The organism is Peribacillus sp. NPDC097264 (genome assembly GCF_050277925.1).
In the GTDB taxonomy this organism is placed as follows: Bacteria; Bacillota; Bacilli; order Bacillales; family DSM-1321; genus Peribacillus.
In genome coordinates this window covers 57,672-115,342 of sequence record NZ_JBNNSR010000009.1, presented here as the reverse complement: position 1 = coordinate 115,342, position 57,671 = coordinate 57,672, and the positions used below count along the sequence as shown (strand labels likewise).

57 protein-coding genes, 3 riboswitches and 1 other annotated feature are annotated in these 57,671 nt (G+C 40.8%); of the genes, 41 read left to right on the top strand and 16 right to left on the bottom strand.

What is annotated here, in order from left to right; translation table 11 throughout:
* The first annotated feature begins 258 nt into the window (after positions 1-258).
* The 7 genes from ACQKL0_RS15570 to ACQKL0_RS15540 all read left to right on the top strand — a co-directional run bounded on the left by ACQKL0_RS15570 (position 259) and on the right by ACQKL0_RS15540 (position 8,079).
* Entirely contained in the window at positions 259-1,197 is a 939-nt protein-coding gene (locus tag ACQKL0_RS15570; RefSeq protein WP_427688475.1) for a sugar-binding transcriptional regulator, read from the top strand.
* Positions 1,198-1,423: 226 nt separating this feature from the next.
* Positions 1,424-2,089, top strand: coding sequence for a deoxyribose-phosphate aldolase (gene deoC, locus ACQKL0_RS15565; protein WP_427688473.1), 666 nt, complete (start codon positions 1,424-1,426; stop codon positions 2,087-2,089).
* A 99-nt stretch (positions 2,090-2,188) separates the two neighbouring features.
* Positions 2,189-3,535, top strand: coding sequence for an L-fucose:H+ symporter permease (fucP, locus tag ACQKL0_RS15560; protein WP_403123655.1), 1,347 nt, complete (start codon positions 2,189-2,191; stop codon positions 3,533-3,535).
* 170 nt (positions 3,536-3,705) lie between these two features.
* The gene (locus ACQKL0_RS15555) at positions 3,706-4,719 is read left to right on the top strand and encodes an aldose 1-epimerase family protein (protein ID WP_427688471.1); all 1,014 of its coding nucleotides are present in this window, start codon (positions 3,706-3,708) and stop codon (positions 4,717-4,719) included.
* Between the two features lie 14 nt (positions 4,720-4,733).
* The gene (rbsK, locus tag ACQKL0_RS15550; RefSeq protein ID WP_427688469.1) at positions 4,734-5,654 is read left to right on the top strand and encodes a ribokinase; all 921 of its coding nucleotides are present in this window, start codon (positions 4,734-4,736) and stop codon (positions 5,652-5,654) included.
* Between the two features lie 191 nt (positions 5,655-5,845).
* Complete coding sequence (locus tag ACQKL0_RS15545; RefSeq protein ID WP_402987524.1) at positions 5,846-6,847, top strand: 2-hydroxyacid dehydrogenase; 1,002 nt, start codon at positions 5,846-5,848, stop codon at positions 6,845-6,847.
* Complete coding sequence (locus ACQKL0_RS15540; protein ID WP_427688573.1) at positions 6,844-8,079, top strand: multidrug effflux MFS transporter; 1,236 nt, start codon at positions 6,844-6,846, stop codon at positions 8,077-8,079. Before ACQKL0_RS15545 ends, ACQKL0_RS15540 begins: the two co-directional genes overlap by 4 nt.
* 217 nt (positions 8,080-8,296) lie before the next feature.
* On the opposite strand, the gene ACQKL0_RS15535 is transcribed toward ACQKL0_RS15540, so the two are convergent.
* Positions 8,297-9,082 carry an SDR family oxidoreductase gene (locus tag ACQKL0_RS15535; RefSeq protein WP_402867862.1) on the bottom strand — a complete coding sequence of 262 codons (786 nt, stop codon included), beginning with the start codon at positions 9,080-9,082 and terminating at the stop codon, positions 8,297-8,299.
* A gap of 204 nt (positions 9,083-9,286) precedes the next feature.
* Here ACQKL0_RS15535 and ACQKL0_RS15530 point away from each other — a divergent pair, with 204 nt between their 5' ends.
* The 3 genes from ACQKL0_RS15530 to ACQKL0_RS15520 all read left to right on the top strand — a co-directional run bounded on the left by ACQKL0_RS15530 (position 9,287) and on the right by ACQKL0_RS15520 (position 11,833).
* Positions 9,287-10,273, top strand: a complete 987-nt coding sequence (locus tag ACQKL0_RS15530; protein WP_427688467.1) for a Gfo/Idh/MocA family protein — start codon at positions 9,287-9,289, stop codon at positions 10,271-10,273.
* A 110-nt stretch (positions 10,274-10,383) separates the two neighbouring features.
* Entirely contained in the window at positions 10,384-10,692 is a 309-nt protein-coding gene (locus ACQKL0_RS15525) for an iron-sulfur cluster assembly accessory protein (RefSeq protein ID WP_427688465.1), read from the top strand.
* Between the two features lie 19 nt (positions 10,693-10,711).
* The gene (locus ACQKL0_RS15520; protein ID WP_403123671.1) at positions 10,712-11,833 is read left to right on the top strand and encodes an NADH-dependent flavin oxidoreductase; all 1,122 of its coding nucleotides are present in this window, start codon (positions 10,712-10,714) and stop codon (positions 11,831-11,833) included.
* A 58-nt stretch (positions 11,834-11,891) separates the two neighbouring features.
* Here ACQKL0_RS15520 and ACQKL0_RS15515 read toward each other — a convergent pair whose 3' ends face one another.
* Positions 11,892-12,671, bottom strand: coding sequence for a CPBP family intramembrane glutamic endopeptidase (locus tag ACQKL0_RS15515; protein ID WP_427688463.1), 780 nt, complete (start codon positions 12,669-12,671; stop codon positions 11,892-11,894).
* 592 nt (positions 12,672-13,263) lie between these two features.
* On the opposite strand from ACQKL0_RS15515, the gene ACQKL0_RS15510 reads away from it, so the two are divergent.
* The 16 genes from ACQKL0_RS15510 to ACQKL0_RS15435 all read left to right on the top strand — a co-directional run bounded on the left by ACQKL0_RS15510 (position 13,264) and on the right by ACQKL0_RS15435 (position 30,227).
* A complete protein-coding gene (locus tag ACQKL0_RS15510; protein WP_402955938.1) occupies positions 13,264-14,913 on the top strand; it encodes a SulP family inorganic anion transporter in 1,650 nt (549 codons plus the stop codon).
* A gap of 81 nt (positions 14,914-14,994) precedes the next feature.
* A complete protein-coding gene (locus ACQKL0_RS15505) occupies positions 14,995-15,408 on the top strand; it encodes a MerR family transcriptional regulator (RefSeq protein ID WP_402987537.1) in 414 nt (137 codons plus the stop codon).
* A 158-nt stretch (positions 15,409-15,566) separates the two neighbouring features.
* Positions 15,567-17,081 carry a carboxylesterase/lipase family protein gene (locus ACQKL0_RS15500; RefSeq protein WP_402987540.1) on the top strand — a complete coding sequence of 505 codons (1,515 nt, stop codon included), beginning with the start codon at positions 15,567-15,569 and terminating at the stop codon, positions 17,079-17,081.
* A gap of 37 nt (positions 17,082-17,118) precedes the next feature.
* Positions 17,119-18,405 carry a kynureninase gene (gene kynU, locus ACQKL0_RS15495; protein ID WP_427688461.1) on the top strand — a complete coding sequence of 429 codons (1,287 nt, stop codon included), beginning with the start codon at positions 17,119-17,121 and terminating at the stop codon, positions 18,403-18,405.
* Positions 18,406-18,419: 14 nt separating this feature from the next.
* Positions 18,420-19,769 carry an amino acid permease gene (locus ACQKL0_RS15490; protein WP_402867871.1) on the top strand — a complete coding sequence of 450 codons (1,350 nt, stop codon included), beginning with the start codon at positions 18,420-18,422 and terminating at the stop codon, positions 19,767-19,769.
* 16 nt (positions 19,770-19,785) lie between these two features.
* Positions 19,786-20,631, top strand: a complete 846-nt coding sequence (gene kynA / locus ACQKL0_RS15485) for a tryptophan 2,3-dioxygenase (RefSeq protein WP_402867872.1) — start codon at positions 19,786-19,788, stop codon at positions 20,629-20,631.
* Positions 20,632-20,654: 23 nt separating this feature from the next.
* Complete coding sequence (kynB, locus tag ACQKL0_RS15480) at positions 20,655-21,281, top strand: arylformamidase (RefSeq protein ID WP_427688459.1); 627 nt, start codon at positions 20,655-20,657, stop codon at positions 21,279-21,281.
* 16 nt (positions 21,282-21,297) lie between these two features.
* Positions 21,298-21,951 carry a nicotinate (nicotinamide) nucleotide adenylyltransferase gene (nadD, locus tag ACQKL0_RS15475; protein ID WP_407407143.1) on the top strand — a complete coding sequence of 218 codons (654 nt, stop codon included), beginning with the start codon at positions 21,298-21,300 and terminating at the stop codon, positions 21,949-21,951.
* 353 nt (positions 21,952-22,304) lie between these two features.
* A complete protein-coding gene (locus ACQKL0_RS15470; protein ID WP_427688456.1) occupies positions 22,305-23,339 on the top strand; it encodes a sulfate ABC transporter substrate-binding protein in 1,035 nt (344 codons plus the stop codon).
* Positions 23,340-23,412: 73 nt separating this feature from the next.
* A complete protein-coding gene (gene cysT / locus ACQKL0_RS15465; RefSeq protein ID WP_402867876.1) occupies positions 23,413-24,252 on the top strand; it encodes a sulfate ABC transporter permease subunit CysT in 840 nt (279 codons plus the stop codon).
* A gap of 57 nt (positions 24,253-24,309) precedes the next feature.
* On the top strand, positions 24,310-25,149 hold the full coding sequence (gene cysW / locus ACQKL0_RS15460) for a sulfate ABC transporter permease subunit CysW (protein WP_402868547.1): 840 nt from the start codon (positions 24,310-24,312) through the stop codon (positions 25,147-25,149).
* A gap of 11 nt (positions 25,150-25,160) precedes the next feature.
* Positions 25,161-26,225, top strand: a complete 1,065-nt coding sequence (locus ACQKL0_RS15455; RefSeq protein WP_402867877.1) for a sulfate/molybdate ABC transporter ATP-binding protein — start codon at positions 25,161-25,163, stop codon at positions 26,223-26,225.
* Between the two features lie 522 nt (positions 26,226-26,747).
* The gene (locus tag ACQKL0_RS15450; protein ID WP_427688454.1) at positions 26,748-28,118 is read left to right on the top strand and encodes a PcsB-like coiled-coil domain-containing protein; all 1,371 of its coding nucleotides are present in this window, start codon (positions 26,748-26,750) and stop codon (positions 28,116-28,118) included.
* Between the two features lie 210 nt (positions 28,119-28,328).
* Complete coding sequence (locus ACQKL0_RS15445) at positions 28,329-28,787, top strand: hypothetical protein (protein ID WP_427688571.1); 459 nt, start codon at positions 28,329-28,331, stop codon at positions 28,785-28,787.
* A complete protein-coding gene (locus ACQKL0_RS15440) occupies positions 28,775-29,074 on the top strand; it encodes a YxcD family protein (protein ID WP_402867878.1) in 300 nt (99 codons plus the stop codon). Before ACQKL0_RS15445 ends, ACQKL0_RS15440 begins: the two co-directional genes overlap by 13 nt.
* 175 nt (positions 29,075-29,249) lie before the next feature.
* The gene (locus ACQKL0_RS15435) at positions 29,250-30,227 is read left to right on the top strand and encodes an aldose 1-epimerase (protein WP_427688452.1); all 978 of its coding nucleotides are present in this window, start codon (positions 29,250-29,252) and stop codon (positions 30,225-30,227) included.
* 42 nt (positions 30,228-30,269) lie between these two features.
* Here the strand turns inward: ACQKL0_RS15435 and ACQKL0_RS15430 are convergent, their stop codons facing one another.
* On the bottom strand, positions 30,270-31,658 hold the full coding sequence (locus tag ACQKL0_RS15430; RefSeq protein WP_407407150.1) for an amino acid permease: 1,389 nt from the start codon (positions 31,656-31,658) through the stop codon (positions 30,270-30,272).
* 471 nt (positions 31,659-32,129) lie between these two features.
* Here ACQKL0_RS15430 and ACQKL0_RS15425 point away from each other — a divergent pair, with 471 nt between their 5' ends.
* From ACQKL0_RS15425 to ACQKL0_RS15415, 3 genes are all read left to right on the top strand, one after another.
* Positions 32,130-32,297 carry a DUF2292 domain-containing protein gene (locus ACQKL0_RS15425; RefSeq protein ID WP_402867881.1) on the top strand — a complete coding sequence of 56 codons (168 nt, stop codon included), beginning with the start codon at positions 32,130-32,132 and terminating at the stop codon, positions 32,295-32,297.
* Between the two features lie 189 nt (positions 32,298-32,486).
* Entirely contained in the window at positions 32,487-33,275 is a 789-nt protein-coding gene (locus tag ACQKL0_RS15420; RefSeq protein WP_427688450.1) for a serine hydrolase, read from the top strand.
* A 125-nt stretch (positions 33,276-33,400) separates the two neighbouring features.
* A complete protein-coding gene (locus ACQKL0_RS15415) occupies positions 33,401-33,973 on the top strand; it encodes a YdcF family protein (RefSeq protein ID WP_427688448.1) in 573 nt (190 codons plus the stop codon).
* Between the two features lie 56 nt (positions 33,974-34,029).
* On the opposite strand, the gene ACQKL0_RS15410 is transcribed toward ACQKL0_RS15415, so the two are convergent.
* Complete coding sequence (locus ACQKL0_RS15410) at positions 34,030-34,290, bottom strand: hypothetical protein (protein WP_402867884.1); 261 nt, start codon at positions 34,288-34,290, stop codon at positions 34,030-34,032.
* A 321-nt stretch (positions 34,291-34,611) separates the two neighbouring features.
* Between ACQKL0_RS15410 and cspC the strand changes: the two genes are divergently transcribed.
* Complete coding sequence (gene cspC, locus ACQKL0_RS15405; protein ID WP_010331195.1) at positions 34,612-34,812, top strand: cold shock protein CspC; 201 nt, start codon at positions 34,612-34,614, stop codon at positions 34,810-34,812.
* A 136-nt stretch (positions 34,813-34,948) separates the two neighbouring features.
* Here cspC and ACQKL0_RS15400 read toward each other — a convergent pair whose 3' ends face one another.
* Positions 34,949-35,116 carry a hypothetical protein gene (locus tag ACQKL0_RS15400; protein ID WP_402955962.1) on the bottom strand — a complete coding sequence of 56 codons (168 nt, stop codon included), beginning with the start codon at positions 35,114-35,116 and terminating at the stop codon, positions 34,949-34,951.
* Between the two features lie 302 nt (positions 35,117-35,418).
* Positions 35,419-35,639 (top strand) — a binding site (T-box leader).
* A gap of 80 nt (positions 35,640-35,719) precedes the next feature.
* Between ACQKL0_RS15400 and ACQKL0_RS15395 the strand changes: the two genes are divergently transcribed.
* Both ACQKL0_RS15395 and ACQKL0_RS15390 read left to right on the top strand, forming a co-directional pair.
* Positions 35,720-37,081 carry a sodium-dependent transporter gene (locus tag ACQKL0_RS15395; RefSeq protein ID WP_427688446.1) on the top strand — a complete coding sequence of 454 codons (1,362 nt, stop codon included), beginning with the start codon at positions 35,720-35,722 and terminating at the stop codon, positions 37,079-37,081.
* 462 nt (positions 37,082-37,543) lie between these two features.
* Positions 37,544-38,644, top strand: a complete 1,101-nt coding sequence (locus ACQKL0_RS15390) for a type I restriction endonuclease (RefSeq protein ID WP_427688444.1) — start codon at positions 37,544-37,546, stop codon at positions 38,642-38,644.
* A gap of 145 nt (positions 38,645-38,789) precedes the next feature.
* Here the strand turns inward: ACQKL0_RS15390 and ACQKL0_RS15385 are convergent, their stop codons facing one another.
* The 3 genes from ACQKL0_RS15385 to ACQKL0_RS15375 form a co-directional block, all read right to left on the bottom strand.
* Positions 38,790-40,022 (bottom strand): aminopeptidase, encoded by a 1,233-nt coding sequence (locus ACQKL0_RS15385; RefSeq protein WP_427688443.1) that lies wholly within the window; start codon positions 40,020-40,022, stop codon positions 38,790-38,792.
* Between the two features lie 173 nt (positions 40,023-40,195).
* On the bottom strand, positions 40,196-40,759 hold the full coding sequence (locus ACQKL0_RS15380; RefSeq protein ID WP_402867888.1) for an FAD-dependent oxidoreductase: 564 nt from the start codon (positions 40,757-40,759) through the stop codon (positions 40,196-40,198).
* A 155-nt stretch (positions 40,760-40,914) separates the two neighbouring features.
* Positions 40,915-42,402 (bottom strand): aldehyde dehydrogenase family protein, encoded by a 1,488-nt coding sequence (locus ACQKL0_RS15375; protein WP_407406317.1) that lies wholly within the window; start codon positions 42,400-42,402, stop codon positions 40,915-40,917.
* Between the two features lie 284 nt (positions 42,403-42,686).
* Between ACQKL0_RS15375 and ACQKL0_RS15370 the strand changes: the two genes are divergently transcribed.
* Positions 42,687-43,892: an MFS transporter gene (locus tag ACQKL0_RS15370; RefSeq protein WP_402867890.1), complete on the top strand. Its 1,206-nt coding sequence runs from the start codon at positions 42,687-42,689 to the stop codon at positions 43,890-43,892.
* Positions 43,893-43,930: 38 nt separating this feature from the next.
* Here the strand turns inward: ACQKL0_RS15370 and thiE are convergent, their stop codons facing one another.
* Genes thiE through tenA form a run of 5 tightly spaced genes read right to left on the bottom strand, consistent with a single transcriptional unit; the run spans position 43,931 to position 47,357 of the window.
* Complete coding sequence (gene thiE / locus ACQKL0_RS15365; protein WP_427688440.1) at positions 43,931-44,566, bottom strand: thiamine phosphate synthase; 636 nt, start codon at positions 44,564-44,566, stop codon at positions 43,931-43,933.
* Positions 44,547-45,362, bottom strand: coding sequence for a hydroxyethylthiazole kinase (gene thiM, locus ACQKL0_RS15360; RefSeq protein ID WP_402955992.1), 816 nt, complete (start codon positions 45,360-45,362; stop codon positions 44,547-44,549). Before thiM ends, thiE begins: the two co-directional genes overlap by 20 nt.
* Complete coding sequence (gene thiD, locus ACQKL0_RS15355) at positions 45,359-46,165, bottom strand: bifunctional hydroxymethylpyrimidine kinase/phosphomethylpyrimidine kinase (protein WP_427688438.1); 807 nt, start codon at positions 46,163-46,165, stop codon at positions 45,359-45,361. Before thiD ends, thiM begins: the two co-directional genes overlap by 4 nt.
* Complete coding sequence (thiW, locus tag ACQKL0_RS15350; protein WP_427688436.1) at positions 46,134-46,667, bottom strand: energy coupling factor transporter S component ThiW; 534 nt, start codon at positions 46,665-46,667, stop codon at positions 46,134-46,136. Before thiW ends, thiD begins: the two co-directional genes overlap by 32 nt.
* Positions 46,668-47,357, bottom strand: a complete 690-nt coding sequence (tenA, locus tag ACQKL0_RS15345) for a thiaminase II (RefSeq protein WP_427688434.1) — start codon at positions 47,355-47,357, stop codon at positions 46,668-46,670. It lies immediately after the preceding gene.
* 105 nt (positions 47,358-47,462) lie between these two features.
* Positions 47,463-47,555, bottom strand: a riboswitch (TPP riboswitch).
* Positions 47,556-47,623: 68 nt separating this feature from the next.
* Positions 47,624-47,729, bottom strand: a riboswitch (TPP riboswitch).
* A gap of 304 nt (positions 47,730-48,033) precedes the next feature.
* Positions 48,034-48,137: riboswitch (SAM riboswitch) on the top strand.
* 98 nt (positions 48,138-48,235) lie between these two features.
* On the opposite strand from tenA, the gene ACQKL0_RS15340 reads away from it, so the two are divergent.
* Both ACQKL0_RS15340 and ACQKL0_RS15335 read left to right on the top strand, forming a co-directional pair.
* Complete coding sequence (locus tag ACQKL0_RS15340) at positions 48,236-48,499, top strand: Fur-regulated basic protein FbpA (RefSeq protein ID WP_402987593.1); 264 nt, start codon at positions 48,236-48,238, stop codon at positions 48,497-48,499.
* 227 nt (positions 48,500-48,726) lie between these two features.
* A complete protein-coding gene (locus ACQKL0_RS15335; protein WP_427688432.1) occupies positions 48,727-48,903 on the top strand; it encodes an aspartyl-phosphate phosphatase Spo0E family protein in 177 nt (58 codons plus the stop codon).
* A gap of 52 nt (positions 48,904-48,955) precedes the next feature.
* Here the strand turns inward: ACQKL0_RS15335 and ACQKL0_RS15330 are convergent, their stop codons facing one another.
* On the bottom strand, positions 48,956-49,462 hold the full coding sequence (locus ACQKL0_RS15330; protein WP_407406559.1) for a GNAT family N-acetyltransferase: 507 nt from the start codon (positions 49,460-49,462) through the stop codon (positions 48,956-48,958).
* Between the two features lie 160 nt (positions 49,463-49,622).
* On the opposite strand from ACQKL0_RS15330, the gene ACQKL0_RS15325 reads away from it, so the two are divergent.
* On the top strand, positions 49,623-50,321 hold the full coding sequence (locus tag ACQKL0_RS15325; protein WP_402867898.1) for a GDSL-type esterase/lipase family protein: 699 nt from the start codon (positions 49,623-49,625) through the stop codon (positions 50,319-50,321).
* Positions 50,322-50,396: 75 nt separating this feature from the next.
* Here the strand turns inward: ACQKL0_RS15325 and ACQKL0_RS15320 are convergent, their stop codons facing one another.
* Entirely contained in the window at positions 50,397-52,214 is a 1,818-nt protein-coding gene (locus ACQKL0_RS15320) for an ABC transporter ATP-binding protein (RefSeq protein WP_402956005.1), read from the bottom strand.
* Positions 52,215-52,398: 184 nt separating this feature from the next.
* Between ACQKL0_RS15320 and ACQKL0_RS15315 the strand changes: the two genes are divergently transcribed.
* Positions 52,399-52,896: a DinB family protein gene (locus tag ACQKL0_RS15315; RefSeq protein WP_427688429.1), complete on the top strand. Its 498-nt coding sequence runs from the start codon at positions 52,399-52,401 to the stop codon at positions 52,894-52,896.
* 166 nt (positions 52,897-53,062) lie between these two features.
* A complete protein-coding gene (locus tag ACQKL0_RS15310; RefSeq protein ID WP_402987606.1) occupies positions 53,063-53,605 on the top strand; it encodes an acyl-CoA thioesterase in 543 nt (180 codons plus the stop codon).
* Between the two features lie 30 nt (positions 53,606-53,635).
* On the opposite strand, the gene ACQKL0_RS15305 is transcribed toward ACQKL0_RS15310, so the two are convergent.
* Positions 53,636-54,271, bottom strand: coding sequence for a Bax inhibitor-1/YccA family protein (locus ACQKL0_RS15305; RefSeq protein ID WP_402987609.1), 636 nt, complete (start codon positions 54,269-54,271; stop codon positions 53,636-53,638).
* Positions 54,272-54,755: 484 nt separating this feature from the next.
* Here ACQKL0_RS15305 and ACQKL0_RS15300 point away from each other — a divergent pair, with 484 nt between their 5' ends.
* From ACQKL0_RS15300 to opp4B, 3 genes are read left to right on the top strand one after another with little or no spacing between them, the layout of a single operon-like run.
* Positions 54,756-55,781 (top strand): ABC transporter ATP-binding protein, encoded by a 1,026-nt coding sequence (locus tag ACQKL0_RS15300; RefSeq protein WP_402956012.1) that lies wholly within the window; start codon positions 54,756-54,758, stop codon positions 55,779-55,781.
* Positions 55,759-56,685: an ABC transporter ATP-binding protein gene (locus ACQKL0_RS15295; protein ID WP_407406566.1), complete on the top strand. Its 927-nt coding sequence runs from the start codon at positions 55,759-55,761 to the stop codon at positions 56,683-56,685. Before ACQKL0_RS15300 ends, ACQKL0_RS15295 begins: the two co-directional genes overlap by 23 nt.
* 14 nt (positions 56,686-56,699) lie before the next feature.
* Positions 56,700-57,668, top strand: a complete 969-nt coding sequence (gene opp4B, locus ACQKL0_RS15290; RefSeq protein ID WP_402867905.1) for an oligopeptide ABC transporter permease — start codon at positions 56,700-56,702, stop codon at positions 57,666-57,668.
* Positions 57,669-57,671: the final 3 nt, after the last annotated feature.

Here is a 57,671-nt window from a genome sequence, read left to right as displayed (position 1 = left end):
CTTACTATTTGTTTTATTTAAAGTAAATTCTGAAAAATGAAACATTTATATTATAATAGCAAGATAATTTTCCTGAATCGTTTCTCATACTGGTGGATTTTTCTACTATAACTAAATTTACCTTTTTTATATTTTTATGTAAAATAATCTTCTCGCCATGCAAGTTTTAGTATATGGTTAATTTAACAGATTGGATGGCCATTATTCCATGTAAACTAAAAGGTGATAATCGGAATGACAGAAGAAATGAGGGCATGTATGGATCAAGATAAACAAAGGCTCAGTATTGCGGCTGCAAGACTATACTATGAATCGGATTATAGTCAACAAGAGATTTGTGCACGCCTTGGCGTGTCGCGACCAACGGTTTCTAGGTTGTTGCAATATGCGAAGGAGCAGGGCTACGTAAGTATACACATTAAAGACCCGTTAGAAGATGTGGACGAACTCTCAAAACAGTTAAAGGAACGGTATGGATTGGATCATGTAAGCGTTTCATATTCCCCACTTAATGAGTATGAGGAGATAACTAAGCATATCGGGCGGACTGCCGCCGAATTTTTACACAAAATCGTAAAAGACGGAGATATCATCGGCATTACCTGGGGTACCACATTGTTTTCAGTGGCCTCACAACTTAAAAGCAAGCGAGTGAAAGGTGTAGAAGTAGTTCAGCTAAAAGGCGGTGTAAGCCATTCGTATAGCCTTACTTACGCCGTTGAAGTTGCCAATCTATTTGCCGAAGCTTATTATACGGTCACCCGCTATTTACCTTTACCTGTTATTTTTGATAAGCCAGAACTTAAGCAGATGGTTGAGGAAGATCGGCATATAGAACGGATCATCGAAATGGGTAGACAAGCGAATATTGCATTATTTACGGTCGGTACGGTCAGAGATGATGCTTTACTTTTTAAACTGGGTTATTTAAGTGAAGGGGAGAAAGCTGATCTCCAACGCACGGCCGTAGGTGATATTTGTTCTCGTTTTTTTGATGAAGAGGGGAACATCTGTAATGAAGTTATTAATAGCCGCACGGTGGGCATTGATTTAGAAGAATTGCAAAAGAAAGAAAGAAGCATTTTAGTTGCTGGAGGCGAAGATAAGATCAAAGCCATCCAGGCAGCATTAGTGGGAAAATATGCCAATACACTCATTACAGATCAATTCACGGCTAAAGCTCTATTAGAGTGTTAAAAGAAAGAATATATGGTTGGCGCCTAAAAAGCGCTGGCCTTATTTTTTTATGTCTATAAACATTTAGTTGAATAGGTTGTAAAAATATTTGAACAAAATTTCAAAATAAAATTTACATATGTTCCACACCGTGGTATTATTTGGTTGTGAAAGCGCTTTTCTTATTGAAAAATCAAAAAATATAAAAAATTAGAGTGAAAAATAATAGGATAAGGGGCCGTTAAAAATGAATAAGGCTAAATTAATTGACCATACACTACTGAAAGCTGATGCAACTGAAAAGGAGATTGTTAGATTAGCAGAAGAAGCCAAGGAATACGGTTTTGCTTCCGTTTGCGTGAATCCGCAATGGGTGTCACTTGCAGCGAAAGAATTAGAGGGAAGTGACGTAAAAGTTTGTACAGTCATTGGATTTCCTTTAGGCGCGTCTACTACAGCAGTAAAAGTATTCGAAACGCAAGACGCTATTTCAAACGGCGCAGAAGAAGTAGATATGGTAATCAACATTGGCCTCTTGAAAGCTGGCAATGATGATGCAGTTGAAGCTGATATGAAAGCGGTTGCTAATGCTGCACATGGAAAAGCTCTTCTGAAAGTGATTATTGAAACATGCTTATTGACAGAAGAGGAAAAGGTCCGTGCATGTCAACTGGTCGTTAATGCTGGAGCTGATTATGTTAAAACATCCACCGGATTTTCTACGGGAGGTGCCACTGTCGAAGATGTAATGTTAATGAGAAAGGTCGTTGGACCGAATTTAGGTGTAAAGGCATCTGGAGGAATTCGGGATAAAAACGATTTAGAAAAGATGGCTAAGGCGGGAGCTACTCGTATTGGCGCGAGCTCAGGTGTCAAAATCATGCAGGGGGAAGCCGTTAATGGAGGCTATTAATTTAGATAGCTAGTCCCTCGTTTGAAAACCGAATGCAATTGGACTCATTAGTGGGTAAATATCAGTAGGGGTTCTTACTTGAATAAGGAGATTACAAAAATGGCAAAGACAAAAATAATTCAACTGTCGGATGGATACCTTAATCGGACTCCTATTCTACAATTCATTCTCTTATCCACATTATTTTCCATGTGGGCAGTGGCAGCTAGTTTGAATGATATATTAATTACTCAGTTCAAAAGTGTGTTCGAATTAAGTGATTTCGCTAGTGCTTTAGTACAGAGTGCTTTTTATGGAGGCTATTTCTTGGTAGCCATTCCAGCTTCGATGGTTATTAAGAAGACGAACTATAAGTTTGCCATCATAACAGGATTATGCTTCTATATCATTGGATGTTCTTTATTCTTCCCAGCGTCACACTTGGCGACATATACTATGTTCTTGTTTGCACTTTTTGCTATTGCAATCGGTTTAGGTTTCCTCGAAACGGCAGCCAATACCTATAGTTCCATGATAGGTCCCAAGCAATATGCGACGCTCCGCCTGAATATTAGCCAAACGTTTTATCCCGTTGGATCTATTTTAGGGATTTTGCTAGGAAAATATCTAGTTTTCCAGGAAGGCGAAAGTCTTCATGTTCAAATGTCCAAAATGTCTCCTGCAGAAGCACAAGCTTTTGGAATCGAGATGTTACAGCATACACTAGAACCATATAAATATATGATTTTCATACTAATCGGAGTGCTGGTGATATTCCTCTTCACTAAATTTCCAACATGCAAACCGGAAAAAGTCGAACAAAATGGCACTAAACCGGCTCCAAATATCCTAAAAGCGTTGAAACACCTGGCTGGAAATAAACGATTCCGAAATGGAATCATCGCAGAATTTTTATATGTGGGAATGCAAACCACGGTTTGGGCTTTCACGATCAGGTTAGCCTTACATCTAAATCCACATATCAATGAAAGAACCGCTTCAAACTTTATGATTTATAGTTTTATAGGATTTTTCATTGGGAAATTCATTGCAAACTTTTTGATCGCTAGATTTTCGTCTTCTAAAATCTTGGTCATTTATGCAGTTTTCGGATCAGCTTTATTGGCTTACGTGGCAGTCGTGCCGAATATGACTGCTGTATATGCGGCAATCGTTGTTAGTATGCTTTTTGGACCATGTTGGGCCACGATTTATGCAGAAACTCTAGCTGTAGTTGATAAGCAATATACTGAAGTGGCGGGTGCCATCTTAGTAATGTCCATTGTGGGGGGAGCCGTTATACCGGCTGTTCAAGGGTTAGTGTCAGACACTTTGGGATCAATGCAATATGCGTTTGTCGTATCCATGCTATGTTTTGTATATATAGGCATTTACTTTTATCGAGAAATGAAAAGGTCTGCAAACATGAAAAAGGATGCAGAACAAACAAGCGAATTAATTTCTTAAATTTTGGGTTCGAGCTTTGCTTATGTCCTCAATTATATCGGCAATCATTTTTGACAAAACCAGTAAGCATAATAAGAAAAAAGGCAGGGGGCCCTGAAATGAACTCTGGATGTAACAGGGTTTCCTAAGGGGACCCTGTTAGCTGTTATTCGAAGGAAGGAAGGATAAGTATGGTAGGAACGATTGAACTACAAAGAGGATTCTTCAAAGAAAACCCTACAGTATTTTTTAAAAGTACCGAGTTTACTGTTACTTTATTTCGTTATCCATCTGGAGTTGAAGCGATAGAAGTGACAAATTCCCGTGGGAAAATGGTGGTTCTTCCTTATTTAGGTCAAATTGTTTGGGACTTAGTTTTTGATGGAATTGAACTGAAGATGAAAAATATGTTCACTCAACCGAAACAAGTAGATGAAATTGTCGATACATATGGATGTTTTGCTTTTCATTCCGGTTTGATTAGCAATGGCTGTCCAGGACCTGAGGATGATCATGTCTTACATGGTGAGATGGCCTGCGCGAATATGGACCATGCCTGGCTGGAGGTTACGGAAAATAGTGTGAAAATTGGTGGATTGACAGAATACATAAAAGGGTTTGGCCATCATTATATCGCTAAGCCAAGCGTCAAGATGATTGCTGGGGAAGCCAACATCGAAATGGGCATGTACGTGAAAAACTTATCTGGCATAGACATGCCTCTACAATACATGTGCCATACCAACTACGCCTACCTGGATCATGCAGTAATGAAGCAAAACATTCCTAATAGTGCGTTTGAGTTACGTGCCTCCATCCCTGACCATGTGAAACCTACTGAAAAGTGGTTGGACTTTAATAAAGAAATCCGTGAAGGCAAGGAACCTATATCGATTTTGGACCGTCCAGATATGTATGACCCGGAAATTGTTTTCTTTATGGATGGATTGAGTAAGCATCAGAAAGAAGCAAGTTTTGAAATGACTTCGCCGGAAGGAACTACTTTTTTCACCACGTTCTCTACGGATGAATTTAATTATGCGACAAGATGGTTACTGTTTAATGAGGACCAGCAGGTTGGAGCATTTGTATTGCCCGCTACATGCCGGCCTGAAGGGTTTTTGGCAGCCCAAGATTCAGGAAGCTTAATTAAGTTGGCCTCAGGTGAGGAAAGATCATTTACAATTGTAACTGGAAAGAAATAAGGAGGAAATAGAATATGGATATAGCAGTTATCGGATCCAATATGGTGGATTTAATTTCATACATTGACCAAATGCCAAAAGAAGGGGAAACCCTCGAGGCACCAAGTTTCGAAATTGGGTGTGGTGGAAAAGGAGCCAACCAGGCAGTGGCCGCAGCCAAAATGGGCTCTAAGGTCATGATGCTTACTAAAGTCGGAGATGATCTATTTGCAGATAATACGATTAGCAATCTAGAACGTTATGGAATAGATACTGAATTTACAAGTAAGATCCCGGGAACATCAAGTGGTGTGGCACCGATATTTGTGGACCCACAATCGAGGAACCGGATATTAATCATCAAAGGAGCAAATGAATATCTTGTACCCGAGGATATCGACAACGCGGGGGAAAAGCTGAAAAAGTGTTCCTTAATCATTCTTCAATTGGAGATCCCCTTACCAGCTGTTTATCGTGCCATTGACTTCGGTAAGGAGAATAATATACCGGTTATATTAAATCCTGCTCCTGCCTCAAAAGAGTTGAATTTTGATTACGTTTGCAAGTGCGATTTCTTCATTCCTAATGAAACGGAACTGGAAATTTTAACCCAGATGCCAGTAGAAACGGATCAACAAGTGCAGGAGGCAGCTTTAACCCTTATCGAGCAAGGGGTGAAAAATGTTATAGTGACACTTGGAAGCCGTGGGGTGATGTGGGTTACAAAAGAAAAAGTGGAACGGATCGATGCATATGAAGTCGCCGCCATTGACACTACTGGAGCCGGAGATTCATTCATTGGATGCTTCGCCCACTATTTTGTCAAAAATGGAGATATCCTTCACGCCATCAAGATGGCCACTGGATTTTCTGCCTTGAGCGTAACAAAACGCGGAACGCAATCCTCTTATCCAGATCAAGACCAGTTAAAGGGATTTTTTGAGAAACAGGTTTGAATATCATAGTATTAGGGGTGCTTCCACAATTGTTGGAACATCCCTTTTTACGTTCGTGTGGAACGAGATGGGTAGAGATAAGATAAGTATAAATGAATAGGTAGAGAAGGAGATTAATGTTCAATTATCGAAATTGTAGATATGTAAGTAAAAAGTACATAACTATCAATCTGTAAGTAGGAGGGCTATTTGTGAAACCTAAAGTGTATATAACGAGAAAAATGCCAGACCAAATCGTGAATGGCCTAAGTGAAAAGTTTGAGGTAACGATGTGGCAAGATGAAACGACTCCGGTTCCTAGGGAGGTCCTGGAAAAAGAGATAGTGGAGGTTGACGGTCTATTTTGCTTGTTGACGGAACAAATCGATGAATCCTTGATGGAGAAGGCGACCAACCTAAAAATCATTGCGAACATGGCTGTGGGGTATAACAATATTGATTTACAAAGCGCGACAGATAAAGGAATCATGGTGACGAATACACCGGGGGTTCTGACGGAAACGACAGCGGACTTAACTTTTGCCTTGCTGCTTGCAACGGCCAGAAGATTGGTAGAGGCGACAGGTTATCTCAAAAGTGGTCAATGGAAAACATGGTCCCCGATGCAGTTGACTGGACAGGATGTACATGGCGCAACGATAGGAATCATCGGATTGGGAAGGATCGGTAAAGCCCTGGCGAAAAGGGCAAAAGGATTTGATATGAATCTTGTATACTATAATCGTAGCCGTAAACTTGAAGAAGAAAAAGAGTTGGGAATCGAGTTTGTATCACTTGAAGAGCTCCTTAAGATTTCGGATTTTGTCTGTGTCTTGGTGCCACTCACTTCCCAAACTAGCTATATGATCGGTGCTGAACAATTAGCCTTAATGAAAAAGACGGCCGTACTCATCAACACGGCAAGGGGCGATATCGTCGATGAAAGGGCATTGTACCAGGCTTTGGTAAACCAAGAAATTTGGGCTGCTGGATTGGATGTATTTGAAGAAGAACCGGTTCCTTTAGATCACCCTCTCTTGACCCTACCTAATGTGGTGACACTCCCACATATCGGCAGCGCCAGCATCGCCACGAGAATGAAAATGGCAAGCCTGGCTGCAGAAAACTTGATGGCAGGCCTGACGGGCGCCCTTCCTGGCAATCTAGTGAATCCAGAACTAACAAGTGTGCAAAAAGGGAGAGGACATTCATAATGGAATTGAAAGAAACCATATATACTAGCAATAAAATGCCGACAACAAAAAAACTATGGATGGCACTTATGCTCGGTTCTTTTGCGGCAATTGGGCCTCTGTCACTTGATATGTATTTGCCTGGTCTACCAACACTTGCAGATGATCTGCAAAGCAGTACGTCTTTGGCTCAGCTCAGTTTGACCGCTTGTTTACTAGGATTGGCATTAGGACAAATATATTTAGGCCCCCTGAGTGATGCGAAGGGGAGACGGACCCCGTTAATCATCTCTTTGTCGATTTATAGTGTGTCTTCTCTGCTATGTGCCTTTGCTCCCTCCATTGAAATGCTTTTATTATTACGGTTCATCCAGGGAGCTGCAGGTGCTGGGGGAATTGTCATTTCCCGGGCCATTGTCCGCGATCTTTTTTCTGGTACGGATTTGACCAAATTCTTTTCCATGTTAATGCTTGTGAATGGGGCGGCACCGATTTTGGCACCGGTTTTAGGAGGGCAACTGCTACAATTTACATCTTGGCGGGGAGTTTTCATCGTCATTTTTGCTCTAAGTGTTATTATGGTTGCCGCTGCTTTTTGGGGGATAGAGGAAACGCTCTCATCAGACCTACGAAGTACAGGGGGCATAACCAATACAATACGTACATTCGGTGATTTACTGAAAAACCGTGTGTTTATGGGATATGCACTTTCTCAAGGGTTTGTAACGGCGGCTATGTTTGCTTATATCTCAGGTTCACCTTTTGTAATTCAAAATATCTATGGTATTTCTCCGCAAACATTCAGCCTGATCTTTGCGATGAATGGGATAGGGATCATTGTTGCATCCCAAACAACTGGCAGACTGGCTGGGAAGATAAAAGAAGAAAAACTCCTACAAATAGGGTTGGGTCTTGCGTTATTTGGCGGGATCATTCTGCTCATGTCCATCATTCTGGGAGTTGGAGTTGCGGGGATTTTAATTGCTTTATTTCTATCTGTCTCGAGTGTCGGGATCGTGGGAACGACAAGTTTCGCATTAGCTATGCAGGACCAGGGGAAAACGGCAGGGAGTGCCTCGGCTTTAATCGGTCTTCTGCCTTTCGTACTAGGTTCGCTCATGGCCCCTTTAGTAGGGATTGGTGGAGGTGATTCACCTCTGCCGATGGGAATCGTGATGGTAAGTTGTCATGTTATTGCCCTGTCCTCTTATCTATTTATCGCCCGAGGCGGTTTGAGAAAAGCTGTTGCATAAGGAAAGTGGCCAACCCATTATAGGAAAAGTTCAAAGTAAGAGGGGTGGCTCTTTAAGAAAACATGAAAAGCAATCCCACTCTCTTATGTATAATTTCTATTGGTAGGGAACAAAAAAGTTCAACTAAAAACTTTGCCCAATCTTTTTTAATTTAGTAAGAAGAGGCAGAAGTGTGGTCACATCATACACTTCTGCCTCTTCTCAAGTCTTTCGATTCTTATAAGAGCGATTCAGCTCCGTCAATATACACTTCAGTCCCGGTAACGTGGGAGGACATGTCCGATGCAAGGAACAAAACAAGGTCTCCTGCTTGTTCAATCGTTCCGGCTTTCTTTGCAAGTGGTTGAGAACCTTCGGGATACTCAATCGGTATTTTGATTTTTTCCAAGTTTTCATCTTCAGGATAGGTATTGTCGTCGATGTTGGTGTCGATGGAGCCTGGGCAGATGATATTCACGCGTATTTTGTACTTGGCCAATTCAAGTGCAGCCATCTTGCCGAAAGCGACCTGACCGGCTTTTGATGAGCTGTATGCGGAAAAACCAAAGTTCTTGAAAAAACGGTTTCCGTTAATGGAACTGTTAATGGTGATGCTGCCGCCTGTTTCCTTCATATAGGGAATGGCGTATTTTATGGTTAGGAAGGTTCCTTTCAAGTTGATGTTGAGTGTTTGGTCCCAATCTTCCGGCTTAATATCTTCAATGGGGGCAATTACCCCGTTAATACCAGCATTGGCAAACACAAAATCAATTTTTCCAAAATGCTCGAAGGCGGCCTGGAAAGCCTTCTCAACCTGTTCGGGTTGGGAAACATCCGTTTTGATGATTAAAGCTTCTCGTCCGAGGTTTTCGACTTCTTCCTTGACCTTTTCGGCATTTTCAACTGTGCGGTCAAAAAAAACGATGTTTGCACCGTTTTCCGCAAGTTTAATGGCGGCACCCCGGCCAATTCCGGATCCTCCGCCGGTAATGATGGCGACTTTATTCTTCATCAATTCTGTCATTGATTTCACACGCTCCTTTTTAATGTACTTCCCATGAGGGAGTATGTAGAAACATCAAGTCAGTAGTAATAGGAAAAGTATAAAGGAAAATAGATTGAAAAATCCAATATAAACCAAAATTTTTTTTGGCATTTTTCTTTATTTTTTTGCAAAGTCTGGTTATATTGAGGACAAAGTCTGTTTATTAAAAGGAGAATCTAGCGAATGATACGTTATGGGATTATCGGTACAAATTGGATTACAGAGCGTTTTTTGAATGCGGCAAAACACGTGGAAGGCTTTTCATTAAATGCGGTCTATTCGCGCACAGAAGAAAAGGCCAGGGATTTTGCAGATAAGTATGGAGTTAAACATACATTTACGGACTTGGAGGAGATGGCGAGCAGTTCCGAGATTGATGCGGTCTATATAGCCAGTCCCAATTCTCACCATAGTCGCCAGGCAGTCATGTTTTTACAGCAAAAGAAACATGTCTTATGTGAAAAACCATTGGCTTCGAACGCCGATGAAGTGAGGGAAGTGATACAGGCCGCACAGCAAAACGAAGTGCTGCTCATGGAAGCGATGAAATCAACGGTCATGCCAAGTTTTGAAAGCCTAAAGGAAAACATCCATAAAATTGGTGAGGTTCGCCGTTATCAAGGAAGCTACTGTCAATATTCTTCCCGGTATGATTCGTATAAATCAGGTACCATACTGAATGCATTCAACCCTGAGTTTTCAAGCGGCTCTTTAATGGATTTGGGTATCTATGCCGTTTATCCGCTTGTCGTTTTATTCGGTAAACCGAATAGGATCCAGGCATCTGGAACATTACTAGAGTCAGGAGTTGACGGTCAGGGTACCATCCTCCTTTCATACAACGACATGGAAGCCATCGTGATGTTTTCCAAGATCACTGAATCTACTCAACCTTCAGAAATACAGGGAGAAGCAGGTACCATCCTCATCGACAAAATTTCCAGTCCGAACGAAGTGGATATTTGCTACCGTGATGGAACAAGGGAGAGTCTCTCGGTTAAACAGGAGTTCCCTCCGATGTATTATGAAGCGAAGGAGTTTGTAGAATTGATCCAGCAGGGGAAAACGGAATCGGATAAGAATACATTTGCCCATTCGTTATGGTCGATGGAAATCATGGATGAAGCTAGAAAACAGATAGGTGTCATTTTTCCCTCAGACCGAAGATAAGCATTTTATTAGACATGATTCGGCAAAAAGCGTATAAATGGATGTTACAGAATGCCTATTTTTGGGTAGATTTTTAGTACATAGAAATTTCAGATGTTGGAGGAATTAATATGAAATGCAAGATTAATCGAAATGCAGCAAAGGTCTTACAAAAGATGTTGAGTAGCGAAGAAGCGGAAGGGAAAATGATTCGGGTGTATATCACGCATATGCACGGCGATCATGCCCACTATGAGATGAAGCTTGATGTTCCGACGGAGCATGATGAAATTGTCAAGACGGATAAGGATATCGATATACTGCTGGATTCACGTGAAAAATTCTTGGACGGAGTATGGATTAAATATTTTTATGTGCCAGAAGAAGGTTTCGAAATAACCAATCCTTCGAAAGAACCTCATGGCCATCACCATCATTAAAAATTAGGGGGAATTAGGCATGACAGAATTATACGAAAAGCTTTTTCAACCATATAAATTCTCTTCTGGGGTCGAAGTGAAAAACCGTATCATGCTGGCACCGATGACGCATTATTCTTCAGATGACCAAGGATACGTGACGGAAGAGGAATTAGCTTATTATGCAGAGCGTTCGGCAGGAGTGGGTACGGTAATCACAGCGTGTGCCTATGTAATTGCAGGTGGAAAAGGATTCCCTGGCCAATTCAGTGCTGATGATGATGCATTCATTCCATCACTCCGAAAAGTGGCAGAAACCATTCAAGGCAAAGGGGCCAAAGCCATTTTGCAAATTTATCATGGAGGTCGCCAAAGTCCGCCGGATTTATTACCAGATAATCAACCTGTTTCTGCAAGCAGCGTTGCTTCAAGCGAGGGTGCACCTGTTCCTCGTGAAATGACGGAAGATGAAATTCAAGAAGTGATTAAAGCGTTTGGAGAGGCAACGAGAAGAGCCATCGAAGCAGGATTTGATGGTGTCGAGATTCATGGGGCGAATACATATTTACTTCAGCAGTTCTTCTCTCCTCATTCCAACCGTCGCACAGATAAATGGGGGGGAACGCTTGGAAAACGTATGATTTTCCCACTTTCCATTGTTAATGAAGTAGAAAAGACTGTGGAAGAGCATGCGAAAAATCCGTTTGTCATCGGCTACCGCATTTCTCCGGAAGAGGGTAGCGAGCCTGGCATCACTTTGGATGATACGCTTCAATTCGTAGACCGGCTTGCGAATCAAAACCTGGACTACATCCATGTATCGGTAGGCCATTTCTGGAATGGCTCATTCCGTGAGAGTGATAGAACGGAATCGAGAATCGTTAAAATATATGAAAAAGTGGGCAATCGGATTCCAGTAATCGGAGTAGGGGCCCTTCATACACCTGAAGAAGTGGCAGAGGCCATGGAAACGGGCGTTCCTTTTATTGCACTTGGCAGGGAGCTGCTTATGGAACCGTACTGGATTGAAAAAATCAAGGCCGGTAAAGAAAAGGAAATACGCACGACACTTTCGAAGAAGGATCAAGATGAATTGGTCATTCCAGATCCCCTTTGGGAAAAATTAATCAATGTAAAAGGCTGGCTTCCAGTCGTGGATTGAGTATGAATAATAAATGAGCCCGTCCTTTGTTAAGGACGGGTATTTTTTTGGATGAAATTTATCTATCGATTGTAACCGATGAATGAGAATGAGAGCTTATCTTCTTTTTTCTAAACATAAGCAAACCAATGATATAAATGATGAGAAAAGCTATTAAAATAATATCCGTCATTCGTATCGTGGCAACATCTGATACAATTCGACCGGTATATTGCAAAAGGTTATGGAGGAAGTGAAAGATGATCGGAATGATGATCGATTGAGTTTGAATAACGAGTAAAGCTAAGACGAGACCTATTAGTAATGCATAGAACACTTGTATGAAAATAGAAAAGGATGGATTTTGAAATGCCTGGGCAAAGTGCCCAATCCCGAAGAATAAACTTGAAATGATGATGGCCTTGATCTCTCCCTTTGGTAGGAGGATCTTCAGCATCAAGCCACGAAATACGGATTCCTCGACAAAGGCATTTGTCATAATCCCCAAACTTAATAAGACTAGATAAGAAAAGGATTGAATGGACACTCCTTCGTTGAAGATGACAAGAAGGATTAAAAAGAAGAGCAAGGGCGTATATAAAACCCATTCCCGGACGGATAGCTTCCGGAGTGAATGAAAATAAAAGGTGCCCCATCGATTCTTTATAGTAAAATAAAAAATCAAGAGGAGTGCTAGCGGAATGAAGCCCATAAAAGGCGCAATGGGGTTACTCATCTTTGTTATTTCAGTGATGGCAGCCCCTGTTGAAACGAAAAGCAAAGTGATGATTTCAAGTCCGATAAGAGTTAAATAAGGTCGTTTGAACGTCATTTCATTTTTCATTATATAAGTCATCATCTCCCCTGGTTTGTGTTAAATATTCGTTGCTCGATTGGATTAATCCTGCTACCTTTCAGGCTGAAGATTAACATACAAGGCGCCGAAAGAAATCAGCTTATTTCTTTTGCGCCTCTTTTATTCGCATCTCTACCATCGTTACTCAATACGAAGACGACAAGCCCTTTCATTTGTCCAGTTTTTGTTTCAGGTATATGGACTCGCATTCTATCTTCCTAAAACTCATTAATAGGTCGGGCACCTAATTTACTAGTGTAGAGGGATGGTCCTATTTTGTAATCAAAACGTAATGAATTGTAAAGAATTGTTTACAATGTAAGTAATGTACAGTTTTACGTTTTACTATATAATATGGGAACATGGTTCGAAACCATGAATAAACCCGACAAAGGAGATTACATATGAGAGTTACTTCTTACAATCTATCAAATCCTCAAAGGGTTACCGTGAAAAGAAAACTCCCCTTACACTTTTTCTTTTTCTAAGATGTAAGGCGACTACGTCGCTACCCCAAAATATGTACACCTACTTTTTTTCAATAACCGTTTTCAATAGAGTGGACTAAAAAAATGAAGGATGTGAGGGTGAATTTATGATGAAGGATAGTAGATTCCAAGGATACAACATGAAAGGATTTCAAAAAGACCTGACGGCAGGCCTGGTAGTGGGAGTGGTAGCCATTCCCCTTGGACTAGCTTTTTCCATTGCATCCGGAGTGGAACCCATATATGGCTTGTATACGACGATCATTGCAGGAATTCTCATTTCGCTTTTGGGTGGGTCTAAGTACCAAATTGGTGGGCCGACTGGAGCCTTTGTTCCATTACTATTTGGAATCGTCATGCAATACGGTTACGAAAGTCTTCTCATTGCCGGGTTTTTAGCCGGGATTATGTTGGTGGTGATGGGACTGCTTAAATTAGGGAATATGATGAAATTCATTCCCCGCCCCGTTATCATTGGTTTTACGACAGGCATTGCGATCATCATCTTTTCCGGCCAAATTGCTAACTTCTTAGGCATGAAGGTGGAAAAGCATGAAACGTTTTTAGCTAATATGAAAGAATTGGTGGTTAAAGCAGATACGATAAATGTCTATAGCATAGGTGTGGCACTAATATGCTTTATTGTGATCCTGTTAGCACCGAAAGTACTTCCACGAGTACCAGGACCTCTTCTTGGATTACTTGTTTCCACAGTGGTAGCCTTCTATTTCTTCCCTAGTAAGGTGGCTACGATTGGATCTACATATGGAGCGATTCCAAGAGGTTTCCCTGAATTTAAAGTGCCAGAGCTTTCGGTGGAAATCATTATCAACCTTCTCCCAGTGGCGATTACAATCGCATTATTAGGTGGAATTGAATCATTGTTATCGGCAACCGTGGCAGATAACATGGGTGGATCAAAACACGATAGCAATAAGGAATTAGTCGGTCAAGGCATAGCCAACATCGCTACACCATTCTTTGGCGGAATCCCGGCTACAGGTGCTATTGCCAGAACGGCCACGAATATTAAGACTGGGGCCGTTTCACCAATGTCAGGGATTATCCATGGAATCGTGGTCTTGATGGTCCTGCTCGTCTTATCTCCTTATGCCACACATATTCCTTTAGCCAGCATGGCGCCAATCCTCATGTTTGTCGCTTGGAACATGAGTGAACGGAAGGAATTTGCCCATGTCTTAAAAACAAGGTCGGCTGATTCTGTTGTACTGTTTGTGACATTTCTTGTCACTGTTTTAACGGATTTAATCATGGGTGTCGGTATCGGTTTATTGATTGCCTTCATCACCTTTATCATTAAGATGAGCCACTCATTAAAGATCAGGGAAAGAAGTCACGAAGTTTATCCGGAAATTATTCCAACGACTGCAAGCTCGGATTCAAGAATCGATGTTTACAATTTGGAAGGTCCCTTATTCTTTGGATCCATTGATGTACTGGAATCTAATATTTTGGAAAATTTGGATAATAAGACGGGCGTTTTAGTATTGAGCATGCGAAGGGTATCCTATATGGATACGTCAGCCGAGGCCGCTCTGCTGGCCATTGTCAATCGAATAAGGAAATATAAAGGGAAATTAGTCATCTCCGGAATTCAGCAACAACCTAAGGAGTTGCTAATAAGTACCGGGTTATATCATAAAATAGAAAAACAGCATTTCTTTAAATCCAAGGAAGAAGCTTTATATTTTGCCAAGCAATATGTAAATGTCAAATCAGATCAAGTAGTCTTATAGATGTAACCCTAAAGTCATCCTTTCGGCTTTTTATGGTATAGTTACCGTAATGAGAGATTATAAAAGAAGGTGACTGTCTGGATGGATTTATATCGGATTGGCCAGCTTGCTGAACTAGCTAATGTATCAAGGAGAACCATAGACTATTATACACAATTGGGATTGCTCACCTATGAGAAGACTGGATCGAGGTATCGATATTATACGAAGGATGCGCTCAATCGACTTAGTATGATCGATCGATATAAAGAGCAAAACATGCCGTTGACCGAAATCAAGGAGCGGCTGCAGATCTGGTCTGACAAACCTGTGGATTCGGGAGAGGTACTAGCAAAAGTCGATAAGATTTCTTTAAACCTGAAAGAACTGGAGCGGGAAGTTCTTGAATTAAAGCCACTCTTGGAACAGCTGGATGAACAGCAACTGAAGTTTGCTGTTCATCAGCTCTCCCTAAGAGGCGGATCTTTGATTAGTATCATGAACGCGCTTACATGAACAAGAGTTTTTCCTCATTCAAAAAAGACCACTTTGGTCTTTTTTTATTTTTTCCGTAGCTTGTAAGAGTAATAAAAACTTTTTTTCGGCAAAGGGGAAGGAGATAGGGGAATGGGAAAAGAAGAACTATAATATATAGATTCAGAAAGGGTGAGTGGATGATTGGTTCAATTGTAACGACGGCAAAAGGGCATCTTCAAGGAACCGTAGAAAATGGTGTAGGCGTTTGGAAAGGCGTCAGGTATGCGAGAGCTCCAATCGACGAATTGCGTTTTCGCTCCCCGGAGCCTGTTGAAAGATGGAACGGTGTCCTGGATGCAGTCAATTTCGGCGCTGTGCCACCACAACCTTTGGAAAGGGCAGCCAGGATGGGGATGACAGGCAGTGAAGAAATGGATGAGGATTGTTTATTCCTGAATATCTGGTCTCCTAATGCTGATGATCGGAAGCGCCCGGTCATGGTTTGGATTCCAGGTGGAGCATATATTACGGGATCGGGTTCGATTGATATGTACAACGGTCATGTGTTAGCCAAAACAGGAGATGTAGTGGTTGTAAGCATCAATTATCGGTTAGGTGCTTTAGGATATTTGGATTTTACGGAGTGGAATCATGAGGAGGAACTCTTTGATTCCAACCTAGGTTTACGTGACCAAGTCGCTGCGTTGAAATGGATAAAAGAGAATATTGTAGCATTTGGAGGAGACCCGGAGAATGTTACGGTATTTGGTGAATCAGCTGGTGGAAATGCCGTTACGACTTTACTCACAGTACCTTCTGCAAGAGGGCTTTTTAAACAGGCCATTGCCCAAAGTCCTGCTCCTACTTCAGTTTACGGAAAAGGTTTTGCACGACAGTTCAGTAAGAAATTTCTCGATATTCTCGGGATTGAAGAGAATGAAGTCGATGTGTTAAAAACACTTCCCGTCCAGAAAATCGTTACAGCTTCATATGAATTATTACAGCAAAACTCTCAAGATCTCCCTGGTTCGCTTTCTTTTGGTCCAGTCGTTGATGGTGACTTTTTACCTGACTATCCATTGGAAGCCATTCGTTCAGGAGCCACTGCTGGAATTCCCCTTCTTATTGGTACAAATAAAGATGAAGCGACTTTATTTGACCAAATGGATCCCCCGTTAATTCCGACAACCGAAGAAATGATTCATAAGATGTTCGAAAATACAGATCCTGAAGCGGAGGAGCGAATCACCAACGCTTACCTAACCTTCCCTAATAAAGAGGCTACCCTAGGCTTGGGGCGTGATGCGACTTTTCATATGCCTTCGGTTTGGTATGCAGAGGCATACAGCCGTCAGGAGAAAACATGGATGTACCGCTTCGATTACCAAACCCCCTCTTTAAAGTTTAGCAAACTAGGGGCGACGCATGGGATGGAGATTTTATATGTTTTCCAGACTTTCGATTCTATAGTTGGAAAACGGATTACTGCCTTTGGCGCTAAGCGTGCTGCCTTGAAATTATCTCGACGGATGCAAGGTCACTGGATTAACTTTGCGAAATATGGGAATCCCAATCCGCCGGAAGGAGAAGTCTGGCCGAAGTATGACGAAACGAATCACTATACGATGATTTTTGATAAAAGGGATTATATAGAAAAGGATCCCAATAGGGTTCACCGGTTGGTTTGGGAGGGTGTAAGAATATATAAATGAAAGAAAAACAGCATGGAAGAAACGGAGGAAAATAAACATGGATACATATCATTTTCAGCCAACGAAAGAGTTTGCAGGAAAATTGGACCAATGTGATGCCTTAGCCATTTATCGGAAGGAATTTTACTTGACTCCCGGGACCATCTATATGGACGGAAATTCATTGGGACTATTATCGAAGCGGGCGGAAAAAAGTCTTTTGAATTCATTGGAAGACTGGAAGAGATATGGAATCGAGGGATGGACGGAAGGTGATAACCCTTGGTTTTATTTCTCTGAGAGATTGGGAGAGTTGAGTGCCCCTTTGGTGGGGGCGTCAGGTGATGAAGTAATTATGAGTGGCTCGACGACAGGGAACCTTCATCAGCTGGTGGCAACTTTCTTTGAACCGAAGGAAGGACGGAACAAGATATTGGCCGATGAGCTGACGTTTCCGAGTGATATTTATGCGCTTCAAAGCCAGCTTTTGCTACACGGGCTTGATCCGGAAACACATTTAGTGCAGGTGAAAAGCCGTGATGGTAAACTTCTTATGGAAGACGATATCATTGCCGCGATGTCAGAGGAAGTAGCCTTGGTCGTGTTGCCAACGGTTTTGTACCGCAGCGGACAGATTCTGGATATGAAACGATTAACAAAGGAAGCGCACACTAGAGGAATCATCATTGGGTTTGATGGGTGTCATTCAGTGGGTGCTGTTCCACACCAATTTGACGAGTGGGAGGTCGACTTTGCATTTTGGTGTAATTATAAACATTTGAATGGAGGACCGGGAAGTGTTGCAGGCTTATATGTCAATCGAAAACATTTCGATAAAAGGCCAGGGTTGACTGGATGGTTCGGGTCAAAAAAGGATGAACAGTTCGACATGAAACACTCATTCTCCAAGGCTGATTCAGCAGGGGCCTTTCAGATCGGAACGCCACATATATTAAGTATGGCTCCACTAGTCGGTTCGCTTGAAATGTTTGCCGAAGTGGGTATCGAACAGATTCGTACAAAATCTTTGCTTTTGACACAATATTTTATGGACTTGATTGACTCTGAACTTATGGAGTATGGGTTTTCATTCGGGAACCCTCGAGATGATTTTCGAAGGGGGGCTCATATTATCCTTGAGCACCCAGAAGCAGCACGGATATGTAAAGCGTTGAAGAATGAGGGCGTCATTCCGGATTACCGCGAACCGGATATGATCCGGCTTGCACCTGTCTCCCTCTATACCTCCTATCAGGAAGTATGGGAAACGGTCCAGGCACTAAAAAAAATCATGCAAGGGAAGTTATATGAGAGTTATGAAAATATACGGGGAATCATTGCCTAGTTTGGAAAATAAACATGGAAAATAATAAATTGAAAAGAGAGTTATCAACCAATCAAATCACGATGATCGCAATGGGATGTGCGATTGGGACCGGCTTGTTTTTAGGGAGCGGTCTAGCGATATCGATAGCCGGTCCAAGCGTATTGATTAGCTATGCTGTCGGTGCGTTCGTTGTTTTGTTATTAATGGGATGCTTGGCGGAAATAACGGTCGCTTATCCAACTTCCGGATCCTTTGGGACGATTGCCGAGAAGTACATCAGTCCACTTGCAGGCTTTCTTGTCCGATATTCCTACTGGATAGCCAATGTCCTTGCCATTGGGGTCGAAGTCAGTGCAATCGCTGTTTATATGAAATACTGGTTTCCTGATGTACCAGGGAGTGTGTGGATTTTTCTTTTTGCCGCCTTACTCATCTATGTAAATGCAACCAGTGTCAATACTTTCGGGAATTTTGAATATGTATTTTCCTTGATTAAAGTCAGCGCCATCGTCATTTTCATCTTACTGGGAGCTTATGTTTTGATTGGTGCCGAACCAGCCTCGGGAATGGGGATGGAGAACTATGTGAATGCAGGGGGGTTCATGCCTTTTGGTTTTTGGGGATTATGGGTGGCTGTTTTCATTTCTCTCTTCAGCTTTTTAGGGACAGAAATGATTGCAGTGACTGCAGGAGAAGCCAAAGATCCTGATATCGCTGTACCACGAGCCTTGAAGGCAACCGTTTTCAGGCTGTCGACTTTTTACGTACTGACAATCGGCATCATGTTGATGATCGTTCCATGGCAGGAAGCGGGCGTTGAAGTGAGCCCATTCGTGAAGGTCATGGAAATATTAAATATCCCGGGAGCCTCCGGAATCATGAATTTTATCATTTTGACGGCAGCTTTATCAGCAATGAATAGTCAGCTGTATGCTTCCACAAGAATGATCTTTTCACTATCCGAACAAAGGCAGGCACCGCCTTTCTTTAAGAAAGTGAGTCGAAAAGGAGTACCGGTCCGCGCCTTGCTCATCTCCACATTGGGTATTTTTCTGGCTGCGGGGATAAAGGTCATTCTTCCCGATACATCTTATGCATTCATGATGGGGATATCGATGTTCGGGGCCATTTTCACTTGGTTCATGGTGTTCATCTCCCATCTGTTTTTCAGGCGAAACTGGGAAAGAACAGGGGGGCGGAAATTACCTGTCAAAATGTACGGTTATCCTTATTTAACGATACTTGGAGCGGTTTTTCTATTGGCCTTAACGGTAACAACCTGGTTTACCGAACCCTTTAAAATCGTTTTGCAGTTCGGTATTCCTTGGTTGATCTTTCTATGGCTCACATACATGTTGATGATGAGAGTAAAAAGAAGATAAAGGGAGTGACGCATGCATGGATAAGGAATCAATCGAAGAAAGTCGCTTGGAAGAAGGAATGGTAACGAATTTTGAAAAAGAGATGTCCTACGGTGACTATCTGAATTTGGACCAAGTATTATCGAGTCAGAGGTTGCTTTCCGGTCATCATGACGAAATGCTATTTATCGTTATCCATCAAACCAGCGAGTTATGGATGAAATTGATTCTTCATGAATTGACTGCGGCTACGGAGCATATCACGGAAGGAAGATTGGAACCTTCCTTCAAGATGCTATCACGGATTTCGAGAATTCAACAGCAGCTCGTTCAGTCATGGAATGTGCTCTCGACCTTGACCCCATCCGACTATATGGAGTTCCGGGATAAACTCGGAAACTCATCGGGCTTCCAATCCTTTCAAAACCGAATGATTGAAAGTGCAATGGGACAAAAAAACAAGCCAATCTTGGCCGTGTTTCGTCATCAGCCTGACCTTTATGAATCCCTGGTGTCCGAGTTGAATAAGCCCAGTATTTACGATGCGGCAATTGGAGCCTTGGCCGCGAGGGGGTTTTCTATTGAAGAATCGATGTTGAACAGAGATTGGTCAGAACCTTATGTGGAAAACGAGAGTGTCGAGAAAGCCTGGCTCGCGGTGTACAGGGATGTACATCAATATTGGGATCTATATGAATTGGCTGAAAAACTGGTGGATATCGGCAGTCAACAGCAGTTCTGGAGATTCAATCATATGAGCACGGTGGAGCGGATTATAGGACAGAGAATGGGAACTGGAGGTTCTACTGGCGTGAACTATTTAAAGAAGGTAGTGAATCAGCCATTTTTCCCCGAACTCTGGACACTTCGGACAAAATTGTGAACGGAATGATTGGAGAGGTAACGATGCATAAATGGAAAGATATTTCTCAGCCGCTTAATGAAAATACGCCATATTGGCCAGGAGATACACCATATTCCTATCGCTTGAATGCTGAGATAGCCAAGGGATCTTCCGTAAATGTTGGCGAAATTCGCATGAGCACACATTTAGGTACACATATTGACGCACCTTTTCATTTTGATGAAGAAGGAAAGAAAATCCTGGAGCTGGACTTGGATTTATATATCGGGGAAGCACTTGTCGTCCAGGTCGATGTCGATAGAAGTATTGGGATAGAAGCTTTAGTTGACATCGAATTGAATGGGATCGAGAGATTATTGCTGGCAACGGGGAAGTGGAAGGACCTCAGCCAATTCCCTGATGCAATTCCGGCAATCGAACCGGGCTTAGCCTCCTTCTTAGCTGAAAAAGGGGTGAAATTGCTCGGATTGGATTTGCCTTCCGTCGATTATCTCGACAGTAAAGAATTACCTGCTCACCATGCCCTGGCAAGTTGCGGGATTCACATTCTTGAAGGCCTTGTTCTTCAAGGCGTAGAACCGGGTCTGTATGATTTGGCCGCACTGCCACTCGCTTTGGAGAAGGGGGATGGCAGTCCGGTCAGAGCGGTGTTGAAACGAAAGGATTAGGTGAGGAGAGATAAGGATGAGCAAAATCGGTATTTATGGATCTTCCTTCGATCCTATTACGAATGTACACTTATGGACGGCATCGACCATTGCGCATCGAGCCAAGCTTGATAAAGTCATTTTTTTACCATGTGCCAATAATCGGATTGATAAACAGATGAAAACAAGCAATGAGCACCGCTGTAATATGCTAAGTCTTGCCATCAAGGATAATCCGTTGTTTGAAGTGAGTGATTATGAGATATATGAACGAGCAGGAATCAGCAAACAGTATACATGGTATACGATGGAGTACTTTAAAGCGCAGTATCCGAAGGATGAGGTATATTTCATCATGGGGGCCGATTTGCTTCAAGATATGGATAATCAGGAATTACCGGTGCATCTTCGCTGGAAATTCAGAGAAAAATTGATTGCGAATCATAAATTCATTATCATGGCCCGAGAAGGAATAGATATGCTCAAGGTCATCTCCAAAAGCCCTTTACTGAGAAATTATGATAATGGCAATACATTTCACCTAATTGATAAAGGTCTTTCCATGGAGATCAGTTCAACATATATAAGAGACGAGTTCAGCATGGGCGGAGAGCCAAGATATTTACTGCCAGATGTTTGTTATCAGTATATTGTAGATCATGGACTCTATAAAACAACTCAAAATGTTTAAGGAAGGGGCCCAATCACTTAGGTGATGTGGGCTCTTTCCTTTTTTATTTAACTCGTGTGATTTAGATTGAAAATGAAATTTAATCACAATATTATAAAAAGTTGAAGCGGTGCTAAACGTAATAGTATAGGGCTTTTGGAAGGGAGCATTCTTAACGGGAATGCTTAAAACGGTCTGGAAGACAAATAACACAGTTGACAACTTGGGATACTTTGCTTTAAGGTAGGGATACGTAAAAAAGAAAACAGAATATTTGCTGATCAGAAAACTGAAGGCATACTATTTCCTAACTTTAAATGAGGAAGTAGTATGCCTATTTTGTTTAAAGAAAGTTAAAAACAGGGGGAAAGATTATGAAAAGGTTATTGGCGTTTTCAAGTTTGGTTTTAGCATTTGGGGTGCTAGCCGGTTGTAGTTCCGAAAAGACTGAAGGAAAAGAAGGAAAGCCTAAATCCGTAGAATTACTGAACGTGTCCTATGACCCGACCCGTGAGTTGTACCAAGAATATAATAAAGCATTCGCGAAACATTGGAAGGAAGAATCAGGTCAAGATGTTACGATTCAGCAATCGCACGGAGGCTCTGGTAAGCAAGGAAGAGCGGTCATTGACGGATTGGAAGCGGATGTCGTGACGCTTGCATTGGCTTATGACATCGATGCCATCAATGAAGCCAGTAAACTTTTGGAAAAAGATTGGCAAAAGCGCCTGCCGGAAAATTCAACACCTTACACGTCAACCATTGTATTTCTAGTAAAAAAGGATAATCCGAAAGGCATCAAAGATTGGGATGACTTAATCAAAAAGGATGTTTCCGTCATTACTCCAAACCCAAAAACAAGCGGGGGGGCAAGGTGGAATTATTTGGCTGCATGGGCATTTGCCGAGAAGAAGTTCAATGATGATGAAGCGAAAGTAAAAGAGTTCATGAAAAAACTTTATCAAAATGTGGAAGTGTTGGACTCCGGTGCTAGGGGTGCCACGACTACATTTGTGGAAAGAGAAATCGGTGACGTACTAATTGCTTGGGAAAACGAAGCGTATTTAACGCTTGAGGAATTCGGCGATGATAAATATGAAATCGTCAATCCTTCCATAAGTATTTTAGCCGAACCTCCAGTGGCGGTAGTCGACAAAGTGGTTGAGAAAAAGGGAACGAAGGAAGTGGCGGAAGCATATCTAGAGTATTTGTATACGGATGAGGGGCAAGAAATTGCGGCTAAGAACTTCTATCGACCAAGGGATGAAAAGGTTCTGGCAGACCATAAAGAACAGTTTGCCGACATTGACATGGTAACGGTTGATGAGAAGTTCGGCGGCTGGAATGAAGCCCAGAAGACCCATTTCAATGATGGTGGTACATTCGACGAAATATATCAACCAAAATAAGTGTAGAGGGGAAGAGGGATGTTTGATTCTTCTTCTCCTTCACTAATTAAGTAGAAAGAGCTGGGGAGATACCATGAATATTGTGACTGAAGTCAAGCGGAAGAGAAAAAGGACGATACCTGGTTTTGGGTTGGCGATGGGATTGACATTACTGTATTTATCCATCATCGTCTTGATTCCCCTATCCATGGTTTTTTTAAATACATTTTCAATGGGAATGAAGGATTTTTGGGAGACCATCACTGAACCAAGAGTTGTTGCCTCCTATAGATTAAGTTTTCTGACGGCTTTAACTGCGGCATTTGTGAACGCAGTTTTTGGCGTTTTAATTGCCTGGGTTCTGACACGTTATGAGTTTCCAGGGAAACGGATCATCGATGGCCTGGTCGACTTGCCTTTTGCCCTTCCAACGGCAGTTGCCGGCATTACGTTAACCACTTTATACTCACCGAACGGGTGGATTGGACAGTTTTTTGGATTCAAGATTGCCTTTACCCCTATCGGGATTATCATTGCCCTCATTTTTATTGGTCTTCCCTTCGTTGTACGAATGGTTCAACCCGTGCTTGAAAATATAGAAAAGGGGATGGAAGAAGCATCTGCTTCACTAGGGGCAAACCGAATGCAGACATTTATTAAAATTATTTTTCCTGAATTGATTCCCGCAATCTTGACGGGGTTTGCCCTATCATTTGCGAGGGCACTTGGCGAATACGGATCTGTCGTGTTCATTGCCGGCAATATGCCTTTTAAGACAGAAATTTCCCCTCTTATCATCATGACGAAGCTTGAACAGTATGATTACCAAGGGGCAACCGCCGTGGCGACGGTTATGCTTGTCATTACATTTCTGATTTTGCTCACCATTAATATCTTGCAATGGTGGACTAGTAGAAGATATTCCGCAAAATAGGAGGGGACCGTGTTGGCCAATCATCATCCTGTGGCTACAGAGCCAAATAAACCAGTCATCTTAACAAGAAACGCTACGAAGGAGCCAAAACTTATCCAATGGACCCTTATTTCCATTGTATTGCTATTCTTGACGCTTTTTTTGGTCGTTCCGTTGATTGCTATCTTTGTAAAAGCCTTTGAAAAGGGAGCGGAAGCGTATGTTGCGGCGATTGCTCACCCAGATTCTTTGGCTGCCATTAAATTAACGTTGATCGTTGTCCTGATCACTTTACCTTTGAATGCCATATTCGGGGTAGTGGCGGCATGGACGATTACAAAATATGAATTTAAAGGGAAGAACTTTTTAGTTACGTTGATCGATCTTCCATTTTCCGTGTCACCGGTCATTGCCGGTTTGATATTCGTCCTATTATTTGGTCTGAATGGAGCGCTTGGTCCATTTTTGCAGGCGTACGATATAAAAGTGATATTTTCCATACCGGGCATTGTCATTGCTTCCCTATTCATTACCTTCCCTTTTATAGCACGGGAATTGATTCCACTTATGCAAAGCCAGGGAACCTCTGAAGAAGAAGCCTCCCTTACCCTTGGTGCTGGCGGGTTCAAGACTTTTTGGTATGTAACGTTGCCCAATATTAAATGGGGCTTATTATACGGAATCATTTTGTGCAATGCGAGGACGATCGGGGAATTTGGAGCCGTATCGGTTGTATCAGGCCATATACGCGGCATGACGAACACGATGCCACTTCATATTGAAATCCTATACAATGAATATCAATTTTCAGCGGCATTCGCCGTGGCATCGTTAATGTCCATTTTTGCAATTATAACGTTGGTTTTAAAGAGTCTAATAGAATGGAAAACGGACCTGAAATCTACAAAAGCTAGGTAGGGGGATGTACAATGAGCATCATCATTGAAAACGTTACAAAATATTATGGGTCGTTTCAGGCCCTACAAGATATCAATCTAGAAATAAAAAGTGGGGAGCTTGTTGCGTTACTGGGTCCCTCGGGTTCGGGGAAAACTTCGTTGCTCCGCATCATAGCTGGTCTTGAACAGTCAGAAAACGGACATATATTATTTAATGAAGAGGATTACACAAACAAGCACGTGAAGGATAGGAACGTCGGTTTTGTCTTCCAGCATTATGCCCTTTTCCGAAACATGACCATTTTTGATAATGTTGCATATGGTTTAAAGGTACGGCCCAGAAAAACAAGACCTAGCAAAAAAGCAATTGAAGAAAAAGTTACGGAACTGCTCCAACTGGTTAAACTGGAAGGATATAAAGATCGCTATCCCTCTCAATTATCCGGGGGCCAGCGTCAGCGCGTGGCTTTAGCCAGGGCACTGGCCGTAGAGCCAAATATTTTGTTGCTCGATGAACCATTTGGGGCACTGGACGCCAAAGTCCGTAAAGAACTTAGGCGTTGGTTAAGAAAGCTGCATGACGAGTTCAATGTCACGAGTGTCTTTGTAACACATGATCAGGAAGAAGCGATGGATGTTGCCGATCGGGTCGTCATCATGAATGAGGGGAAAATCGAACAGATTGGAACACCAGATGAAGTATACGAACATCCAAAGAATCCATTTGTTTATGACTTTCTCGGCAGTGTTAACCTATTCAAGGGAAAGGTCCATCAAGGAAAGCTTGCAACGGGGAATGTGGAAATTCACGTACCGGATAGTGAGGACGGAGATAGCACAGGATATGTAAGATCTCATAACTTCATTATCGAAAAAGGTCCATCCAATGTCGATTCGATTGAATCCGTCATCGATCATATTCATGCAATCGGACCGATTGTCCGTATTGAAGTGATTCGTCAGGACATTCAGGAACCGCTCGAAATCGAACTTACAAAAGACCAATTTAATCAGCTTTCTTTAAAAAAGGGAGATATTGTGTTTGTTCGTCCAAAAGAGTTGAAAGTTTTTGTTGACTATATGGCCGGAATCTGAAAATGTAAATGAATCATGCCGATAAGAACTCCCTTTGTGAAACAGAAAAAATGTAAAAAAAATATGGTCCGGAACCTAATCAAGGTTTCGGGCCATATTTTTTTAAAAGTGATAAGTTCCTTTTTTTGACAATGTCGAATCTATTGACTATCATAAGTTGTGGTTCTTCTATACTAATAATTGGATAGATTATCATGTGGGAGTTTGTCGTTTTACTAGAAGGGATTTGTCAAAAATTGGTCTATATATCTCGTATAAATGTCGAAAAAATATGTTTACTGTTAAAAATGAAATATAAATGTAATATTGCTATTACGTATTTGACAAAAAGCGGTGATATACTACGTATTAGGTAATGAGCTCAAAGAAATTCTGTATTTTATGTAATATGAAATCAATCCTAGAAAAGTACATAATGCTTTTAAAAAATAGAGAAGAGATTCCTGTGGTTCAATTTGATTGCTATTTTCTTAGATAGAAAGAAGTGGGTCAATTGAATTGCTAGGGAAGAAAGTAGGGGAAATGAGTTTGAAGAAAAAGTTAATCGTATTAAATACCACTATTATGCTCGGTTTAGGAAGCATTTTTGCCGCACCGATGGTCAATGCGGAATCTGTTTCAGATATTCAATCAGAACGTGCCGGAATTCAATCCGATATTTCAGATGCTGAAAAAGTCATTCAGGACTTACAGAAAGAGCAAGCGAAAATGGATTCCCGGATTAAAGAAATCGTTAATGCAATGGAAGAAAACGATAAAAAAATCAAGAAAACCAATATAGAAGTAACTGAAACGGAAAAAGATATTGATTCATTGAAAAAAGAAATTACTGCTTTAGAGGAAAGAATTGCAAAACGCGAAGAAATCCTAAAGGAGCGTGCCCTTTCTTTCCAAGAGAGCGGCGGTGACGTTAATTACCTTGAAGTAGTTTTAGGATCTACTAGTTTCCGTGATCTTGTTGACCGTGTAGGAGCAGTTGCGGCTATCGTTGAAGCAGATCAGGAGATTCTTACTCAGCAAGAAGCGGATAAAGCTGAGCTAGAAGCAAAACATGAAGAAGTAGAGAAGAAATTACAAAGCCTTAAAGAGATGCAAGTTGACCTAAAAGGTATGAAATCTCAAATTAAGGAACAAAAAGCAGCTAGTGTAAAAATGAAATCTAAACTTGAAAAGAAACAGTCTGAAACAGAAGCTCTTAAAAAGGCCCTACAAAATGAAGATGCAGATTTAGCGGGCAAATTAGCAACGATTCGTGAAAACATTAAAAAAGAAGAAGAACGTAAAGCGGCTGAAAAGGCCGAACTAAACCGTGTGGCGGAAGAAGTTCAGAAATCTTCTACTAACCATGTAGATGATCATGTAGATAGCAATGTAGCGCCTTCTACTAGTTCTTCTAAAAATGAATCATCATCAAGTGCACCAAAAAGTGCACCAAAAAGTGCACCGAAAAATAATGTTTCAACAACTCCAAAGAGTGAAAGCAAGGCTACAGCAGCGCCAAGCACAGCTAACGTAGGTTCTGCAATCACAGCAGGTTATAAATACATCGGTAATTCAACATATGTTTTCGGTGGCGGAAGAACGGCATCCGACATTGCTAACGGCCGATTCGATTGTTCAGCATTTGTTGCATGGGCTTACAAACAAGCAGGTGTTAGCCTACCAGCAAGCACAGGTGCCTTGACAAGTGCAGGAAAGCAAGTTTCAAAAAGCCAGATGCAACCGGGAGATTTAGTATTCTTCAACACGTATAAAACTGATGGACACGTTGGTATTTACGTTGGAGGAGGCAAGTTCATTGGCTCTCAAAGTTCAACAGGAGTGGCTGTTGCTAACATGAGTAGCGGATATTGGGCAAGTAAATTCAATGGCCGTGTAGTTCGGGTGAAATAATAGTGTCTTAATGGGCAGGGTGATCATCACCCTGCCCATTTTTTATAAAAAATACGGATAAAAACAAAAAAAGTGAAACTTATTTTGATTAATATCGTAAATACTATTAAGATGAAATAAGGATAGGTGATGTGGATTTAACTTGTAAACTTACTGACATTTAATGAAACAACATTCCTACTACTAAAAAATGGAGGCAAAAAACACATGATGAAAAAAATTATGGCTGCTTTACTAACTATCACATTAGCTTTCTCGCCAGTTGGTGCGTATGTATTCCAGGACCATACACAATCCGCCGATGCAAGGGGTTATAAATCCGGGAAAAGAAGCTTCAACAATAATAACTCGAATAACAATACGAATAACAACTCGAATTTCCAAAATAAACAAACGAATAAATCCGATGCAAATACAAACAAAGCGAAAACCGATACAAAAAGCGGCAACTCATTTACTAAGGGCGGCTTAATGAAAGGAATCATGCTTGGAGGGCTTGCAGGTTTACTTTTTGGTAGCCTATTTGCCAATATGGGAGCTCTTGGTTCCATTCTTGGACTATTAGTCAACGTTATTGCGATCGTTGCCATCGTGGTCATTATCCGCAAGATTTTCGTTTACTTCCAAGATAAGAAGAAAAAAGAGGATCCAAACCCATGGAGAGGCTAAGAATTTCCGAACAAGATATCATTAATGCAGTATGTGTATACATTGCTCGTAAAAAGCAGGTCGAGCCCAATGAAGTGGAAGTTGAATTGATGTATGATGATGATTATGGCTTCTCAGCTGAAACGTTCGTTGATGGCAGGAAGCAAGTATTGATCACGATCAACTTGATCGAAGCGCTTCGATTATGGCTGGATGAATACTTAAATATCGACCCATATTCAGGCATTGAGCTTGTCTTGGATGACGAAGAAGGCATAGTCGCCTTAATAAGCGAAAGCAATAACTAAGCAAAAAAAGGATGTTCCTAGGGGAGCATCCTTTTTTTATCTATTTTAGAGGCCAAGTGGCCAAGTTATATTGGAAAGAATCAGATTATGGAAAAGTGGTGAGCGCCAGTTGTCAAAAGGGTACTAGACTAGTAGGATGAGTGTAAGTATATGGAATCTAAGGGGAGGAAAGAAGATGGAATCCTATATAAAAGACCAGATGTTTTTAAATGAAGAGGCTATAATCTTTGGCAATGAAATCATTGAAGCAATGATCGTTCTAGCTTTGGGAAGTAATCTACTATCGCTAAAATCCAAGAAAAAAGATGTAGATATATTGAGGACTCCAAAGTCGTTGGATGACTACAAAAAAGTGCCGATCCTATACGGCATGCCAATCCTGTTCCCGCCTAACCGCATAGAAGATGGGACCTTTACATATAAGGAAACAACCTATACATTTCCGGTAAATGAATGGGAGAAGCACAATCACATTCATGGTTTTTTGCATGATAAGCCTTGGAAGGTCCTAAAAAGAGAGGCAGGCAAGGAGGGAGTCGTAATCGTTACGGAATTTTTGAGCAGTGATTTTCCTTCCATGTATCCGCATTTTCCTCACGAGTTCAAAGTGAACATGACGTATATAGTAAAGGAAGAGAGACTGGATATCCAAATGAACATTCACAATATCGGTCGCGAGTCATTTCCGTGGGGTGCAGGGTATCATACGATCTTCAATTTTCCGTTTATATCAAGAAATGACTATTCGGATTGCGAGATTTCCTTGCCCGTAAATAAACAGTGGGAGCTGAATGGAAGGTCATTGCCGACTGGAAAATACATCACGTTGCCAAATAAGGATGAAATTCAAAGGAGGATAATAGGAGAGGGACGGGAATATGATGACATTTTTAGCTATGATGAGGAAAAAAACCGAACAAATGAAGCTGTCTTAACCGATCCGAAAGCTGGTATACAAGTGCGTTATCAAGCGGATCGCCGTTTTAAATATTGGGTAGTGTTCAATGAGGACGGGTTCTTGTGTCCCGAGCCTTACACATGGATCACGAATGCCCCCAATCTGAAATTACCAGTGGAAGTAACGGGTTTGCAGGAGTTGCAACCAGGAGAATCCATACATCTGGATACAAAAATAATTCTGGATGAAATATAGAAAACGCCCTGGCATATTAATTAATGCCAGGGCGTTTTCCTGTTAAGCTCTCTTCCGCATCCAAAGCGGGTATAGAACAAAGCCTAGAACATATAAATAGATACCTAACATGAACGTTTCCATGTCGGCTGTGCCTGTCTTGATGACCCATATGGAGTATATCAATGCCAGGAAGGTGATGATGCCGTCGCGAGTCCTGGATCCCTTCATGATATCGTACGTTTCTCCAGTCAAAACTAACTTTAATTGATACAAAGTTGATACGAGATAAGGGACCAAATAAGCAAGAGTTGCAACGATCATGGAAAATTTGTATGCGACTAAGATGGTTCCTGAAATAGTGGAAAACAAGAACAGCTGCGTCATTAAATTCGTTATCGTCATGGAGCGTACCGGCGTTCCATTTTTATTTGCCTTTGCAAAGTAAGCTGGGAATATATCCGATTTCGCTGCTTGATAAGGAACTTCCGATGCAACGACGACCCACCCTATCGTTGAACCTAATAAGCAAATGACAGCTAGTGCTCCCATAAGATATGTGCCGCTGGAACCGGCCACAGTCTGTAAAGCATCGACTAGTGGTTTCTGAGATGCCCTCAATTCCTCTTGCGATAAAGCACCCATCGTCAAGATGGTAATCCCTATATAAATGGCAACAGCGATAAGCAAGCCAATGATCGTCGCCTTTTTGACATCATTCTGTGATTTCGCACGGTTTGAAAGCATAACGGCTGCCTCGATGCCGATGAATGCCCATAAGGTAGAAATCGCTGCATTGTTAATTTGGGAACCTAAGGAAAATGATGTACCCGCTTCGTTATAAAATTTAGCGCCGTCTCCCAGGTTAGAAGAATCAAAGATGAAAATAGTAACGATGATGAAAAATAAGAAGCCAATCACTTTTGTGACTGTTGCGACAAGGTTAAGTTTACCAGCACCATTAAAACTTCTGACTAAAATGAAGTGTATGCCCCAAAGTGCCAAGCTACAAACACCAAATGTTAGTGCCTTACCAAGTTCAAGGTCAAATGATCCTGCTGTATAGAGCACTTTCGTACTGTGCATGACTGGGAAAAACGTCGATAAATAACCTGCGAATGATATGATGACGGAGGCCGTAGCCGCCCAGTTAGCCGCCCAATAACCCCAGGCCATGCTATATCCAGCAAATCTGCCTTTTACAGGTGATTTAAATAATGATTGTGCATAACTTTGTGGTCCGGCTTTCAAATCTGGTTTTCTCACAGCCAAGTTACCGAAAACGAGTGCTATTAAAAATACTCCCAAGCCCGTGACAACCCACGCCATCGTGGCTCCCAACGGACTTGATACTTGCGCCAATTGGGCAGGAAGCATGAAGATACCGCCGCCCACCATATTGCCAACTACAAATGTGGTTAGGATCAACAATCCCCATTTATTATTTTTCATATTTATAATCGAACCTTTCTATAGGACAATGATTGTAATGTTCAATGAAAAACTTATTTTAAAATAGTATATCGTAAATAGTTTAGTTTGGTAAAGTGCTAAATAGGCAGAATAAAATATACGAATTAGTCGGAATATTATAAAACGTCATTGACAAATAATGAAAGACGGATTATAGTAATAATACCAAGTTTATAGGTAAGGATAATAAAGTATAGTTTAGTGTGTATTAAGCCATCGTCTTTTCCTTAGTATGTTCGATTACCAGCCATAATGACAAGCAACTCTCATAATGCCGATTAGTCAACTAAAGGCACCTTTCCATCTAATAATAGATAAAAGGTGCCTTTATCTTTTGGAAAAGAAGAGAAGGATGGAATGATTTGACCGCTAGTATAGAAAGCGTTAGAGGTAGATCGATCGTTCCTTTATCATGGGTTTTCTTCATAAACATTATTCAAGGGGGCCACTATGGAAAAAAAAGAGGAGTTAAAAATCAAACATATCATTTCCAGTTTGGAAGAACTGCAATATGGGTCAGTTATCATAACCGTGCATGATGGGGAAATCACCCAGGTAGATACCACCGAAAAGAAGCGGTTTCCAATAGTGAAAGGAAGACCGATGAAAGCAAGATAAGATTATAATGTACCTGAAAAGGAGCTTTCTCATCGAATGCTCTTTTTTGTTTGGGAATTTTAATGCCTTTTTACGTTCTATCTTGAAAATAAATCAATAAAGCATATATAGAAGATAGTGATGCTTTTACATGGTAGAATTAGTAAGGTGTTACATAATTAATGAATCGTTAGAAGGGAAGGGTTAACCATGTCTTTACAAACCATTGAACACAAGATTTTGGATGCAGTGGGATCATTTAATGGACGCATTGCTTATAAAATTGAAAATAGTGATGGGGAATCCATCGCATATCATGAGGATGAATCTTTCCAATCAGCCAGTTTGATTAAAATTCCGATGATTATTGAAGGATATCGTCAGAGCGAAGAAAAGAAGATTTATTTGAATCAGCCGGTGACGATCCCGCCTGAAGAAGTGACGGGTGGATCAGGGGTTCTGCATGTTCTATCGAATAAAGTCTTTTTAACGGTTGAAGATCTTTTGTCATTGATGATTACAGTGTCCGATAACACGTCCACCAATATGATGATGACCTTGCTTGGCCAAGATGAAATTAATCAGTGTATAAAGGATCTTGGACTTAAACAGACTATTCTTCAACGGAAAATGCAGGATTTTAAAGCGTTGAAAGAAGGCCGGGATAATACCATCTCCGCAGCGGATACCATTACCTGTCTAAAGGCGATACATACTGGAGACTTTTTAAAGAAAGAGAACCAGGAAAAAATATTGCGTATAATGGATAATCAACAGTTAAGGGATAAGCTTCCGTCACAAATGGGTAAGGGTGTGAAAGTGGCAAGTAAAACGGGGGGGATTCGTGGTGTCGCCCATGATTGTGCGATCATCCGTTCAGACAAACAAACCGTCTACGCCGCAGTCCTGACTGAGGACATGAAAACCGAGGAAGAAAGCCGTCAAGTCATTAGTCTAATAGGAAAGTGGATTTACGAAGACATGATGGGGGAAGCTTAAAACTTCTAGTACACTTTTAATTTCACCTTTTTGTCAGATTAATAATTTATTGATTGCTCCACTTTTGTAATGTAGTTTGGAATAAAAAGGGAAAATGGTAAGCGAAAAAGAAACGGAGCGGTACTATGAAAAAGGGGATAAAGCTTGGCGGTATGGGTATGGTCGTGCTGCTCGTATACTTTGGAATCTTACATATGAAGATCATGGAAAGCAGCCATCAGCCAATCCCTGAAGATGCGGGATACCTTATCGTTTTAGGAGCAAGAGTAAAAGGGAATGTTCCATCTTTATCATTACAATACCGGATTGATAAGGCAGCAGACTATTTAAAATCGAATGGAAGTACGGTGGCCATCGTCTCTGGTGGCAGAGGTCCTGGAGAAGACATTTCAGAAGCCGAGGCAATGAAACAAGGGCTTATCAACCAGGGAATTGAAGAAGGAAGAATCATCATGGAGGACGAATCAACATCAACCAGTGAAAATATTGCTTTCTCGAAAGAGTTCATTCCGGATCCTTCATCGATTGGATTGATTGTGTCGAATGATTTTCATCTTTATCGAGCCGTGAAAATGGCTGAAAGAGAAGGATTGAAAGTGACAGGGGTTCCTGCAAAGACGCCGCGAATCGTTTTAGTGAAATCATATATCCGTGAATACTTGGCCATAACAAAGTACTATTTGACCCAACTGTTTTGAGACGTTCATTCAATATTTATGAAATGCCCCCTCGTGAAAAGGTGGGCATTTCAAATTCACTCGACTTCCACTACTATATTAGGCACCTCCCAGAACTCATTCTCTTGATAGATTTGCTCAATCGTCTTATAAACAGGGTATCCAATATAGGAAACCTCAACTTTTTCTTCAGCATCGACTTCTTCTATATCTATATCATCAACAAAACCAAGTTGATCATCGATCTCCATTAAATAAAAGCCAAGCGCTTCATAATCGCTACTGGCGGCAATGACCTTACTATCGAATCCTCTATTCGAGACCTTATAATATTTCATTAATAAACCTCCTATGTTGTTTAATCTGTACGAAAGTAAAAGAACGGTTTCTTATACTCTGATATACCCCTAATTAAAAATCTAAATCATATAATTGGAAAAATTATGAAAAGCAAAAGAGCGGGCAATCTCTTCATAATTATTTGCTAGTGGCCTTTTATGAAATAACAAATTTAATTCTCTGCAGCGTAGTTGCTATTTTTATCGTTTCGTGTTATTCTAATAAAGAATTGTTTTTGGTAATGAAAAAAGGTATTAGTATCTTCTTGAAAAATCAAAAATAGTAATACAATGTGTGTTATGCACTAGGAGGCAACAAAAATGGAACAAGGTACAGTTAAATGGTTTAATGCAGAAAAAGGTTTTGGATTTATCGAACGTGAAAACGGAGACGACGTATTCGTACATTTCTCAGCTATCCAAAGCGAAGGTTTCAAATCTTTAGACGAAGGTCAAAAAGTAACTTTTGACGTTGAGCAAGGTGCTCGTGGAGCTCAAGCAGCTAACGTTCAAAAAGCTTAATTTTAAAACTAAATCGTAACCTATATGAACAGACTCCCCTAGGGGAGTCTGTTCTTTGTCGTCGTCGTTTATACATAAAAAAAACCTTACTCCGTTGAAGAGTAAGGAAATCATTGCATACAAAAAAAGTGAAAGCTTATGCTTTCTCCAGTTCTTCTTCAAAGAAGAATGTTGTTGGATGTTCTTTGACTGTATAAGAATATCTTTTCATGTTTTTTACATATGCCCATTTACTAATTGTAACTAATTCATCAGTTTCAAGGATCGTTACGGTTTCGCCACTATTGTATTTATTACTTTTCAATTTATGCACCCTCTTTACTAATAGTATAACATATTTCACGATAAAAAATGTGTCCAAGATATTCCAAAGGGGCCATTAATGGAAAGAATCCTTATATTCATGTAGATTATGAAGAACTTTATTATTTTATTCGAAGTAATTCATTCTTCCAAAAGTCATATAATTATGCTGTAATAATAGATCTTCGCCGCGATGATGAAGGGAATGAGATGTGAGAAGAATCCCTCTTGTATAGTCTAAATATTTAAATAATGATTGACCTATAAGAATTATCGTACTATAATCTTGTTAATTAACATATCGAGCGAGCGACGAAAAGAAACCCATTAAGCCGGTCTCCCTGTTATATAGAGAATCAGTGGTTGGTGAAAACTGATACAAAGACTAGGTGAATTTCATTCTTGGAGCTTTTTTATACTGCAAAAGAGAAAGTGGTATAAGACGGGTTAAACCGTTATTTTAACAAGTGGGAAACAGTATTGTTTCCAATTAGGGTGGTACCGCGTGAAGCCACGTCCCTATCGTTACAGATAGAGACGTGGCTTTTTTGTCTTTGATTTGTTTTTAGGGAACCATAATAAAAAGGGATAAGGAAGGGTTAGCATGCAAACAACAGAGCAATGGTCATCGAAGATTGGTTTTATTTTATCCGCAGCTGGATCAGCGATAGGGGTAGGTGCCATATGGAAGCTCCCATATGTTACTGGGATGAGTGGGGGAGGGGCATTCTTTCTTCTTTTTATTTTATTTTCTTTGTTTATGGGTTTTCCCTTATTATTGGCGGAATTTATCATAGGCAGGAGCACACAAAAGGAAGCCATCAGTGCATATCGTAGTTTAGCTCCCAACAGCAACTGGCATTGGATTGGAAGATTAGGGGTATTCACCTGTTTTCTTCTACTATCTTTCTATAGCGTAATTGGTGGATGGATTGTCATCTATTTCGCCAAAGGTCTGTTTGGTGGAATAATTAGTGAGGGTGCAGATTATGGCTCTGTCTTTAACGGGACAATCGGCAATCCGTTGTTGGTCCTTGCAGCTCAATTTATCTTCCTAGCCTTTACCGTTTTGGTTGTAGCGAAAGGAATTCAAAATGGGATCGAAAAAGTGAGTAAAATATTGATGCCTGCTTTATTTCTGCTTTTTATTGTTTTGATCATTCGCTCACTTACATTAGATAACGCTCTGGAAGGTGTCAAATTCTTTCTAGCACCTGATTTTTCTAGCATGACTTCTCAAAGTGTCCTGTTTGCGATGGGCCAGGCTTTCTTCTCCTTAAGTGTTGGAGTGTCGGTCATGGTGACTTATAGTTCATACCTTTCAAAAAAGGAAAGCTTAATCCAACCAGCCATATCCATCGTCGCGATGAATTTATTGATTGCCTTATTAGCAGGATTGGCCATTTTCCCAGCTGTATTTTCACTAGGATTAGAGCCAGCTGAAGGGCCGGGTTTACTGTTCGTTGTATTGCCTGCGGTGTTTGACCAAATCGTGTTTGGAGAAGTTTTCTTATTAGGGTTTTTAGCATTATTCCTATTCGCCACTTTAACGTCGGCCTTCTCCATGTTGGAAATTATCGTGGCAGCCATCGTTAAAGGAAAAGAGGAGATGAGAACCAAATATGCCTATATCATTGGCATCTTAATCTTTGCAGTAGGCATTCCCTCTGCATTATCCTATAGTACTTTTTCTGATATCTTAATCTTCTCGAAGAACTTGTTTGATTCAGCCGATTATTTAGTCAGCAACATATTAATGCCACTAGGCGTGCTATTAATCTCGATCTTCGTTTCATATAAGATTAAGAAAAGCACGTTGAGAGAGGAACTATTACAGCATTCACGCCTAGGCGCCCAAGCATTTAATATATGGTTCTTTATCATGAGGTTCATCATTCCTCTGGTTATTATCATCGTGTTTCTTGATGTTACTGGGATACTTGATAGGGTAGTGGGGCTCTTCTAATGGGATTGAGGTTATAGAAAGCCACCTATTGGACAGTAAATGGATTTGCGTAAATGATTAAGGTAGTAATTTTACGTATAAAATAATAGCCACGTGCATCTTAGCACGTGGCTATTAAGCTTGATGTTTAAAATTTATTTATAGGCAATAAATTTTTGTTATCATAGCTAAACGCAAAATAAAAGTACTATTAAGCCGATTAGATCAGCCGATTAGACTTTTAAAACTCTAAAAATTATCCTTGCCTTTCTAGCGATTAAATTACATGCTCTAGGTACTTATGTTGTATATCCAAAATTCTTAATACAAGATTCTATTCAAATTTAACATATAGTCACTTTTTCTAAGATGAGAGATACATATATTTTTTTACAGATTAGTATAATATGGTTTTATATAAGCATATTATATTAAAAATGCGGGTACGAATATAGAAACCTTTTATAAATGGGGGGTAGGAATATGGAAACCTTTATACAACAAATTAAAGCGCTATCAACTAGGATAGAACGAATAAAGGATAACATTCAAACTGAGGAAGCAACTAAAACCTCGTTAATTATGCCGTTAATACAAGCATTAGGATATGATATTTTTAACCCCGAGGAATTAGTACCAGAATTCATAGCTGATGTTGGAATAAAAAAAGGTGAAAAAATTGATTATGCCATAATGGAAAACGGACACCCTGTTATTTTAATTGAAGCAAAATGTGTGCATGAAAAACTACATAAACATGATTCGCAATTATTTAGGTATTTTGGAACTACCAAAGCTAAGTTTGCAATCTTGACCAATGGTATTGAATATAAGTTCTTCACCGATTTAGAAGAACCTAATAAAATGGATGATAAACCATTCTTTATATTTAATTTACATGAAATAAGAGAAAATCACCTTCTGGAGTTAGCCAAATTTAGAAAAAACTTTTTCAATGTAGAAAATGTATTAACTACTGCCTCCGAATTAAAATATACAAATGAAATTAAGAATTTTTTAACTCAACAATGGGAGGAACCAAATGAAGAGTTTATCAAATTCGTATTAAATGATGTTTATCAAGGTGTAAAGACAAAAAAAGTAATCGATAATTTTCGGGAAATAGTAAAAAAATCCCTTAATCAATTCGTCAATGATAAAGTAAATGATAAGCTTCAAAAAGCTTTAAGTTCAACTGATGGAAATGAGTTGAATACGACGGAAAAAATAAATGACGATATAGCACCAACAAACGAAGAAGAGCTAATTGATGAACTGGAAAAAGTAGTAGATGGACCTGTGATTGTGACAACCGAAGAAGAAATAGAGGGATATGTTTTAATAAAACTTATGCTTAAGGAAAACCTAGATGCAAATAGAGTTTACTATAGAGATAATAAAAGTTATTTTAATGTTTTACTGGATGATAATATCCGTAAATGGATTTGTAGATTAGGTTTTAATACTAGTAATAAGTATATCCAATTAAATGATGAATTAAAAACTACCCATAAATTAGATAGTGTAAACGATATTTTATTATATAAAAATGAAATATTAAGGGTTACCGAACAATTTAACTAATAGGTAAAAATAGTTAGTCATTGGATAAATTTATAATATAACAAATATAGCCACGTGACTATAAACACGTGGCTAATGTATTTTTCTAAAAAATGTGAAATCCAAAGTTTTGAAACCTTTAAAATCCTCTATATCAACACTATTATTAAAACGCCCAATCCCCATTACGGAAGACAGCTTCTGAAGTGCCGTCAGGAAGGATGCCGTCGATGTTCATTTTATCCGAACCAATCATGAAATCAACATGGGTTAGACTTTCGTTCAGACCATGTTCCGCCAGTTCCTCGGGGCTCATGTTTTTTCCACCTTCAAGACAGAATGCATAAGAGCTTCCGATTGCTAAGTGGTTGGATGCATTTTCATCGAATAATGTATTGAAAAATAATACGTTTGATTGGGAAATGGGCGAATTGAATGGGACTAGTGCCACTTCTCCTAGATAGTGTGATCCTTCATCTGTATCGACCAATTGTTTCAAGATTTCTTCGCCTTTTTCAGCCTTCACTTCTGTGATCCGGCCTTCCTTGAATGTCACGGAGAAATTATCGATAATATTGCCGCCGTAACTAAGTGGCTTTGTGCTTGAAACCGTTCCATTGACACCATTTTTCAGTGGAACCGTGAACACTTCTTCCGTTGGCATGTTAGCCATGAATTCATGTCCTTGCTCATTGATGCTGCCAGCTCCGCACCAAAGGTGTTTTTCAGGCAATTCGATGGTTAAATCCGTACCTGGTGCCGTGTAGTGCAATTTCTGGTAATGTTTTTCATTTAAATAATCCACTTTTTCATGAAGCGTGTCGTCGTGTTTCTTCCAAGCCTCGACAGGTTCTTTTACATCAACCCGGACTGCTTTAAAGATCGCTTCCCAGAGTGCATCGATGCGTTTCTCTTCAGCAACTTCAGGGAAGACTTTATCAGCCCAAGCTTGTGAAGGGACTGCGACAATGGACCAACTCACTTTATCGGACTGCATATATTGACGCCACTTTTTCAGTGCGGTACCCGATGCCTTTTGGAAATTGGCGATCCGTTCAGGTTGAACATTCTTCAAAAGGTCAGGACTTGAGGAGATGACCGATAGAAAAGCTGCGCCATTTTCAGCAAGCTCGATCGTTTCTTTTGCCCGCCATTCTGGATATTCGTTAAATACTTCAGCGGGGGCCATTTCATATTTTGTACGACCGACAATATCATCATTCCAGTTAACGATGACATTACGTGCTCCGTTTTCATAAGCCTTTTTAACGATGAGCCGAACAAGTTCAGCTCCTTCTAAGGTTGTGTTTACAACGAGGGTTTGTCCCTTCTGGATATTGACGCCGACTTTAACGGCCAGTTCTGCGTATTTTTCTAAATTGGTTTGAAATTCATTCATCTTTTAAAACTTCCTTTCTCTTATCTCCAGTTTAATTGTATCGATAGTTTCTGAAAAAAGAAACTTTTTACACATATGTATCATAAAACGTGGGGGTTCAAATAAATCCGATAAAAAAATAGAGGAGGATGGAAAAGCTGAGTGCAGGGACTCAGCTTCTGTGAACACTCTCATTATTTTTTCAGTACATCATGGTCTACATAACGTTCCCCGTTGATTTCACTTAGCAGGTTAATGGCCACTCTGGCTCCGTCACCGGCCGTAACGATGGTATGTACGCTCACGCCTGCACCAGCGCCAGCAGCCCAAATTCCCTCTACGGATGTTTTCCCTAGTGAATCCACGTCATACACTTTTTTAGTGCGCGGCTCTATGCCGTCTTTTGTTGTGACTCCCGCTTCTTCGGCTAGATTAGTGATCATTCCCGTCGCCAGGATGATGTAAGTAGCATCAATAGGGCCGTTTTCCGTTTCGATTGTAAATCCTTGTTCCGTTTTTTCGATGCCTGTAACTTTTGTTTCGATATGTTCAGCACCGAATTTCTTTGCCTGTTGAATTCCGATATGGACTAAGTCAGGTCCAGAGATTTCATCCACACCATAATGGTTTTCCATCCAGGCTTTTTTTGTGATACTTGCATTACTGTCGAGAATGACTGTCTTTTTTCCTGCCTTAGCCGTGAAGATGGCGGCACTTCCGCCAGCAGGTCCGGCACCGATAATGGCAATTTCATACATAGGAATAATCCTCCTTTTTCTCTACCTTGATTCTATCAAACGTACATAGGAAAAGGCTATTGAAATGATTTGAGAATAATCACAATAGTAAAATATATTAAAAGGGTGCAAAAAGCATGGAAGAGAGGGTCCCGGAAGACCCTCTCTTTTAAAAATTATTTGTCTAGGTTAATCCAGACGCTTTTAACTTCTGTATAATTTTCAAGTGCATAGGAACCCATTTCCCGTCCGATTCCGGATTGCTTATAACCACCGAATGGGGAGGCGGCATCAAATGCATTATAGCAGTTTACCCAGACAGTACCGGCACGTAACTTTCCTGCTACATAATGGGCGTTAGCTAGATCGCTTGTCCATAAACCGGCAGCCAACCCATATTCACTTGCATTTGCCCGGTTGATTACATCGTCTATATTCTCATACGGCATGGCAGCAATGACTGGACCAAATATTTCTTCTTTGGCAATGGTCATTTCCTCTTCTACACCGGCAAAGATCGTTGGTGAAACAAAGTAGCCTTCATCGCTAGGATTGTTTCCTCCTACCAATATTTCTGCACCTTCTTTTTTTCCTTTTTCAATGTAACCAAGAACTCGATTCTGCTGTTCCTGGGAAACGAGTGGTCCAATTTGTGTATTCGGATCCAATCCGGCTCCTTGTTTGATCTTTTTAGCGTGACTAGTCATATCAGCCACGACATTATCATAGTGTTTCTTTTGTATATAAACCCGGGAGCCGGCACAGCATACCTGACCCTGGTTAAACATGACACCATTTAAAGCTCCAGGAATGGCTTTGGAGAAGTCGGCATCTGGAAGGATGATGTTAGGCGATTTCCCTCCGAGTTCCAGTGTCACGCGCTTCAATGAATAGGAAGCAGAACGCATGATCATTTTCCCTACTTCAGTAGAACCGGTGAAGGCAATCTTATCGACTTCAGGATGGTCGACAAGGGCTTGACCAGCCGTTTCACCGAATCCAGGGACGATATTGACGACACCGTCAGGGAAACCGGCTTCCGCGATTAGCTCTGCTAAATAAAGGGCGGATAATGGTGTTTGCTCGGCAGGTTTCAAAATGACCGTGCAGCCAGTCGCAAGAGCGGCTCCCAGTTTCCACATCGCCATAAGAAGCGGGAAGTTCCAAGGGATGATTTGACCGACGACGCCTACAGCCTCATGTTTTGTATAGTTGAAGTAATTTCCATTTACCGGAATGGTCTGTCCGACGATTTTAGTCGACCAGCCAGCAAAATATCTCATATGCTCAATGGCTAGAGGGATATCCGCATTTGTTGTTTCACTGATGGGCTTTCCATTGTCCAGTGTTTCTAATTGCGCTAATTCTGTTTTATTTTCTTCCATTAAATCTGCTAGTTTATACATCAACCTGCTACGGTTTGCGGCGCTCATCTTGGACCATGGGCCTTCATCGAATGCTTTTCTTGCGGCTTTAACAGCTAAATTGATATCTTCTTTATCCGCTTCATATACATCTGCGAGTTTCTTGCCTGTTGCGGGGTTGGGAGTGGTAAAGGTCTTCTTCGAGGCACTTTCTACGAATTTTCCATTAATATAGAGCTTTTTAGGACCTTTTAAAAACTTGTCCAGCTTTCCACTTACTTCTAACGTTAGATTGGTCATTGTTTCCCTCCTGAATATAATGATTATATTGGGCAAAACATGATGACTTAATTGATAACGCTTTCATATTCCAATATTTATCATAAAATAAATAGATGAAATATTCAATCATTACTATTCGACATTTTATTCTTAAATGGAAAAAGGCTTGAAATCAACGTTTTTTCTATTTGAGTAAAGAAAAGTGTCAAGACAGTTGTAAATACTATGGCGAAAAGGAAAATTAATAGGTAATATTAAATAGGAGAATATATTGGTAAGCGATCAGATTTTAGGAGGTTTATATGGAAAACAATGCGAAAGTGATATCGCAGCGTAAACTGCTGGGTGTCGCTGGTTTTGGATGGATGTTTGATGCACTGGATGTGGGGATGCTTTCTTTTATCATCGTTGCATTGAAACAGGATTGGAATTTAACGAGCCAACAAGTCGGTTGGATCGGAAGTATCAATTCTATCGGGATGGCTGTAGGGGCGATTCTCTTTGGAGCAATGGCAGACCGGGTTGGCAGAAAGAATGTCTTTATCATAACCTTATTATTATTTTCGATTGCGAGCGGTCTGTCTGCAGCCGTCAGTACGCTTAGTTTATTCCTGATTTTGCGTTTCTTGATAGGGATGGGGCTCGGGGGAGAGCTACCCGTTGCTTCAACACTCGTTTCTGAAAGCGTCGAGGCAAGTAAAAGGGGACGTGTTGTGGTACTCCTTGAAAGTTTCTGGGCGGTCGGCTGGTTGTTGGCGGCGCTCATCTCTTATTTCATCATTCCTGTATACGGATGGCGTGTGGCTTTGTTATTAAGTGCGGTTCCGGCATTATATGCTCTATATCTACGTTTGAAATTACCCGATTCTCCTAAATATACGGAGCTTGAAAAGAAACAGAGACCGTCTGTGCTGAACAACATGAAAATGGTCTGGCAAAAAGGGCACGCACGTCAGACACTTGTTTTATGGATTCTTTGGTTTTGTGTGGTCTTTTCCTATTACGGCATGTTTTTATGGTTACCAAGTGTCATGGTCATGAAGGGCTTCAGCATGATTCAGAGTTTTGAATATGTATTGATCATGACGTTAGCCCAATTGCCTGGTTATTTCTCTGCTGCGTGGTTGATAGAGAAGATGGGGCGTAAGTTCGTATTGATTACATATTTAATAGGAACGGCAGGTAGTGCATTTTTCTTTGGCTCCGCTGAAGGCTTATCACTCTTGATCGTATCCGGCATGTTCCTATCGTTTTTCAACTTAGGTGCATGGGGGGCGCTTTATGCGTATACACCTGAACAGTATCCAACCGTCATTCGTGGAACCGGGACGGGGTTAGCAGCTGGAGTCGGACGCGTCGGGGGCATTTTGGGGCCGTTGCTTGTCGGGTATCTAGTTGCTGGAGATACACCGATATCGACCATCTTCACGATTTTCACAATCGCGATTTTAATTGGTGCTGTTGCTGTGGCATTTGGAAAAGAAACGAAGAATACCATTCTTTCATAAAGGAAGGAGGATGACTAGAAATGAGCATCCTCCTTCTATTAATTAGTGAATCTTTTTATAGTGTATGAAAGGTGTGTAGCCACGTCCATTGGATTTTTTGCCTGTGTAATGGCAGAGACGACCGCAGCACCGGCAATTCCACTTTTAGAAAGCCTGTTGATATTATCCGCTGTAATCCCACCAATCGCAACGGCAGGAATCGAGGTACTGTGACAAATTCTCTCCAGTTCCCCTTTTTTCAAAGCAGTTGCGTCTTGTTTCGTTTTTGTCGGGAATACAGAGCCAACACCAATATAGTCAGCGCCATTGTTTTCAGCTTCAAGGGCCTCCTCCAAGGTAGAGACGGATACTCCAATGATCATATTGTCAGGAACAAGGGTCTTGATGATGGGAAGAGGAAGGTCATCCTGCCCAACATGAATTCCATCCGCTCCTACAGCAAGCGCAATATCCACGCGGTCATTAATGATTAACGGAATCGAAAGTTCATCAAGGACCCCTTTTAATAGAGAAGCTTTTTGATAAAAAGTAAGGGAAGATGCCTGCTTTTCTCTAAGTTGGACGGCCGTAACTCCGCCTGAAACCGCCTCGGTGATGATAGTGGTCATGTCCTCGACGGCTAATGATTCTTCCGTGACTAAGTAAAGGCTCAAATCAAATGGCACTTTCTTCATGCATTTTCACCTCGTATTTCCATATGGAATCATTCATTCCTGAGATGGCATCGATAATCCGTGTCCGGTATGTCCCTGTGCCATCATTTTTTTCAAGGGTTCTGGCAGCAAGCTCACCAGAGATGCTCATGGTTGAAATTCCTGCGATAGCAGCTGAATAGTAATCCTCCGTAATTCCGCAGAAGACCCCAATCAAGGCCGTCGACATACAGCCGGTGCCGGTCACCTTTGTTAAAAGAGGGTTTCCATTATCGATGATGGACGTACGTGAAGAGTCACTAACGGCATCCTTGGCTCCACTCACGACGACAACACTCTTCAGTTTTCTAGCAGCACGTAGGGATAGTTCTGCATTACTCATGGAAAGCGGTCCTGAATCGACCCCTCGCGTTACGATATCGCCTCCCATTAGCCGATGGACTTCACTTGCATTGCCGCGAATAATCTGGACAGTCATTGAATCGAGCAGTTCCATCGCTTTCTCTGTTCGGTAAGGGGTGGAACCGACGCCCACAGGATCTAAAATTACGGGTATATGGCAATCGTTCGCTGTTTTCCCGGCAATCGCCATCGCCTCCAAGGAAACATCATCCAGTGTACCTAAGTTAATCACCAGTGCTTGTGCCAGTTTGACCATGTCCGCCACTTCTTTTGGATTGGAAGTCATAACGGGAGAACCACCAATTGCCAGGGTAGCATTGGCACAATCATTTGCAGTAACAAAGTTGGTGATTTGGTGGACGAGTGGTTGTTTCTTTCTCACTCTGCCAAATAAGTCTGCAACGGATGTATTCATGTGAAATCACTCCGTTCCTTTTTATAAAATTGATGGAAATGGTGAACGGGTCCGTGTCCCTTACCGAGTTCTAAGCTATTTCGTATCGCTTCTGAAATATAGATTTTCGCTTGTTCAATGGACGTCGCTAAAGGAAGTCCATTAGCAAGATTAGATGCAATGGCAGAGGAAAGGGTACAGCCAGTTCCATGCGTATTTTTCGTATGAATGCGTTCACCCTTGATCCAAGAGAACTCCTTGCCATCATAAAAGAGGTCATTTGGATTTCCTGCTGCATGTCCTCCTTTCAGTAAAACAGCCTTCGGACCCAGTTCCAGAATAGCGGTACATGCCTTATAAAAGTCCTGCTTCGTCCGGATCGGGAATCCGGTAAGGACCTCTGCTTCAGGTATATTGGGCGTGACAAGTGTAGCAAGTGGAAGTAAATCAGTTTTTACCGACGAAACGGCCCTCTCATCTAACAGATGGTGTCCACTTTTGGAAATCATGACAGGATCAAGGACGACGATAGCCGGTTTAAATAATTTTAGCGAATGGGCGACGGTTTCGACCGTCTCCTTTGATCCAAGCATCCCTATTTTTACTGCGTCGACACGAATGTCTTCAAATACGGCCGCAATTTGATCGGTGATCACAGGGAGATCGATGGGCTGTATAGATCGAACTTCCAAGGTATTCTGTGCCGTAACGGCTGTGATAACAGACATGCCATAAACCCGATGGGCCGAAAATGTTTTTAAATCAGCTTGGATGCCGGCTCCGCCCCCAGAGTCAGATCCGGCGATCGTTAGTGCCCTTTTCATAAAAAAACCCCTTCATATAATGATTTTTTAAGAGAACTTTCAATAAAAGAAAGCCTATAATTGCGCCCGTTAAAGAACTAAGAAGAAAAGCTGGCAGAAAACCAAAAAGTGCCGCTTTTTTTCCCAATAATAAAAGCGCGATCGGATAACAGGCGATGGATCCGAGAATGCCTGTCCCCACTATTTCTCCCAAGCAGGCGTGTCCCATCCTTTTTGTTTTTTGGTAGAGGAAGGCCGCCAGCAGGGCACCAATCATGCTGCCCGGAAATGCAAAAATGGAACCTGTACCTGTCATGTTCCTGATAAGGGATACTAAAAAGGCCTGGGTCACAGCAAAAAGCGGCCCCAACATAACGGCTGTCATGACGTTGGTTACATGTTGAATAGGAAACACCTTCGCAAAACCAACAGGGATGTAAACGAATGAGCTAGTCAGGGTAGTGATGGCCGTGAACAAGCTAGTCAACGTCATTTTCCGTAATAAGTTACCCGTGTCTAGCATTTAAAGCGGCCAATCCTGTTCGTTGTGAACCATGTCCCAAAATAAATATTCATATCGGGAGGTCATTAAAAAGTGTTTCTCTAATCTTTTCAATTCCTTTTCAGGCATATCTTCCGTCAGTTCGTCTAACAGCTTGGCCAACCATTTGTGCGCATCTGCGAATTCGGGGGATGCATACGATTGAATCCAAGCGATATAGCGATTTGTTTCTAGTGCTGGACCATTTTGTTCTTTTAATAACGAGCCAATTTCATAGTAATCCCAGGCACAAGGAAGTAAGCAGGCAATAAGGTCGGCTAAAGTTCCATGATGGGCAGCATTGAGCATATAACCTGTATAGGCAAGGGTAATCGGAGTTGGTTCGGTATTTTCCAATTCCTCAGAACTAATTCCGAACTCCTTGCAGTAGCTCCTATGCAAATCCATTTCTACCTGTAGAGTCTCATTTAAAATACTCGCAAATTTGGTCATGATCTCAAGGTTAGTGGCCTTGATGGTCCCTAAGGCAAAAAGCTTGGCATAATCCATAAGATAGATATAGTCCTGCTTTAAGTAATAGGCGAATTTCTTTTCTGATAGTGTCCCGTCTCCAATTGCTTGAACGAAAGGATGAGTATGATTCTTTTTCCAAATTTCTTTTGAACGTTCGTGAAGTCTAGCACTGAAAGTTTTCATTTGGGTTTTCGCCATGATTTTTCCCCCTTATAATTCATTCACATACAAAGGAGGGGAGTGTCCAAAAATGAAGAACAGCCGCTTTCATATAGAAAGCGGCTGTTCTAGGAATGTACGAATCCCTTTTTCAACCTGCTTTCCTCCGCTGGTATGACCAGATCAGGTACAAAGGGTTTGATTCTCAGCCTATTAATGGCTCCCCTAGCAGCTTATTATTCAATTAAACGAAAACCCCGTTCCTGAAAACGGAACGGGGCAGATGGATGAAGTCAAATATACGACGACGATATCATCCACTTTCCTCCGCCGGCATCACCCGGATCAGGTTCAAAGGGTCCGGAACATCATTCCATCTCAGTCTTATAGAAGACTCCCCTAGTGGTATTTCGTATGTGATTATTGTCATCATATCAGATAAAAAGGAAAATGCAACCTTTGAATCCAATAGAATTTTATGAGTATCTTGTGGCGTGAAAGGGGTAGTAGGATAAAATCCCCATTGGCAAATGGAGCATACCTAACCCACGGTCAATTGGAGGAAAATATAGTTATTAGCAAAATAGGGATATGGTCTTACCTTGTGCTAAAAGGGCACACGGAAAAATAATATAAAAATTAAAAATTATTTGAATGCAATTGACTTATCCTTGCAAGTGGGATAAAATCATGTCAAAATCATTTATATTCTGTATTCTTATCCAGAGAGGTGGAGGGACTTGGCCCTATGAAACCTCGGCAACAGACCCATCGGGGAACTGTGCTTCTTCCAACAAGCAATCGCTTGGAAGATAAGAAGAGACGAACGGACCTCTGTCGACCTCTTCTTGGATTAGAAGGGGTTTTTATTTTTGTCAAATAGGGTTTAAGGATCCCGTACAACAGGTATATATATTTTGGCTTTAGCAAAGCCTATAAGATTAGGGGCATTATATGTGGAAAATATGAATAAAAGGAAAGGGGCCATTCATATGGCAGAGTTTTTCGAGAAAAAAGAACAGAGGAGAGCATTGTTGATAGAAGAACTATTATCAAATGGTGTATACAAAACCTCTGATGAAAAGCATCTCTATGATGCTCCATTAAAAGCTCTTGAAGATGAATATAAGATTGTTATAGATAAATCAGGTAATGAGTCACCTCCAGAGTGCATGACTTAGTTAACCTATAGTGAACAATCAAAGAGAAAAAGCATTTGCTGTGTAAAGGCAAATGCTTTTTCCCTTTTAAATCGACATAAAAAGTACAAAAGATAAAAGATTAATAGGTATTTTGTCACATTCATCTAGTAAAATAACATATTTAAATCACGTGAAATGGTTGATTTAACCTAGTGTTTTGGTTATGATGAAAATGTAAAATAATTGAAAAATAGGAAGTGGTTATATTGCAGCCTCCTCACATAACAGCAGTTGAAAAAATTGAAGAAAAACGAAAAGAAATGATCATGTTAGCAAAAAATTATGGTTTGACAAGCAGGGTGACCATTCAAGCAAGTCAAGAGTTGGATTCTTTATTGAATGCGGTCACACATATAAAATTCCTGGGAGTTTGTAGCGAATAATCAGTACATCCCAGACCATTCAAATCCAGGCAATCGCCTTTTGCAATGGAAGTCATGTAGTGACACGTTTACCAAGAATGACCAAATCGCGTTCCACTCCATCGAGTTCTGCTATTTTCGGTAAATGAGCCCATTTTTCAAAACCGAATTTTGAAAAAAGCTTAATACTTGGTACATTGTGTGCGAAAATAAATCCAAGAAGTGTCTTAATCCCTATCTTCGGACTCACCTCTATAGCCTTTTGGATTGAAAGTTGTCCAATTCCTTTCCCACGGAACTCCTCATCTATATAGATGCTAATTTCAGCGGTAAAATCATATGCGGGTCTACCATAAAAAGATTGAAAACTCATCCATCCAGCTGTTTTTCCATCATGTATGATCATATATAATGGCCGTTTGAGAATATGATGTTCTTCAAACCATTTGAGCCGTGATTCTACTGTAACTGGTTCTGTATCCGCAGTGACCATCCTCGAAGGTACTGTAGAATTGTAAATTTCGATAATTTTAGGCAAATCCTCAAATACTGCTTCCCTGAATTCTGTAAACTCCTTCATCATTAAGCTCCAATCCATTTATTATGGCATTCCAATCACCAGTACAGGTGCGTCATGCAATTTAATTTTTATTAAGTTATTCAAATGTTAGGCTTGTCCTCTTTTTGGGTATTTAAAAATAAAATACTTCCTAGTGAATACAAAAGGAGAAGCAAAACAAATGAAGAAAATCGTTGGCTTATTTTTTATTGTACTTGTTATTTGTTTAGTTGCCTATGCGTTTCAGGCAGTAGATGCGAAAAACGATCAAAGAGTCATGGCATTTGGAGATTCTTTGACTTATGGAAAGGGCGATAAAGAAGGGGAAGGATATATTGATGACTTGAAACATAAAACGAATGATTCCGATTCAGAAAAAGTCCAATTCTGGAATTATGGTATTAAAGGTCAGGAAACGGACGGTGTCATTAAACAGCTCGAAGATCTTGAGATTAACACAAAATTGGATAAGGCTGACACATTTATCGTCTATATCGGAATCAATGATTTAATTAACAGTAATGGTGGAAACTTAAAAAAAATCAATGATCAAAAGATAAATGATGAAAAGAAAGAGTATGTACAACATTTAGATAAAATTCTTTCTGAGCTTCTAAAGAAAAATAATAAAGCTGATATCTTGGTGATAGGGTTATATAACCCCAATAAAGACGACTTGAAATTAGAAAACCATATTAGTGATTATAATCATTCGATTCAAAAGATGGTGGACAAGGATAGTAGACTAAAGTATATCCCTACCAACGATTTATTCGAAAACAAAGATAAAAAAGCATACTTCAGTGATGAAATTCATCCAAATGAAGAAGGCTATCAGCTTATAACCAATCGAATCTTAGATAAATATGATTTTAAATAAGAACGATAAAAGGGCATGGAGACTTGATTTCCATGCCCTTTTAGGTTTATTTATCGGGGGCGGATTTCTGGTTGGTTATGTTTCTGATGGTGCCTCCGCCTGTGGAAACTGTAAGTCATGGAGCTGCCGATAGCGACCATTATTTAGTAGCAGTTGTTCGTGCGTTCCATTTTCTTGAATTACCCCTTTTTCAAGAACGACAATTTGATCTGCCTTTTGAACGGTTGATAACCGATGGGCAATGACGATTGAAGTCCGGTTCTCTAATAGGTTGGATAACGCTTCCTGAATCAGATGTTCGGATTCCGTGTCGAGCGATGCCGTCGCCTCATCGAGAATGATGATTTGGGGATTCTTCAAAAGGGCCCTGGCGATGGCAATCCGTTGCTTTTGGCCACCAGAAAGTTTGACCCCACGTTCTCCGATTTGTGAGTCATATCCTTTTGGGAACGTCTTGATGAAATCATGAGCATATGCCGCCTTAGCCACTTCGATAATTTCCTCGTCCGTTGCGTCGAGTTTACCATAGGTTATATTATCGCGGATGGTCCCGGTAAACAAAATGATGTCTTGCGAAACAACCCCCATTTGGCTCCGTAAAGATTTGAGGGTGAGATCACGAATATCATGGCCATCCATTTTTATTGTCCCTTGTTGGGGGTCATAGAAACGAATTAAAAGGCTGGTAATCGTTGATTTCCCTGCCCCGGATGAGCCGACAAGAGCGGTTACCTGTCCTGCTTTTATCATCAGGTTAAGATTTCGGAGTACTGGTACCCCCTCGACATAAGCGAAATCAATTCCTTGAAATTCGATTTGTTTCGTGATTTTGGGAACATTAATTGCTGTCTTTTTGTCCTGGATTCCAGGTTGTGTCTCCATTATTTCGGTAATCCGTTCAAAAGCTGCAGCCGATTGTTGCACGATACTGATTACACGGCTGAAATTACGGATTGGACTTTGCAGAAGCCTGAGATAAGCCAGGAATGCCACGATTAATCCAATCGTAAATTCTCCCTGCATCACTTGCCAGGCACCAAATACAATCACGGCGATCAGACCTAAATTATTCATTAAATCTATGAGCGGGCCAAACATGGACCTCAGTCGAACTGATTTGATGTTTGCTACCGTATTCTCATGATTTCGGTCCGCGAATCGTTTTGATTCAAATTCTTCATTTGTGAAGGATTGGATGAGCCGTATGCCGGAAAGGGAATCCTGCAGCTGATTGCTGACATCGCCGGCCGAACTTTGCACGCTTCTGAATGAGAGGCGGATTCGTTTACCAAATACACGTGTCAGATAGAACATGAACGGAAAGGTAATGAGAAGGACCACGGTCAGTTTCCAATTGATGAACAGCATATAGATTGCGATGGCAAAGAAGGTGACCGTATCTGTAATAACTTGTAGCATGCTTGATGAGATGAGTTGTTGAAGCAGGTTCACATCATTCGTGAGTCGGGACATTAAGTCACCCGTTCTATTTTTATCAAAAAATTTCATATCCAATTTTTGAATATGGTCATACATTTCATTTCGTAAATTCATGATCGCTTTTTGCCCCACTTTAGATACGATATAGCCGTTCACATAATTAAGCAAAGCTAACAATATGGCCGCAAAGAGGATACCTATGCCTACCCAAATCAATGAGTCATATTCTTTCCCAGGTATGACATCATCAATCGTATATTGCGTAAGTTGTGGAATGGAAAACTCAAGCATGGAAATGAAAATCATTATGCATATGATCATACTTGAAAATTTCCATCTGGATGGGATACGATTGAATATTTGTTTCAACATTGACCGAATGCTTCCTTTTGATGGTGCAGCTGTCAGGGTGCTACGGCCCTTGTGGCTGAAAGGGATATGTCCCCCGCTCATATTTAATCACTCCTATGGTAAATTGAAAGTTGTCTTTAAAAGCAAAAAAACCTTTATGATTATCATAGAGGTTTTAAAAAAATAGACAACTTTTGAGCGGTTTTTCTTTAATAAAGAACCTTATATTTTACAACTTATCCCTTCGGTGGAATAATTATAAAAAAGTGAATAAGGAGCTGGTAGAGTGGAAGAAAACACAAAAATCAGGGAAGAACTTCTCCAGGCAGTGAACGGGTTATCGGATGAACAGGTAAATGCACATCCCGAAGATGGACGTTGGAGCATCATTCAGGTATTGGAGCATTTATTTCTAATGGAGAGGGCGGTAACAAAAGGAATTGCCGATACACTGGCAAGTGACGAGAGCAATCGAGTAGATGATAAACCGATCCAGTATACATTAAATCGTGACGTAAAAGTGGACGCGCCTCCATTTGTCATTCCGTCAGAGAAGTTCCAAACATTAGCTGAAGTAAAAGCTAAGCTTGCCTCTTCACGTAAGGCATTGGAAAAGGTACTCTTCCAAGTGAAGGAGAATGACTTGGAAGAGAAGTCATTCCCACATCCCTTGTTTAAAGATTTAAGTTTGAAGCAGTGGATTCCGTTTGTCGGTTTGCATGAGAAACGGCATTTATTGCAAATTGAAGAGTTGAAGGCCAAACTAAAAAAACTCAGCCAATAGGTTGAGTTTTTTTTATATATGTATTGATTTAGGAAAGACTATATAAGCAGTACTTACCTATTGAGAGATGAGAAAAATATGGGTAATAATCATGATTATTGCTTTAACGCGCAAAATTCGTTAAAGTGAACTAGTGAGAAAATGGACATAAAGGAGTGCAGTCACCATGGAAGAAATAAAACATTGCTCGGACTCTTTGGTTATAAAAACGAGTCTAGTTCTACCACCTGATACAAATAATATCGGTACAATGTTTGGTGGGAAATTAATGGCTTACATTGATGACGTTGCGGCCATTTCTGCCATGCGCCATGCTAGAAGTAATGTCGTTACGGCATCGACCGATTCTGTCGATTTCCTACATCCCATTCATGAAGGAAATGCAGTATGCCTAGAAAGCTTCGTTACGTATACGGGTAGGACATCTATGGAAATTATCGTAAAAGTGGTTGCCGAGGACTTACTTACTGGAGAACGTAATCTATGCGTTATTTCCTTTTTGACCTTTGTTGCCATCGATGAGAACGGAAAACCTATTCCAGTTCCCCGCTTGGTTCCGGAGACTGAGATGGAGAAGAACTTGAATGAATCTGCCAAACACCGGGCAGACGTTAGGAAAAAAAGAAGAGATGATACACAATTCATCGCAAGCACATTTGGTGTGAAATTGCCTTGGACTGAAAAATCAGAACCAGGGTTATATAAATAAGTACGAAAAAACGGGCATTTGCCCGTTTTTTTAATCATTGCTTGATAATATACCGAAAAAGCGAAGGATGTTTATAAACAGGTTGATGAAATCAAGGTACAGATTCAATGCCATGAGCGGGACTTCTTCTGCCGTTACCCCATAGTGCTTCATGCGGTTGAAATCATATAGAACATATCCGCTGAAGACAAGAATGCCAATAAAGGAATAAACAAGCATTGCCATGGAACTTAACGGTGAGAATATATTAAAGATACTGATGGCGATTAGCGCTAGCAAGGCAGCAAAGAGGATTCCACTTAGAAAAGAAAGATCTCTCTTAGTGGTTGTTGCATATAGAGCTAACCCCCCAAAGACGACGGTTGTCGTCACTCCAGCCAAAATTACGACGTTAGCGCCTGCCAAAGCGAGATAGTGAGCGATGATGGGATAGGTGATCATTCCCGATATGAAAGTAAATACAAAAAGAAATGTATATCCAATTGCTTTTTTCCTTCTCAAGATAAAGGCTCCCATCAGCATGGCGATTTCCAAAATCGCCAAGGGAAGAAATAAGGCCGGGGGTATAAATGTTCCAGCAGCCATTCCTAAAACGGAAATCGCGAGTGATAGAGCAAATGTGCGCATAACAGAGGGCATATACGCATTAACGGTATGTGAATACATTCGGTCAACCTCCATATAATTATTACTACCCATTCTTACGAAAGATAAGGGGAAAGGTTTCACTTTATTACCCAAACCCTGCTAGAAAAAGCTACGCACCGTCCATTCATAAGGTGAGTCTTATCAGAATATAAATTTTCTGAAATATCAAAATATTCCAATTGGTTGATTAAGTGGAACTAATACATAAAAAATTTCAGTTTGAAGATAAGATAATTATTCATTATTTTTAAATAAAAAAATATCTTCATTCTTTGTGATGAGCAAAAGCTTTTAGAATCTTTAAGTAAGTAAATGAAAAGGAAAAAAGTTAATTTTTTGAAATAAACTTATAGGAAAAAATTATTCCTCAAGTTATAATATATTAAAAAAATGTTATAATTTGATATAAATATATTGAATTAATATTAAAAATTGATTACACTTTTATTTAATTATCAGAAAATTTTTATTTTATCGGTAAAACAGTTTAGGGGGGATCAGGTTGGAAAAGACAATATTACGAATAGAGAACCTCACTACGTCATTTCGTATTAAGAATAAATATCACGCAGCGGTGGACGATGTCTCGTTCACGGTGAATGAAAATGAAATTGTAGCCGTGGTTGGTGAGTCAGGTTGTGGTAAGAGTGCACTAGCCCTCTCTATCATCCAATTACATAATATGCAAAGAACGAAATCTGAAGGTGTCATAAATTATAAGGGTCAGAATCTACTTGACCTTAATGAGTCACAAATGAATAAAGTTCGAGGTAAGGAATTGGGGATGATATTCCAAGAACCTCTGACGGCATTGAATCCCCTAATGACTGTCGGAAAACAGATTGAGGAAAATCTTGATTATCATACGAATCTATCAACCAATGAAAAAAAGAAAAGAACAATTGAACTGCTAACCCAGGTTGGCATCCCTTATCCGGAAAGGACCTACAAGCAGTTCCCTCATGAACTTTCAGGTGGCATGCGCCAGAGGGCCATGATATCGATTGCGATAGCTTGTAATCCTGCTTTGGTCATTGCGGACGAACCAACGACGGCTCTCGATGTGACGATCCAAGCTCAAATCCTGGATTTGTTGAAGGAAATACAGAGCAAGACAAAAATGGGAATCATCTTGATTACTCATGACTTAAGCGTAGTGGCCGAAGTGGCTGACCGGATTGTCGTGATGTATGCCGGACAAGTGGTCGAGACTGGCAGTGTTAAAGATATATTCAAAAAACCACTGCATCCTTATACACGATCTTTGCTAAATTCCATCCCTTCGGCTACCACTGAAAAAAAACGTTTGCACGTTATAGAAGGAATCGTGCCCTCCATAGCGAAAATGGATAGGAATGGGTGCCGATTCCAAGAACGGATTCCTTGGATCCCCAAACAGGCCCACGAGGAGTCACCTGTCCTGCATGAGGTTGGTCAAGGTCATTATGTTAGGTGCACGTGTTATAAGGATTTTTATTTTCAATCTGAAGGAGAGGCCACGCCTTATGACATTACTCAAGGTAGATAATTTAAAAGTGCATTTCCCTATAAGGGGCGGTTTTTTTCGTAGAGTAGTAGATCATGTCAGAGCTGTCGATGGTGTGTCATTCGAATTGCAGCAAGGTGAGACCTACGGTTTGGTTGGAGAATCAGGAAGTGGGAAGTCAACGACGGGTAAAGCTGTGGTCAAGCTGAATGAGGTGACATCAGGAAAAATCATGTTCGAAGGCAGGGATTTAGCTTCGTTGAGCAGAAAAGAAATCAAGCCATTCCGAAAAGATATCCAAATGATTTTTCAAGATCCGTATTCTTCTTTAAATCCTAAAAAGCGGGTTCTCGATATCATTGCCGAGCCGTTAAGAAATTTTGAAAAGTTGTCGCCTGGAGAAGAAAAGAAAATTGTTCAGGACTTCTTGGATAAAGTCGGTCTAAGTCCCGAATCCATTTATAAGTATCCACATGAGTTTTCAGGCGGACAGCGTCAGCGTATAGGAATTGCGAGATCTTTGACGTTAAAGCCAAAACTGATCATTGCCGATGAACCTGTGTCTGCGCTGGATGTATCGGTCCAAGCACAGGTATTGAACTTCCTTCAAGATTTACAGGAGGAGTTTAACTTGACCTATTTATTTGTCGGCCATGATCTCGGGGTAATCAGGCATATGTGTGACAGGATGGGCGTGATGTATCGAGGAAGAATCGTAGAAGAGGGCACAAGCCAGGAAATCTATGAAAACCCTCAGCATATCTATACCAAACGTCTGATAGCGGCCATTCCGGACCTAGAACCGGAAGTGCGTGAGCAAAAAATACTACTCAGGAAGAAATTGACAGCGGAGTATGAAACGTCTTATTCCCAATACTTTGATGAAAACGGACGGGCCTACGATTTAAAGCCAGTTTCGTCCACTCATAGAGTCGCAATACAATAAGGAGGTGGAAAGTAATGTGGAAATTTATCCTTAGGCGCCTATTAGTCATGATTCCGCAGCTCTTTCTGTTGAGCATCATCGTTTTCATGATGGCAAAAGCCATGCCAGGTGATGCCTTGTCAGGTCAGGAAATAAGCAACCCAAGGGCGGATCCGGCTGAGCTTGAAAGAATCAGGGATGACATGGGCTTGAATGACCCTTGGTACCAACAATATGTAAGATGGGCATCCAATGCTGTCCAAGGGGACTTCGGAGTGTCTTATACGCACAAAATACCAGTTATGGATGTCATTGAAAACAGGCTTTGGAATACGGTTTTTCTTGCAATCGTCACTCTTATCTTTACATATTTGCTAGCTATTCCACTCGGCATAGTGAGCGGTAGATATAATGATACGTGGATGGACAAGGGAGTTACCGGTTACAGTTATCTAGGTTTTGGTACACCAATTTTCATATTTGCTCTTATTATGCTATTTGTTTTCGGGTTCGGTCTAAATTGGTTCCCATCTGGTGGAAGCGTCGATTCCAAATTGGATTCAGGGACGTTCGCTTATGTGGTCAGTAAGATTAACCATTTGATCCTGCCAGCTTTAAGTACGGCTTTAATTGCAACGACTAGTACCATTCAATATTTGCGAAATGAAATCATAGATAATAAGATTAAGGATTTCGTAAGGACCGCTCGATCGAAAGGTGTTCCGGAATCGAAAGTATACTCACGACATATCTTGAGAAATTCATTCCTACCGATTGCTGCATTCTTAGGATATGAAATCACTGGTTTAATCGGTGGCTCTGTCATAATCGAGACCATTTTCAGTTATCCAGGATTAGGCCAGCTATTCCTTAGCTCTGTAAGCCTAAGGGACTTCAGTGTCGTGACGGCCATTGTCATGATGACAGGATTCGCCACTTTGCTTGGCACTCTTCTTTCTGACATCATACTTAGCGCGGTGGATCCGCGTATACGGATAGAATAGGAA

Excerpts from the sequence above, each read along its gene's own strand:
- ACQKL0_RS15570 (WP_427688475.1), top strand. The coding sequence starts at position 259 with ATGGATCAAGATAAACAAAGGCTCAGTATTGCGGCTGCAAGACTATAC.
- deoC (WP_427688473.1), top strand. The coding sequence starts at position 1,424 with ATGAATAAGGCTAAATTAATTGACCATACACTACTGAAAGCTGATGCA.
- fucP (WP_403123655.1), top strand. The coding sequence starts at position 2,189 with ATGGCAAAGACAAAAATAATTCAACTGTCGGATGGATACCTTAATCGG.
- ACQKL0_RS15555 (WP_427688471.1), top strand. The coding sequence starts at position 3,706 with ATGGTAGGAACGATTGAACTACAAAGAGGATTCTTCAAAGAAAACCCT.
- rbsK (WP_427688469.1), top strand. The coding sequence starts at position 4,734 with ATGGATATAGCAGTTATCGGATCCAATATGGTGGATTTAATTTCATAC.
- ACQKL0_RS15535 (WP_402867862.1), bottom strand. The coding sequence starts at position 9,082 with ATGACAGAATTGATGAAGAATAAAGTCGCCATCATTACCGGCGGAGGA.
- ACQKL0_RS15530 (WP_427688467.1), top strand. The coding sequence starts at position 9,287 with ATGATACGTTATGGGATTATCGGTACAAATTGGATTACAGAGCGTTTT.
- ACQKL0_RS15525 (WP_427688465.1), top strand. The coding sequence starts at position 10,384 with ATGAAATGCAAGATTAATCGAAATGCAGCAAAGGTCTTACAAAAGATG.
- ACQKL0_RS15520 (WP_403123671.1), top strand. The coding sequence starts at position 10,712 with ATGACAGAATTATACGAAAAGCTTTTTCAACCATATAAATTCTCTTCT.
- ACQKL0_RS15515 (WP_427688463.1), bottom strand. The coding sequence starts at position 12,671 with ATGATGACTTATATAATGAAAAATGAAATGACGTTCAAACGACCTTAT.
- ACQKL0_RS15510 (WP_402955938.1), top strand. The coding sequence starts at position 13,264 with ATGATGAAGGATAGTAGATTCCAAGGATACAACATGAAAGGATTTCAA.
- ACQKL0_RS15505 (WP_402987537.1), top strand. The coding sequence starts at position 14,995 with ATGGATTTATATCGGATTGGCCAGCTTGCTGAACTAGCTAATGTATCA.
- ACQKL0_RS15500 (WP_402987540.1), top strand. The coding sequence starts at position 15,567 with ATGATTGGTTCAATTGTAACGACGGCAAAAGGGCATCTTCAAGGAACC.
- kynU (WP_427688461.1), top strand. The coding sequence starts at position 17,119 with ATGGATACATATCATTTTCAGCCAACGAAAGAGTTTGCAGGAAAATTG.
- ACQKL0_RS15490 (WP_402867871.1), top strand. The coding sequence starts at position 18,420 with ATGGAAAATAATAAATTGAAAAGAGAGTTATCAACCAATCAAATCACG.
- kynA (WP_402867872.1), top strand. The coding sequence starts at position 19,786 with ATGGATAAGGAATCAATCGAAGAAAGTCGCTTGGAAGAAGGAATGGTA.
- kynB (WP_427688459.1), top strand. The coding sequence starts at position 20,655 with ATGCATAAATGGAAAGATATTTCTCAGCCGCTTAATGAAAATACGCCA.
- nadD (WP_407407143.1), top strand. The coding sequence starts at position 21,298 with ATGAGCAAAATCGGTATTTATGGATCTTCCTTCGATCCTATTACGAAT.
- ACQKL0_RS15470 (WP_427688456.1), top strand. The coding sequence starts at position 22,305 with ATGAAAAGGTTATTGGCGTTTTCAAGTTTGGTTTTAGCATTTGGGGTG.
- cysT (WP_402867876.1), top strand. The coding sequence starts at position 23,413 with ATGAATATTGTGACTGAAGTCAAGCGGAAGAGAAAAAGGACGATACCT.
- ACQKL0_RS15455 (WP_402867877.1), top strand. The coding sequence starts at position 25,161 with ATGAGCATCATCATTGAAAACGTTACAAAATATTATGGGTCGTTTCAG.
- ACQKL0_RS15450 (WP_427688454.1), top strand. The coding sequence starts at position 26,748 with ATGAGTTTGAAGAAAAAGTTAATCGTATTAAATACCACTATTATGCTC.
- ACQKL0_RS15445 (WP_427688571.1), top strand. The coding sequence starts at position 28,329 with ATGAAAAAAATTATGGCTGCTTTACTAACTATCACATTAGCTTTCTCG.
- ACQKL0_RS15440 (WP_402867878.1), top strand. The coding sequence starts at position 28,775 with ATGGAGAGGCTAAGAATTTCCGAACAAGATATCATTAATGCAGTATGT.
- ACQKL0_RS15435 (WP_427688452.1), top strand. The coding sequence starts at position 29,250 with ATGGAATCCTATATAAAAGACCAGATGTTTTTAAATGAAGAGGCTATA.
- ACQKL0_RS15430 (WP_407407150.1), bottom strand. The coding sequence starts at position 31,658 with ATGAAAAATAATAAATGGGGATTGTTGATCCTAACCACATTTGTAGTT.
- ACQKL0_RS15425 (WP_402867881.1), top strand. The coding sequence starts at position 32,130 with ATGGAAAAAAAAGAGGAGTTAAAAATCAAACATATCATTTCCAGTTTG.
- ACQKL0_RS15420 (WP_427688450.1), top strand. The coding sequence starts at position 32,487 with ATGTCTTTACAAACCATTGAACACAAGATTTTGGATGCAGTGGGATCA.
- ACQKL0_RS15415 (WP_427688448.1), top strand. The coding sequence starts at position 33,401 with ATGAAAAAGGGGATAAAGCTTGGCGGTATGGGTATGGTCGTGCTGCTC.
- ACQKL0_RS15410 (WP_402867884.1), bottom strand. The coding sequence starts at position 34,290 with ATGAAATATTATAAGGTCTCGAATAGAGGATTCGATAGTAAGGTCATT.
- cspC (WP_010331195.1), top strand. The coding sequence starts at position 34,612 with ATGGAACAAGGTACAGTTAAATGGTTTAATGCAGAAAAAGGTTTTGGA.
- ACQKL0_RS15395 (WP_427688446.1), top strand. The coding sequence starts at position 35,720 with ATGCAAACAACAGAGCAATGGTCATCGAAGATTGGTTTTATTTTATCC.
- ACQKL0_RS15390 (WP_427688444.1), top strand. The coding sequence starts at position 37,544 with ATGGAAACCTTTATACAACAAATTAAAGCGCTATCAACTAGGATAGAA.
- ACQKL0_RS15385 (WP_427688443.1), bottom strand. The coding sequence starts at position 40,022 with ATGAATGAATTTCAAACCAATTTAGAAAAATACGCAGAACTGGCCGTT.
- ACQKL0_RS15380 (WP_402867888.1), bottom strand. The coding sequence starts at position 40,759 with ATGTATGAAATTGCCATTATCGGTGCCGGACCTGCTGGCGGAAGTGCC.
- ACQKL0_RS15375 (WP_407406317.1), bottom strand. The coding sequence starts at position 42,402 with ATGACCAATCTAACGTTAGAAGTAAGTGGAAAGCTGGACAAGTTTTTA.
- ACQKL0_RS15370 (WP_402867890.1), top strand. The coding sequence starts at position 42,687 with ATGGAAAACAATGCGAAAGTGATATCGCAGCGTAAACTGCTGGGTGTC.
- thiE (WP_427688440.1), bottom strand. The coding sequence starts at position 44,566 with ATGAAGAAAGTGCCATTTGATTTGAGCCTTTACTTAGTCACGGAAGAA.
- thiM (WP_402955992.1), bottom strand. The coding sequence starts at position 45,362 with ATGAATACATCCGTTGCAGACTTATTTGGCAGAGTGAGAAAGAAACAA.
- thiD (WP_427688438.1), bottom strand. The coding sequence starts at position 46,165 with ATGAAAAGGGCACTAACGATCGCCGGATCTGACTCTGGGGGCGGAGCC.
- thiW (WP_427688436.1), bottom strand. The coding sequence starts at position 46,667 with ATGCTAGACACGGGTAACTTATTACGGAAAATGACGTTGACTAGCTTG.
- tenA (WP_427688434.1), bottom strand. The coding sequence starts at position 47,357 with ATGGCGAAAACCCAAATGAAAACTTTCAGTGCTAGACTTCACGAACGT.
- ACQKL0_RS15330 (WP_407406559.1), bottom strand. The coding sequence starts at position 49,462 with ATGAAGGAGTTTACAGAATTCAGGGAAGCAGTATTTGAGGATTTGCCT.
- ACQKL0_RS15325 (WP_402867898.1), top strand. The coding sequence starts at position 49,623 with ATGAAGAAAATCGTTGGCTTATTTTTTATTGTACTTGTTATTTGTTTA.
- ACQKL0_RS15320 (WP_402956005.1), bottom strand. The coding sequence starts at position 52,214 with ATGAGCGGGGGACATATCCCTTTCAGCCACAAGGGCCGTAGCACCCTG.
- ACQKL0_RS15310 (WP_402987606.1), top strand. The coding sequence starts at position 53,063 with ATGGAAGAAATAAAACATTGCTCGGACTCTTTGGTTATAAAAACGAGT.
- ACQKL0_RS15305 (WP_402987609.1), bottom strand. The coding sequence starts at position 54,271 with ATGTATTCACATACCGTTAATGCGTATATGCCCTCTGTTATGCGCACA.
- ACQKL0_RS15295 (WP_407406566.1), top strand. The coding sequence starts at position 55,759 with ATGACATTACTCAAGGTAGATAATTTAAAAGTGCATTTCCCTATAAGG.
- opp4B (WP_402867905.1), top strand. The coding sequence starts at position 56,700 with ATGTGGAAATTTATCCTTAGGCGCCTATTAGTCATGATTCCGCAGCTC.